General features: G+C 37.7%; 38 protein-coding genes and 19 tRNA genes. 47 read left to right on the forward strand and 10 right to left on the reverse strand.

The window, feature by feature from the left end:
• The first annotated feature begins 41 nt into the window (after positions 1 to 41).
• The 19 genes from V7121_RS23810 (at position 42) to V7121_RS23900 (ending at position 2,639) form a co-directional block, all read left to right on the forward strand.
• Positions 42 to 115: transfer RNA gene (locus V7121_RS23810), tRNA-Arg, on the forward strand.
• 6 nt (positions 116 to 121) lie between these two features.
• Positions 122 to 198: transfer RNA gene (locus V7121_RS23815), tRNA-Pro, on the forward strand.
• A gap of 17 nt (positions 199 to 215) precedes the next feature.
• Positions 216 to 291: transfer RNA gene (locus V7121_RS23820), tRNA-Ala, on the forward strand.
• Positions 292 to 313: 22 nt separating this feature from the next.
• Positions 314 to 390: transfer RNA gene (locus V7121_RS23825), tRNA-Met, on the forward strand.
• A 19-nt stretch (positions 391 to 409) separates the two neighbouring features.
• Positions 410 to 486, forward strand: a tRNA-Ile gene (locus tag V7121_RS23830).
• 18 nt (positions 487 to 504) lie between these two features.
• Positions 505 to 597: transfer RNA gene (locus V7121_RS23835), tRNA-Ser, on the forward strand.
• Positions 598 to 782: 185 nt separating this feature from the next.
• Positions 783 to 856: transfer RNA gene (locus V7121_RS23840), tRNA-Met, on the forward strand.
• Between the two features lie 2 nt (positions 857 to 858).
• Positions 859 to 932: transfer RNA gene (locus tag V7121_RS23845), tRNA-Asp, on the forward strand.
• A 5-nt stretch (positions 933 to 937) separates the two neighbouring features.
• Positions 938 to 1,010: transfer RNA gene (locus V7121_RS23850), tRNA-Phe, on the forward strand.
• Positions 1,011 to 1,023: 13 nt separating this feature from the next.
• Positions 1,024 to 1,099 (forward strand) — tRNA-Thr (locus V7121_RS23855).
• Between the two features lie 27 nt (positions 1,100 to 1,126).
• Positions 1,127 to 1,211: transfer RNA gene (locus tag V7121_RS23860), tRNA-Tyr, on the forward strand.
• A 5-nt stretch (positions 1,212 to 1,216) separates the two neighbouring features.
• Positions 1,217 to 1,290: transfer RNA gene (locus V7121_RS23865), tRNA-Trp, on the forward strand.
• 11 nt (positions 1,291 to 1,301) lie between these two features.
• Positions 1,302 to 1,377: transfer RNA gene (locus V7121_RS23870), tRNA-His, on the forward strand.
• Positions 1,378 to 1,404: 27 nt separating this feature from the next.
• Positions 1,405 to 1,479 (forward strand) — tRNA-Gln (locus V7121_RS23875).
• 4 nt (positions 1,480 to 1,483) lie between these two features.
• Positions 1,484 to 1,558, forward strand: a tRNA-Gly gene (locus V7121_RS23880).
• Between the two features lie 8 nt (positions 1,559 to 1,566).
• Positions 1,567 to 1,640, forward strand: a tRNA-Cys gene (locus V7121_RS23885).
• A 29-nt stretch (positions 1,641 to 1,669) separates the two neighbouring features.
• Positions 1,670 to 1,755 (forward strand) — tRNA-Leu (locus V7121_RS23890).
• 27 nt (positions 1,756 to 1,782) lie between these two features.
• Positions 1,783 to 1,864 (forward strand) — tRNA-Leu (locus V7121_RS23895).
• 701 nt (positions 1,865 to 2,565) lie between these two features.
• Positions 2,566 to 2,639: transfer RNA gene (locus V7121_RS23900), tRNA-Gly, on the forward strand.
• Between the two features lie 78 nt (positions 2,640 to 2,717).
• On the opposite strand, the gene V7121_RS23905 is transcribed toward V7121_RS23900, so the two are convergent.
• A complete protein-coding gene (locus V7121_RS23905; RefSeq protein ID WP_335493714.1) occupies positions 2,718 to 3,389 on the reverse strand; it encodes a B3/B4 domain-containing protein in 672 nt (223 codons plus the stop codon).
• 111 nt (positions 3,390 to 3,500) lie between these two features.
• On the opposite strand from V7121_RS23905, the gene queG reads away from it, so the two are divergent.
• From queG to yhbH, 6 genes are all read left to right on the forward strand, one after another.
• Positions 3,501 to 4,631 (forward strand): tRNA epoxyqueuosine(34) reductase QueG, encoded by a 1,131-nt coding sequence (queG, locus tag V7121_RS23910; RefSeq protein ID WP_335548102.1) that lies wholly within the window; start codon positions 3,501 to 3,503, stop codon positions 4,629 to 4,631.
• An 87-nt stretch (positions 4,632 to 4,718) separates the two neighbouring features.
• The gene (locus tag V7121_RS23915) at positions 4,719 to 5,588 is read left to right on the forward strand and encodes an amidase domain-containing protein (RefSeq protein ID WP_335493711.1); all 870 of its coding nucleotides are present in this window, start codon (positions 4,719 to 4,721) and stop codon (positions 5,586 to 5,588) included.
• A 73-nt stretch (positions 5,589 to 5,661) separates the two neighbouring features.
• The gene (trmL, locus tag V7121_RS23920) at positions 5,662 to 6,135 is read left to right on the forward strand and encodes a tRNA (uridine(34)/cytosine(34)/5-carboxymethylaminomethyluridine(34)-2'-O)-methyltransferase TrmL (RefSeq protein WP_335493710.1); all 474 of its coding nucleotides are present in this window, start codon (positions 5,662 to 5,664) and stop codon (positions 6,133 to 6,135) included.
• 52 nt (positions 6,136 to 6,187) lie between these two features.
• The gene (gene nfsA, locus V7121_RS23925) at positions 6,188 to 6,937 is read left to right on the forward strand and encodes an oxygen-insensitive NADPH nitroreductase (RefSeq protein WP_335548104.1); all 750 of its coding nucleotides are present in this window, start codon (positions 6,188 to 6,190) and stop codon (positions 6,935 to 6,937) included.
• A gap of 326 nt (positions 6,938 to 7,263) precedes the next feature.
• A complete protein-coding gene (locus tag V7121_RS23930; RefSeq protein ID WP_335493708.1) occupies positions 7,264 to 9,159 on the forward strand; it encodes a PrkA family serine protein kinase in 1,896 nt (631 codons plus the stop codon).
• A gap of 274 nt (positions 9,160 to 9,433) precedes the next feature.
• Positions 9,434 to 10,600 (forward strand): sporulation protein YhbH, encoded by a 1,167-nt coding sequence (gene yhbH / locus V7121_RS23935; RefSeq protein WP_335493706.1) that lies wholly within the window; start codon positions 9,434 to 9,436, stop codon positions 10,598 to 10,600.
• Between the two features lie 54 nt (positions 10,601 to 10,654).
• On the opposite strand, the gene nagE is transcribed toward yhbH, so the two are convergent.
• Complete coding sequence (gene nagE, locus V7121_RS23940) at positions 10,655 to 12,103, reverse strand: N-acetylglucosamine-specific PTS transporter subunit IIBC (RefSeq protein WP_335493704.1); 1,449 nt, start codon at positions 12,101 to 12,103, stop codon at positions 10,655 to 10,657.
• Positions 12,104 to 12,378: 275 nt separating this feature from the next.
• On the opposite strand from nagE, the gene nagA reads away from it, so the two are divergent.
• The 5 genes from nagA to V7121_RS23965 all read left to right on the forward strand — a co-directional run bounded on the left by nagA (position 12,379) and on the right by V7121_RS23965 (position 16,948).
• A complete protein-coding gene (gene nagA, locus V7121_RS23945; RefSeq protein ID WP_335548106.1) occupies positions 12,379 to 13,575 on the forward strand; it encodes an N-acetylglucosamine-6-phosphate deacetylase in 1,197 nt (398 codons plus the stop codon).
• On the forward strand, positions 13,572 to 14,309 hold the full coding sequence (gene nagB, locus V7121_RS23950) for a glucosamine-6-phosphate deaminase (protein ID WP_335493701.1): 738 nt from the start codon (positions 13,572 to 13,574) through the stop codon (positions 14,307 to 14,309). Before nagA ends, nagB begins: the two co-directional genes overlap by 4 nt.
• 50 nt (positions 14,310 to 14,359) lie before the next feature.
• Positions 14,360 to 15,082 (forward strand): GntR family transcriptional regulator, encoded by a 723-nt coding sequence (locus V7121_RS23955; protein WP_335493699.1) that lies wholly within the window; start codon positions 14,360 to 14,362, stop codon positions 15,080 to 15,082.
• Between the two features lie 25 nt (positions 15,083 to 15,107).
• Positions 15,108 to 15,845, forward strand: a complete 738-nt coding sequence (locus V7121_RS23960; protein ID WP_335548108.1) for an SIS domain-containing protein — start codon at positions 15,108 to 15,110, stop codon at positions 15,843 to 15,845.
• A gap of 125 nt (positions 15,846 to 15,970) precedes the next feature.
• The gene (locus V7121_RS23965; protein WP_335493695.1) at positions 15,971 to 16,948 is read left to right on the forward strand and encodes a CAP domain-containing protein; all 978 of its coding nucleotides are present in this window, start codon (positions 15,971 to 15,973) and stop codon (positions 16,946 to 16,948) included.
• A 24-nt stretch (positions 16,949 to 16,972) separates the two neighbouring features.
• Here V7121_RS23965 and V7121_RS23970 read toward each other — a convergent pair whose 3' ends face one another.
• The 3 genes from V7121_RS23970 to V7121_RS23980 all read right to left on the reverse strand — a co-directional run bounded on the left by V7121_RS23970 (position 16,973) and on the right by V7121_RS23980 (position 20,765).
• Positions 16,973 to 18,259, reverse strand: coding sequence for a HAMP domain-containing sensor histidine kinase (locus tag V7121_RS23970; RefSeq protein ID WP_335548109.1), 1,287 nt, complete (start codon positions 18,257 to 18,259; stop codon positions 16,973 to 16,975).
• 153 nt (positions 18,260 to 18,412) lie between these two features.
• Positions 18,413 to 19,939 (reverse strand): diguanylate cyclase domain-containing protein, encoded by a 1,527-nt coding sequence (locus V7121_RS23975; RefSeq protein ID WP_335493693.1) that lies wholly within the window; start codon positions 19,937 to 19,939, stop codon positions 18,413 to 18,415.
• Between the two features lie 166 nt (positions 19,940 to 20,105).
• Positions 20,106 to 20,765, reverse strand: a complete 660-nt coding sequence (locus V7121_RS23980; RefSeq protein WP_335493692.1) for an FMN-dependent NADH-azoreductase — start codon at positions 20,763 to 20,765, stop codon at positions 20,106 to 20,108.
• Between the two features lie 402 nt (positions 20,766 to 21,167).
• Here V7121_RS23980 and V7121_RS23985 point away from each other — a divergent pair, with 402 nt between their 5' ends.
• A complete protein-coding gene (locus tag V7121_RS23985) occupies positions 21,168 to 22,577 on the forward strand; it encodes an MFS transporter (protein ID WP_335493690.1) in 1,410 nt (469 codons plus the stop codon).
• Between the two features lie 211 nt (positions 22,578 to 22,788).
• Here the strand turns inward: V7121_RS23985 and V7121_RS23990 are convergent, their stop codons facing one another.
• Positions 22,789 to 23,982: an ROK family transcriptional regulator gene (locus V7121_RS23990; RefSeq protein ID WP_335493688.1), complete on the reverse strand. Its 1,194-nt coding sequence runs from the start codon at positions 23,980 to 23,982 to the stop codon at positions 22,789 to 22,791.
• A 246-nt stretch (positions 23,983 to 24,228) separates the two neighbouring features.
• Between V7121_RS23990 and uxaC the strand changes: the two genes are divergently transcribed.
• The 6 genes from uxaC to V7121_RS24020 all read left to right on the forward strand — a co-directional run bounded on the left by uxaC (position 24,229) and on the right by V7121_RS24020 (position 31,471).
• Positions 24,229 to 25,632 (forward strand): glucuronate isomerase, encoded by a 1,404-nt coding sequence (gene uxaC, locus V7121_RS23995; RefSeq protein WP_335493687.1) that lies wholly within the window; start codon positions 24,229 to 24,231, stop codon positions 25,630 to 25,632.
• Positions 25,633 to 25,905: 273 nt separating this feature from the next.
• Complete coding sequence (gene gndA, locus V7121_RS24000; protein ID WP_335548111.1) at positions 25,906 to 27,318, forward strand: NADP-dependent phosphogluconate dehydrogenase; 1,413 nt, start codon at positions 25,906 to 25,908, stop codon at positions 27,316 to 27,318.
• A 249-nt stretch (positions 27,319 to 27,567) separates the two neighbouring features.
• The gene (locus V7121_RS24005) at positions 27,568 to 28,500 is read left to right on the forward strand and encodes an AraC family transcriptional regulator (RefSeq protein WP_335548113.1); all 933 of its coding nucleotides are present in this window, start codon (positions 27,568 to 27,570) and stop codon (positions 28,498 to 28,500) included.
• Complete coding sequence (locus tag V7121_RS24010) at positions 28,500 to 29,447, forward strand: sugar phosphate isomerase/epimerase family protein (protein WP_335548140.1); 948 nt, start codon at positions 28,500 to 28,502, stop codon at positions 29,445 to 29,447. The genes V7121_RS24005 and V7121_RS24010 overlap by 1 nt, the downstream gene beginning before the upstream one ends.
• A complete protein-coding gene (locus V7121_RS24015) occupies positions 29,389 to 30,549 on the forward strand; it encodes a Gfo/Idh/MocA family protein (protein WP_335493680.1) in 1,161 nt (386 codons plus the stop codon). Before V7121_RS24010 ends, V7121_RS24015 begins: the two co-directional genes overlap by 59 nt.
• 61 nt (positions 30,550 to 30,610) lie before the next feature.
• Entirely contained in the window at positions 30,611 to 31,471 is an 861-nt protein-coding gene (locus tag V7121_RS24020) for a sugar phosphate isomerase/epimerase family protein (RefSeq protein WP_335548115.1), read from the forward strand.
• Positions 31,472 to 31,762: 291 nt separating this feature from the next.
• Here the strand turns inward: V7121_RS24020 and V7121_RS24025 are convergent, their stop codons facing one another.
• Positions 31,763 to 32,923, reverse strand: coding sequence for an ROK family transcriptional regulator (locus V7121_RS24025; RefSeq protein ID WP_335548117.1), 1,161 nt, complete (start codon positions 32,921 to 32,923; stop codon positions 31,763 to 31,765).
• Positions 32,924 to 33,156: 233 nt separating this feature from the next.
• Between V7121_RS24025 and V7121_RS24030 the strand changes: the two genes are divergently transcribed.
• The 9 genes from V7121_RS24030 to V7121_RS24070 all read left to right on the forward strand — a co-directional run bounded on the left by V7121_RS24030 (position 33,157) and on the right by V7121_RS24070 (position 43,884).
• Positions 33,157 to 34,425 carry a lactate racemase domain-containing protein gene (locus V7121_RS24030; protein ID WP_335493675.1) on the forward strand — a complete coding sequence of 423 codons (1,269 nt, stop codon included), beginning with the start codon at positions 33,157 to 33,159 and terminating at the stop codon, positions 34,423 to 34,425.
• 23 nt (positions 34,426 to 34,448) lie between these two features.
• Complete coding sequence (locus V7121_RS24035; protein WP_335493673.1) at positions 34,449 to 35,219, forward strand: SDR family oxidoreductase; 771 nt, start codon at positions 34,449 to 34,451, stop codon at positions 35,217 to 35,219.
• Between the two features lie 89 nt (positions 35,220 to 35,308).
• Positions 35,309 to 36,112 (forward strand): ATP-dependent sacrificial sulfur transferase LarE, encoded by an 804-nt coding sequence (gene larE / locus V7121_RS24040; RefSeq protein ID WP_335493671.1) that lies wholly within the window; start codon positions 35,309 to 35,311, stop codon positions 36,110 to 36,112.
• Between the two features lie 170 nt (positions 36,113 to 36,282).
• On the forward strand, positions 36,283 to 37,755 hold the full coding sequence (locus V7121_RS24045) for a gluconokinase (protein WP_335493669.1): 1,473 nt from the start codon (positions 36,283 to 36,285) through the stop codon (positions 37,753 to 37,755).
• A 24-nt stretch (positions 37,756 to 37,779) separates the two neighbouring features.
• Positions 37,780 to 38,553 carry a nickel pincer cofactor biosynthesis protein LarB gene (larB, locus tag V7121_RS24050; RefSeq protein ID WP_335493667.1) on the forward strand — a complete coding sequence of 258 codons (774 nt, stop codon included), beginning with the start codon at positions 37,780 to 37,782 and terminating at the stop codon, positions 38,551 to 38,553.
• The gene (locus V7121_RS24055) at positions 38,534 to 39,331 is read left to right on the forward strand and encodes a LarC family nickel insertion protein (protein ID WP_335493665.1); all 798 of its coding nucleotides are present in this window, start codon (positions 38,534 to 38,536) and stop codon (positions 39,329 to 39,331) included. The genes larB and V7121_RS24055 overlap by 20 nt, the downstream gene beginning before the upstream one ends.
• Before the next feature lie 74 nt (positions 39,332 to 39,405).
• Positions 39,406 to 39,879: a nickel insertion protein gene (gene larC, locus V7121_RS24060; RefSeq protein WP_335493663.1), complete on the forward strand. Its 474-nt coding sequence runs from the start codon at positions 39,406 to 39,408 to the stop codon at positions 39,877 to 39,879.
• Between the two features lie 70 nt (positions 39,880 to 39,949).
• A complete protein-coding gene (tkt, locus tag V7121_RS24065) occupies positions 39,950 to 41,962 on the forward strand; it encodes a transketolase (RefSeq protein WP_335548118.1) in 2,013 nt (670 codons plus the stop codon).
• Positions 41,963 to 42,120: 158 nt separating this feature from the next.
• Positions 42,121 to 43,884 (forward strand): putative bifunctional diguanylate cyclase/phosphodiesterase, encoded by a 1,764-nt coding sequence (locus tag V7121_RS24070; RefSeq protein ID WP_335493659.1) that lies wholly within the window; start codon positions 42,121 to 42,123, stop codon positions 43,882 to 43,884.
• 39 nt (positions 43,885 to 43,923) lie between these two features.
• Here V7121_RS24070 and V7121_RS24075 read toward each other — a convergent pair whose 3' ends face one another.
• The 3 genes from V7121_RS24075 to V7121_RS24085 form a co-directional block, all read right to left on the reverse strand.
• Positions 43,924 to 44,205 (reverse strand): hypothetical protein, encoded by a 282-nt coding sequence (locus V7121_RS24075; protein ID WP_335548120.1) that lies wholly within the window; start codon positions 44,203 to 44,205, stop codon positions 43,924 to 43,926.
• 8 nt (positions 44,206 to 44,213) lie between these two features.
• A complete protein-coding gene (locus tag V7121_RS24080; RefSeq protein WP_335548122.1) occupies positions 44,214 to 45,494 on the reverse strand; it encodes an ArsB/NhaD family transporter in 1,281 nt (426 codons plus the stop codon).
• A 151-nt stretch (positions 45,495 to 45,645) separates the two neighbouring features.
• Positions 45,646 to 46,758 carry a metallophosphoesterase gene (locus V7121_RS24085; RefSeq protein WP_335548123.1) on the reverse strand — a complete coding sequence of 371 codons (1,113 nt, stop codon included), beginning with the start codon at positions 46,756 to 46,758 and terminating at the stop codon, positions 45,646 to 45,648.
• A gap of 235 nt (positions 46,759 to 46,993) precedes the next feature.
• On the opposite strand from V7121_RS24085, the gene V7121_RS24090 reads away from it, so the two are divergent.
• Positions 46,994 to 47,314, forward strand: coding sequence for a hypothetical protein (locus V7121_RS24090; protein WP_335548125.1), 321 nt, complete (start codon positions 46,994 to 46,996; stop codon positions 47,312 to 47,314).
• Positions 47,315 to 47,428: the final 114 nt, after the last annotated feature.

Below are 47,428 nucleotides of genomic sequence, written 5' to 3' on the forward strand. Positions count from 1 at the left end.
ATTCCGGTCCTCGGCACCATTTAATTTAGTAAATTTTATATGCGCCCTTAGCTCAGCTGGATAGAGTGTTTGACTACGAATCAAAAGGTCGGGAGTTCGAATCTCTCAGGGCGCACTTTTACGGGAAGTAGCTCAGCTTGGTAGAGCACTTGGTTTGGGACCAAGGGGTCGCAGGTTCGAATCCTGTCTTCCCGACCATGCTTCCAATATTATATGGGGTCTTAGCTCAGCTGGGAGAGCGCCTGCTTTGCACGCAGGAGGTCAGGGGTTCGATCCCCCTAGACTCCACCAAGAATTTTACAAATACCAATATGGCGGTGTAGCTCAGCTGGCTAGAGCGTACGGTTCATACCCGTAAGGTCGGGGGTTCGATCCCCTCCGCCGCTACCAAATATTACTTAATTTACTTGGACCTTTAGCTCAGCTGGTTAGAGCAGACGGCTCATAACCGTCCGGTCGTAGGTTCGAGTCCTACAAGGTCCACCATTAGCTTCATAATATTTCGGAGGAATACCCAAGTTTGGCTGAAGGGATCGGTCTTGAAAACCGACAGGCGGGTCATACCGCGCGGGGGTTCGAATCCCTCTTCCTCCTCCATAGTTTTTAATAATTTAATTTTTAATAACTTAATTTTTATTATCGCGAGGTGGAGCACGTTCGAATATGCTACTTCGAATAATCTACAGCGCAACGATTGAGCCGCTGCTTGAATAAGCTTTCTGAAATCGGGGCGGTCAGTAACAAAACATGGAGCATGCTCTAAAATTAATAATTTTTATTATCGCGGGGTGGAGCAGTCTGGTAGCTCGTCGGGCTCATAACCCGAAGGTCGCAGGTTCAAATCCTGTCCCCGCAATTGGTCTGGTAGTTCAGTTGGTTAGAATGCCTGCCTGTCACGCAGGAGGTCGCGGGTTCGAGTCCCGTCCAGACCGTGTTTGGCTCAGTAGCTCAGTCGGTAGAGCAAAGGACTGAAAATCCTTGTGTCGGCGGTTCGATTCCGTCCTGAGCCACCTTTAGTTTTTTGCCGGTGTAGCTCAACTGGTAGAGCAACTGAATCGTAATCAGTAGGTTGGGGGTTCAAGTCCTCTCGCCGGCACCATAAGCTGGCAATGTGAATAATATATGTGGAGGGGTAGCGAAGTGGCTAAACGCGGCGGACTGTAAATCCGCTCCCTCCGGGTTCGGCGGTTCGAATCCGTCCCCCTCCACCATTTATAGGGGTATAGTTTAAAGGTAGAACGAAGGTCTCCAAAACCTTTGGTGTGGGTTCAATTCCTACTACCCCTGCCAATTTTATAATGGCGATTGTGGCGAAGTGGTTAACGCACCTGATTGTGGTTCAGGCATTCGTGGGTTCGATTCCCATCAGTCGCCCCATATTATCAAATTTCCTATTTTAAACGTTGGGCTATAGCCAAGCGGTAAGGCATCGCACTTTGACTGCGACATGCGTTGGTTCAAATCCAGCTAGCCCAGCCAATGTGCGGAAGTAGTTCAGTGGTAGAACACCACCTTGCCAAGGTGGGGGTCGCGGGTTCGAATCCCGTCTTCCGCTCCAATATTTATGGCGGCATAGCCAAGTGGTAAGGCAGAGGTCTGCAAAACCTTTACCACCGGTTCGAATCCGGTTGCCGCCTCCATAATTCATTTGCTAAGTAACTAGAAATTCGCCGGGGTGGCGGAACTGGCAGACGCACAGGACTTAAAATCCTGCGGTAGGTGACTACCGTACCGGTTCGATTCCGGTCCTCGGCATTATATTCTCTAAATACTTTAATACGCGCCGGTGTGGCGGAATTGGCAGACGCGCACGACTCAAAATCGTGTTCCGTGAGGAGTATCGGTTCGACCCCGATCACCGGTATTAAAAAATTAGTTAATTGACGATCTACATTAATTGTAGATCGTTTTTTTTGTATATAAAAACTGTATTCGATTCCCATTGAGCGAGAGAAATTAATACATCATTAATCAGAAGGAGCGTCTAATGCCCGGAGAGTGGAAAAAATCCGCTCAACGGTAATCAGAAGGAGCGTCTGATGCCCGGAGAGCGGAAAAAATCCGCTCAACGGTAATCAGAAGGAGCGTCTGATGCCCGGAGAGCGGAAAAAATTAGCTCAACGGTAATCAGACCCCTCATTTCCCGTCTAGGTCTATTTTTGCTCCGCACGGTAAAAGAAATCCCCCCTCACTTCCCGTCTAGGTCTATTCATGCTCCGCACGGTAAAAGAGAGCCCCCCTCATTTCCCGTCCAGGCCAAAATTAGCTCACCACGGTAAAAGAGAGCTCCCCTCATTTCCCGCCCAGGCATAAATTTGCTCCATACGGTAAATGAGAAGCAGCCCCTGATGCCCGATGAACTAAAAATTTAGCTCAATGGGTTCTGGAGATGGCTTAGATACTTTGAGAAGATAAGTAGGAGTACAATCCCTTCAAATGTATTAAGTTAACCTAACCTTAAGTGATTTATTTCGACAAATTCTGCAATATTCCCTTGACTTTACTAAAATTAATGTGTAATATTATAAAAGTCAGTTGCCTATTATAAAGAATCATCTTAAAAATGCGGGTGTAGTTTAGTGGTAAAACCTCAGCCTTCCAAGCTGATGATGAGAGTTCGATTCTCTTCACCCGCTCCATACATAATAACTAACGCAGTTTATCGTTACATAAGAGAACGATGAATTGCGTTTTTTCCTATATAAAAAAAAGATGCCCTATGGACACCTTACGATTTCAAAGGAAGCTTCTCCTCCATGGATTTGGGTGAACATGTTCATTAATGACTCTGTTAATCTCTTCGAGTTTTCATCATCGGTTAAGGGTCTCAAATAAATAATTTGCAGGGCATTCTTGGTAGCTAAAGTTACAGGTGCTCGATCAGAATCAACGAAGGGACTTCCGAAAGGACCCTGAATATCTGAAGATACTATCAGATGATGCAAAGAATTTATCCGCCCATTCAATCCAGTATATTCATCTCCCTCTATTCCTAAACGAATACAAACAGGCCCATTCAAGCTATCCAAATCGTAAATTCCTATAGGTACTTGATATTGTAAAGAGAAAAAATTATTAATATCAATGGCACTTTGAACGGATGAAAGGTAATTTTGTTTTTGAACTCTTCTGTATAACGCTTCAACGGAAGGACGATAGCGATTCGGGTCTTTCCCAAACGTTTTGAAGATTGTACGCCATTCCTGAATCCCCGGGAGGTCACTCACATTTTTATTTTCTAAATCAAAATAAATAGATTCTTGGAAAAGCTGGAGTCTTCCTCGAATCATTTGTGGAGAATCACCAACAATAATATTTTTATATTCAATGATTCCCACTTTAAAGTTAGGTATCCGTTCGGTTATTTCCCTTGAGAGTATAATTTCCAACGATTCCACCTCCAAAATTCAATGAAAATAGTTTATCATAAATAGATGCGCAACAAAAATAAACCTATTTAATATTAATTATAGATGACTTCTAGAGAAGGAGGTTACTAAATGAATGTCCAAAAATTAAAGGAAGAGCTCATCGCTTTTAGTAAAGAGATTGGAATCGATAAAATCGGGTTCACGACGACTGACACGTTTACTGAATTAAAAAATCGATTAATAAGGCAGCAGGAACTAAACTACCAGTCAGGATTCGAAGAACCAGATTTAGAGAAAAGAGTGACCCCCTCCTTATTACTAGAGAAACCTCAATCAATCATATCTATTGCTATTGCTTATCCTTCCAAAATGAAAATTCGTGTGGAAAGCAAAAAAGGGGAGAGGAGGGGGATTTTCAGCCGGGCATCCTGGGGGCTCGACTATCATCATGTGCTAAAGGATAGGCTGAAAAAACTAGAGGAATTTATCACAACCAAGATACCTGAGGCAAGGTTAAAATCGATGGTTGATACTGGAGAACTCTCAGATCGCGCTGTAGCGGAGCGGGCAGGAATCGGTTGGAGCGGGAAAAATTGTTCGATTATTACCCCCGAATTTGGTTCTTATGTTTATTTGGGAGAAATGATTACAAATATTCCTTTTAAACCGGATACACCGATGGAAGATCAGTGTGGGTCATGCACTAAGTGTTTGGATGCATGTCCAACAGGTGCCCTTGTTCAAGGGGGACAGATTAATGCACAGCACTGTATTTCTTTTTTAACCCAAACAAAAACATTCATTCCAGATGAGTTTAGGGAGAAGCTTGGAAACCGAGTCTATGGCTGTGACTCTTGCCAAACGGCATGTCCAGTTAACAAGGGCAAGAACTTTCATTTACATGAAGAATTAGAGCCTAATCCTGAAGTGGCTAAACCTTTATTAAAGCCAATCCTTAAATTAAGTAATCGGGAGTTTAAAACTAATTTTGGACAAGTAGCTGGTTCGTGGCGAGGGAAAAAGCCGATTCAAAGAAATGCAATTATTGCACTCGCACACTTTAAGGATGAAACTTCGATTCCTGATTTGATAGATATTTTAGAGAATGAGGCAGGCCCTGTTTCAAGAGGTACAGCTGCATGGGCTCTTGGGAAAATTGGTGGTGAAGCAGCCTTCTCCGCCCTAAAAAAAGCACAAGAACGTGAAACTGATCCTGAAGTACAAACTGAAATAGAAAAAGGCTTACGTTTATTTAGATAGTAACCAGAGCGAACTCAGCTAGTTCGCTTATTTTTTTTTGATATAAACCTTTCTTTTCTCATATGAATGAAAGAAAGGGGTGAGAATATGCTTCATTTGATTCAAGATTTATTTGAAAAGAGAGTTAATCAATTTGTGTCTGATAAAAGATCTCATAAAGTTTTTTTTCCAAAAGCTGAAAAGAAACAAAGTGCATTAGCTAAAAGGTCTGCAGAAATTGTGAAAGTGAAAACTACAGGCAGAATTATAGAGACAGTGAAAGAGGATGAATTTCAGACTGTGAGATATCAGGCACATTACCAATACTTAATCAAGCAAAAAGAGTTGCTTTACATGGAAGAGGAAGTAGAAGAAAGATTAGCTAAGTTTTATAAAGAGGCTTTAGTGATGGATGAGGAAATCAATTCATTTGAGCAAAAAGAAGCTAGTCAGCCCCCAGACTTAGATAATCATGATCAAGAGGAAAGATTAAGTTTTCAATACGATCGTTTAAAGGCTGTACAGTATGCGGAACGCTGGTGGAATAGCTATAATCCCGCTTATAAAAAGTTTGAAAATGATTGCACTAACTTTATCTCCCAATGCCTACATGTTGGTGGAGCACCAATGAGGGGTTATCCCAATAAGGGAGCAGGCTGGTGGCTGCAAAATAATAATTGGAGCTATAGCTGGGCAGTCGCAAACTCACTTAGGATCTACTTAGCCAATTCAAAAAGCGGATTGCAGGCTAATGAGGTGAGCAGCCCAGACCAATTATTATTGGGTGATGTTATTTGCTACGATTTTGAAGGAGATGGACGGTTTAATCATAATACGATTGTTACTGGAAAGGATGCGTATGGAATGCCATTAGTTAATGCTCATACGTATAATAGCCGTATGAGGTATTGGGCATATGAAGATTCATCTGCATACACACCTAAAATTAAATATAAATTTTATCACTTACTCGGTTAAAAGTGCTTCATTATTGAAAGGATAACTCATAGTGGTATAATGGCATGTAGAGTTTTTTATTGAGGTGAGAAACGTGTCAATAAATGTAGTATTATATCAGCCACAGATTCCTTCTAATACCGGAAATATCGCAAGGACTTGTGCAGGAACAGATACAAATTTACATTTAATCCGTCCATTGGGTTTTTCGACGGATGACAAAATGTTAAAAAGAGCAGGCTTGGATTATTGGGAATATGTTAATATTGTCTATTACGATTCTCTTGAAGACTTTTATGAGAAGAATGCAGGCAGTGAATTCTTTTATATTACAAAATTCGGAGAAAAGACGTATAGTAGTTTTAATTATAGTGATCCAAGTAAAGATTATTACTTTATTTTCGGACGGGAAACGACGGGGCTTCCGAAAGATGTAATTGAAGCTAATAAAGATACTAGCTTGAGGATTCCGATGACTGAAAATATTCGTTCCTTGAATCTTTCAAATACAGCTGCCATTCTAATTTACGAAGCGCTTCGTCAACAAAATTATGCTCATCTAAAATAATTAAAGGAGGTCCAATCGGGCCTCCTTTTGATTAAATGAAAGGAAGGTTTTTATGAATAAAGTGATTGAAACGATTCAAAACCATCGCTCACTCCGGCATTTTGAGGACAAACCATTAACAGATGAACAAATCAAAACAATTGTTACTTGTGCTCAATCTGCGTCCACATCGAGTTTTATTCAAGCCTACTCTATTATTGGTGTTAAGGACAAAGAGAAGAAGAAAAAATTAGCTGAGATTGCTGGGAACCAAGAATATGTTGAAAAAAATGGCCACTTTTTTGTTTTTTGTGCGGATCTTTACCGCCATACGATAATAGGAGAGAAGGAACAAATAAATGTTACTCCTTCCATTGAAAGTACGGAAAAGTTTATGGTAGCTCTTATTGATGCTTCATTAGCTGCTCAGAATGCAGCAATTGCAGCTGAATCGATGGGGTTAGGAATTTGCTACATAGGTGGAATTCGCAACAATCTTGATGATGTGAAAAAGATTTTAAAAACACCTGACCGTGTTATTCCTTTATTTGGTCTTGCTGTTGGGGTGCCAACCAAAAAAACTGAAACAAAACCAAGGTTGCCGTACGAACATGTGTATCATGAGGATCAATATGAACAAAATAAAGAGATTTATGTCAGCCAGCTTCAAGAATATGATCAATTAATTTCTAGCTACTATGAAGAGCGGACAGGCGGAAAAAGAAAAGACCGCTGGACAGAACAAATGGCTCTCATGCTTGATCGGAAAAGTAGAATGTATATGAGGGAATTTGTACAAAAAAATAAACTTGATCTTCACTAAAAAAGCTGCCAATTTGGCAGCTTTTATTTTGTTGAACCTGGTTTGTCATTATAACCTGCTGTGAAGATTGCCGATAAAAATGCAACCATTACTAAACAAACGATGAACGTATTCATATTTATGTAATCCTCCTTCGTCATACATTTTTCATTTTTATCACACATATAGTTTTATTATAGCCTATCTTATAAAAATGAAAAGAGGAAGATGTTTATTACTGAAACAAAAAAGATAGATGCTATCTCACATTGGTTACGCATGTTCAAAAGCTCAGGAGCATAGAGTATATTAAACGTCTCTTGATTAACCTACAAGGGGAGGGCCTTATGGATATTCTAAAAAAAATCGAGATGTATCGCGAAGAAGAAGAAAAGTTACGTTGGGAAGGGTCATTCGCAGACTATTTACAGTTGCTGAAGGAGAAGCCATGGGTTGCACAGTCGGCACATTCACGAGTTTATAATATGCTTAAGGATGCGGGAATTACCGAAGAAAAAGGGACTAGAAAGTACGAATTCTTTAGTAATCAGTTATTTGGGTTAGAGGAATCGCTTGAGAGGCTTGTAGAAGAATACTTCCATCCGGCTGCAAAAAGACTGGATGTCAGGAAGCGTATTTTATTGTTAATGGGCCCAGTAAGTGGCGGTAAGTCCACCCTTGTTACTATGCTAAAAAGAGGACTCGAAGCCTACTCACTCACTGATCGAGGCTCAGTGTTTGCCATTAAGGGATGCCCGATGCACGAGGATCCACTTCACTTAATTCCACATCATTTGCGAAAGGATTTCCATGATGAGTATGGTATCCGAATTGAAGGCAACCTTTCACCACTTAATTTGATGCGCCTAGAACAGGAATATGGTGGACGTATCGAGGATGTTTTAGTTGAAAGAATCTTCTTCTCCGAAGATAAACGAACAGGGATCGGAACATTTAGCCCATCTGATCCGAAATCACAGGATATTGCCGATTTAACAGGAAGTATCGATTTTTCAACGATTGCGGAATATGGCTCTGAATCCGATCCACGTGCTTATCGATTCGATGGTGAACTGAATAAAGCTAATCGTGGAATGATGGAGTTCCAAGAGATGCTAAAATGTGATGAGAAATTCCTCTGGCATTTGCTTTCTTTAACCCAGGAAGGGAATTTTAAAGCAGGGCGATTTGCGCTGATCTCAGCGGATGAGCTTATTGTTGCCCATACGAATGAAACGGAATATCGTTCCTTTATCTCCAATAAGAAAAATGAAGCACTTCATTCAAGGATTATTGTGATGCCAATACCGTATAACTTAAAGGTGTCACAAGAGGAAAGAATTTATGAAAAGATGATCAATGAAAGCGATGTTTCCGATGTACACATCGCACCGCATACATTAAAGGTCGCAGCGATGTTTACGATTCTAACTCGTTTAAAGGAACCGAAAAAAGGCGATATTGATCTACTTAAGAAAATGCGACTTTATGATGGTGAAAATGTGGAGGGCTTTAATACGGCGGATGTCGATGAACTCAAGAAGGAATATCCAGATGAAGGTATGAGTGGTATTGACCCGCGTTATGTGATTAACCGGATTTCATCAACCATCATTCGTAAAGAAATACCATCGATTAATGCTCTGGATGTATTGAGGTCATTAAAAGATGGGCTTGATCAACACCCGTCCATCACCACAGAGTTACGTGAACGTTATATGAATTATATCTCATTAGCAAGAAAAGAGTATGATAATATTGCCAAGAATGAGGTCCAAAAGGCATTTGTGTATTCGTACGAAGAATCTGCCAAAACATTAATGGATAATTATCTTGATAATGTTGAGGCATATTGCAATAAGAATAAGCTCCGCGATCAATTAACTGGTGAAGAAATCAATCCAGATGAGAAGTTGATGAGATCGATTGAAGAACAAATTGGTATCTCTGAAAATGCGAAAAAAGCCTTTAGAGAGGAAGTCCTGATTAGGATTTCAGCGTTTGCTAGAAAAGGAAAAAGATTTGACTACAACTCTCATGATCGTCTTCGTGAAGCCATTCAAAAGAAATTGTTTGCTGATCTAAAGGACGTAGTGAAAATTACCACCTCTTCCAAAACACCTGATGAACAGCAACTGAAAAAAATCAATAATGTGGTTGCTAGGTTAGTGGATGAACACGGCTATAATACCACTTCTGCTAATGAACTATTACGTTATGTTGGAAGCCTTTTAAATAGATAAGTTGGGGTTAAAATAGCTAGGACTGGCAGAAGGATATCTGTCAGTCTATTTTTTTCCTTATTCAGTTTCGAAAGTAAATTTCTTCTGCTCTCTTAATCTGATCCATACCATAGGCGAAGGCACAATTGTCAAAATAATTTGTAAATTATTCTCTGATTCTGCATAGGATAAAGTAATCCATATTTATCTTAATTTTTACACTCGCGTTATCATATGTGTTGGATGAGAATTTGTGCATTTTTGAAGCTAATAAATTAATAAGGAGGGGTTTACATTGTCAACTAATAACCATCAATTTATCATTTCAAGAGAAGATTGGTCCCTCCACCGTAAAGGCCACGATGACCAGCAGCGGCATCAAGAAAAAGTCCAGGAGGCTATTCGTAACAATCTACCAGACCTAATTACAGAAGAAAGTATAATCATGTCTAATGGTCGAGATGTAGTAAAAATTCCAATTCGTTCATTGGACGAATATAAAATTCGCTATAATTATGACAAAAACAAACACGTGGGCCAAGGTGATGGTGACAGTCAAGTCGGTGATGTTGTAGCACGTGATGGCTCTAGCGGACAAAAGGGACCAGGAAAGGGTCAAGGAGCTGGGGACCAAGCAGGGGAAGATTATTTTGAGGCAGAAGTGTCCTTAATGGAACTTGAGGAAGCATTATTTAAACAATTAGAACTGCCTAATTTAAAGAGAAAAGAAGAACAAGAACATCTGGTTGAAAACATTGAATTTAATGATATTCGGAAAACCGGGTTAATGGGGAATATTGATAAGAAACGCACGATGATGTCAGCTTTTAAAAGGAATGCGATGACAGGGAAGCCGGCATTCCACCCAATTTACAAAGATGATTTAAAATTTAAGACCTGGAATGAAGTCATCAAACCAGATTCTAAAGCAGTTGTAATTGCGATGATGGATACAAGTGGTTCGATGGGTATCTGGGAAAAGTATATGGCACGCAGCTTTTTCTTCTGGATGACTCGCTTTTTAAGAACTAAATATGAAACAGTGGAGATTGAATTTATTGCCCATCATACGGAAGCTAAAGTGGTTACAGAGGAAGATTTCTTCTCGAAGGGGGAAAGTGGCGGAACGATTTGTTCTTCTGCTTACCGGAAAGCACTTGAAATTATTGATGCGAAATATAATCCACGAAAGTTCAACATCTATCCTTTCCACTTTTCAGACGGTGACAATCTGACTTCGGATAATGCCCGCTGTGTGAAGCTTGTTGAAGAATTAATGAAGGTGTCAAACATGTTCGGTTATGGAGAGGTAAATCAGTACAATCGCCATTCTACCTTAATGTCTGCCTATAAGAACATTAAAGACGACCAATTCCGCTACTATATTCTGAAGCAAAAAGCAGATGTCTTCCATGCGATGAAGAGCTTTTTCCAAGCAGAAGAAACGAAATTATTCGCTTAACAAAAACGACTGGTGTCAAGCACCAGTCGTTTCGTTGATATGATAGGAAAATATTCACTTGGTATTGCGTAGTTTTAAAATTTCATCTGCAACGAATTGTACATTCGTTCCTACAATTACTTGAATACTTTGCTTTCCAACGATATTTATTCCTGGGACACCAGTCGCTTTAATTTTTTGTTGATCGACGGCATTCATATTTTTTACTTCCATTCTTAAACGCGTAACACAATTGTCAACAGAAGTTACGTTGGCGTCTCCACCTAATCCTTCATAAATCTGTGCAGCCATAACTGCAAATTTACTTTCACCTGTTCCAACATTGATCTCAGGAGATTCTTCATCATCGTCTTCACGTCCAGGAGTCATCAAGTTGAACTTTGTAATGATGAATCTAAATAAGAAATAATAGATTACAGCAAATACTAGGCCTTGAACTATTAACATATAAGGGTGGTTTGCTAACGGTAATCTAGAACTTAAAATAAAGTCAACAAGACCTGCACTAAATCCAAATCCAGCCGTCCAATGGAAAGCTGCTGCGATGGCTAAGGAAATACCTGTTAATACCGCATGCACCACATAAAGCATTGGAGCTACAAACATAAAGGCAAATTCAATTGGCTCTGTTACTCCTGTAAAGAATGCTGCAAAACCGGCAGCTAACATTAAGGATGCAACTGTCTTTTTCTTTTTGTCTTTTGCAGTATGGTACATTGCAAGTGCTGCTGCAGGTAAACCAAACATCATGACAGGGAAGAATCCTGCTTGATACATACCAGTAACACCCTTTGTCCCTTTTCCAGCCCAGAAATTACCGATATCGTTAATTCCAGCTACGTCAAACCAGAAAACTGAGTTTAAGGCATGGTGCAGACCTGTTGGAATCAATAAACGGTTAAAGAATCCATATAAACCTGCTCCAAAGGCGCCTAAATGAGAAATGCCTTTACCGAATGAGACTAGCCCTGTAAAAATAACTGGCCATAAGAAGAATAATACCGCAGAAACCACAAGCATTGATACCGCTGTCATGATTGGCACAAGCCGTTTACCAGAGAAAAATGCCAAAGCATCAGGTAATTTAACGTGGCTAAAGCGATTGTACATCATCGAAGCAACAATACCGGAAAGAATGCCAACAAATGCATTTCCAATCTTTCCAAAGGCAGGATCAACGTCTTCGGGTTTAATTCCTTGCAGCAATGAAACTGACCCTGTTGAAAGTAAGGTTGTCACAACAAGGTATGCGACTAAACCGCTTAATGCGGATGAACCATCCTTTTCTTTCGCCATCCCAAGTGCTACCCCGACGGCAAATAAGATTGGGATATTATCAATTATTGATGCACCGGCTTTTATGAGGAAAGCAGCCAGTGGACTATCCGCTCCCCATCCTGTAGGGTCGATCCAATAACCAATCCCCATCAAAATGGCTGCAGCGGGTAAAACAGCTACAGGTAACATTAATGAACGACCAATTCTTTGTAAATATTTCTTCATTTTAAACCTCCTAAAAGTCGTTTTAAAAAAACAAATAAGGTAATTATTTCATTAAATCTGGTGTAAGCGCTTTTCCATTTCTAACTATATCATTAAGTATTTACAGATGTCTATACCAATTTTAATCATTTTATAAAATTGATAAGACTGTATTCCATTAAAATTTGAAATCATTTGGAGCTCCAGATAATAGATTTATCTAAATTGGTATAGACAACTAGAAAATGGTGATGATATTATAAAGATGTTGAAATACCTGAAGGGAAGTTATATTTATGACTCAAATCAATCCTATTTTACTTAAAGGAATCCAAGTCTATGCTGAAGGAATAATTATTGAAGACGGGTTTATTAAAATAAATGATGGAAAAATAGTGGAGATTGGTTCGATAAATGCTCTTAATGATGAGACTGAATTTGAGGTAATTGAACTTCCTAAACATTTTAAAGCAATTCCTGGCTTAATTGATGTTCATATTCATGGTGTCAATGGTGCTGATACCATGGACGCAACAAAGGAAGCACTAGACACTATGGTTTTGGCTCTGCCGAGAGAAGGGACGACAAGCTTTTTAGCCACAACTATGACTCAAGAAGGAAAACAAATAGAGAATGCTTTAATCAATGCTGGTCAATACATTCAGAATCAGAATAAAAATGGACAAGCCGAAATATTGGGGATTCATCTCGAAGGTCCGTTTGTAAATGCTAAAAGAGCAGGGGCACAGCCAGTTCAATATATTGTTGATCCAAACCTAACCCTATTTAAAGAGTGGCAAAAACTCACGAATGGAAATATTAAACTGGTCACACTTGCACCCGAACAGCCGGGCGGGTTAGACATGATTCGTTACTTAAAGGAGAATGGGGTTATTGCATCTATTGGTCATACAGATGCGACCTACGATCAGGTTAACCATGCAATAGATGTTGGTGCAAATCATGCCACCCACTTGTTTAATCAAATGAGGGGGCTTCATCACCGCGAACCGGGTGTTGTAGGCGCTGTATTTTTACGGGAAGAATTAAAGGCTGAAATAATTGTTGATGGGGTTCATGTTCGTCCGGAAATGGTAAAACTTGCTTTCAAACAAAAGCAAAGGGAAGGGCTAATTTTAATAACCGACTCGATGCGGGCAAAATGTTTGAAAAATGGTAAATATGATCTAGGCGGACAAGAGGTAATTGTTAAAGATGGTAAAGCAGTCCTTGATGACGGAACTCTTGCCGGAAGTATTTTGAAATTGGGGCATGCTCTAAAAAATATCATAACATTCACTGGTTGTTCACTTGAAGATGCTATAGAAATGGCTTCAGCAAACCCTGCAAAGCAACTTAATATTTACCATCGAAAGGGCAGTATTTCTGTTGGAAAAGATGCAGATATTGTTATTTTAGATTCGGAATTGGAGGTCTATCAGACAATCTGCCGTGGGGTTCAGACATTTAACAGGGAGGAAAACTCAAAATGAAGATTATCGAAGTAAATGACTATCAACAAATGAGTACGACAGCAGCAGAATATATAATTGAAAAGGTAGTTCAAAATCCAAGTATTAAACTGGGGTTGGCAACAGGTAGTACCCCAATTGGCACATATCAGAGGTTAATTGAGGATCACCGAAAAAACGGAACTTCTTATCAGAAAGTAACTACTTTTAATTTGGATGAGTATATTGGGCTTGCTGGTGATAATCAGAACAGTTATCGCTATTTTATGGATCATCAACTTTTTAATTATATTGATATTAACAATGCGAAAACAAATATTCCGAGCGGCATGGCTGCAGATTTACAAGAAGAATGCAATCATTATGAGGATCTACTAACAAAGCATAGCGGAATTGATTTACAAATCCTCGGTATTGGAAGTAACGGACATATTGGATTTAATGAACCTGGAACTTCCTTTGCTTCAAAGACGCATATTGTAGAGTTGGCTTCCTCGACTATTCAAGCAAATGCAAGATTTTTTAACAGAATTGAAGATGTTCCCACTCAAGCTATTACGATGGGGATTTCGACCATTTTGAAAAGCAAAGAAATTCTGCTTCTTGTGTCAGGTGAAGAGAAAGGAGAAGCGCTATTTAGATTGGTAAATGGGGAGATTCATGAAAGTTTTCCTGCCTCAGTGCTGAAAAATCATCCTTGTGTTACAATTATTGCAGATAAGGCGGCAATAGCAAAACAAAGGGTTTATTGCTAAAAAACATAACCTTAGTTCCTATATAGAGGAAAGGATGCAGTAGGAGGAAAATGATTAAAAAGAATTCTCCCATTCCGATTTATTATCAAATTGAGGAAAATATTAAAGAGTTAATTGAAAACGGTGAGTTACGTCCAGGTGATTCTCTTCCTCCAGAAAGAGAATATGCAGAAAGATATCAAATAAGCCGTATGACAGTAAGACAGGCATTTACACAACTAGTAAATGAAGGATTCCTTTATCGATTGCAAGGGAAGGGTACTTTTGTTGCAGAAAGAAAGATCGAACAGCCCCTTCAAGGATTAACAAGTTTTACTGAAGATATGAAGGCAAGAGGATTCGAACCTGGAAGCCAATTAATCCACTTCGAACTTATTCCTGCGACAAGACAAATAGCAGGACAATTGCTGATTTCCGAATATGGACCCGTATATGAAATCAAACGGATTCGCATGGCAGATAATGTCCCAATGGCCCTTGAAACGAATTATATATCAGCAAATTTGATTAAAGGACTTACAGAAGAAATTGTAAATAAATCCCTGTACGCATATATTGAAGAACAATTAGGCTTAAAAATTGATAGTGCTTCCCAAATCATTGAATCATCAGTTGCAAGTCAAAGTGAAGCCAGTCATTTAAGAATAAACAACGGTGCACCAGTTATGTTAATCCAAAGAAACACATTTCTACAAGACAATACCCCTGTTGAATTTGTTAAATCAGTCTATCGAGCCGATCGATATAAATTTATGATACAAATGAAACGTTGAAATCAAGTAATGGAGGTTATTTAGTATGTTCAGTCAATATTTTCATAAGCTTCAGAATTTATTAAGCTTAGTCGAAAAGGATGAAACTGAGCGCCTCAAAAAAGCGGCAGAGAAAGTTGCCGAGTGTATCCAAAACAATGGAGTTGTACATGTTTTTGGGTGCGGACATTCACATATTCTTGGGGAAGAACTTTTTTATCGAGCAGGTGGATTGGTCCCGATTAACCCTATCCTAATTGAAGATTTAATGCTTCATAAAGGGGCTGTTCGTTCATCTCAATTAGAAAAGAAAAATGACTTTGCCAATAAATTTATGTCTAATGTAGATATTGGTCCGCAAGATGTGGTCATTGTTGCCTCCACCTCTGGAAGGAACCCCGTCCCAATCGATGTTGCTGAGTTTGCTAAAAATAATGGTGCGTTTGTCATTAGTATTTCCTCATTCGTTTACACAAAAGCAGTGGCATCTAGACATAAAACTGGTAAATATCTGTATCAGACAGCTGACCTCTCTATTGATAATCATATAATGGTTGGGGATGCCTTAATGAAGCACGAGTCCCTCGGACTAACCTTTGGTTCTGGTTCAACCGTTATCGGAACAGCGATCGTTAATGGAATCATGGTTGAAGCGATAAATATAATGGTTGAAAATAACTTCGAACCGCCAATTTTTAAAAGTGGGAATGCAGATGGTGCAGAAGAACATAATCGTGTGCTAATTAACAAATACAAAGAGCGCATTCCGATGTTGGAAAAATAAAAGCCGACAATTATTATTGTTGGTTTTTTGTTGTAAATAAAATACGTTTATTTTCCACCAATACTTTCTTTGAAAATCAAGAAAAATAAAGGGGTAAGATGATTTTTCTAAAGGAGGTATTTCAATTGATAAAAAAACCTGTGGGGATGCTTTTAACAGCAGTCTTAACAATGGGACTTGCTGCTTGTAATAACAATGATAAAAATGACATTAATGACCAAACGACAAATCGTGTTGGGATGAATAACACGAATATCAGAAACAACACCCCATATATGGATGTCCGTAACGGGCGTGATAATGGGATTGACCATAATGGTCCCTTAACCGAGGATTACACGAACACTAATAACAATCAATCAGATCTAGATGTAAATTTGTTCAATACCAAACGAAAAAATAAGAAAAACTACAACAACAATGATGATATGATATCTGCCTATCAAACATCGTTGAATAGTGACCAATATCCTCATACAAGAGCAGTATTGATCAGAGATGCGAAATATCAGTATATTACCATCGACCCAAGAAATTGGGCGTTCCAGCAGATACAACCATATATCAATCAACAAGCACCGACTGGCCAGGCACCAATTCAACAACCAAAGCAAGCAACACCAGCACCAAAACAAACAGCGCCAACGCCTGCACCAGCACCAAAACAGACTACACCAGCACCAAAACAACCTACTCAAACGCAAAATGCTCCAACCACTGGAGCTGTTAGTCAATACGTTCAACAGGTGATTGACTTAACAAATGCACAACGTAGTAAAAATGGGCTGCCTGCTTTAAAGGCTGATACACAGCTTAACGGAGTAGCTCAGAAAAAATCACTGGATATGCAGCAAAAGAATTATTTTTCACATACCAGCCCTACGTACGGGTCTCCGTTTGACATGATGAGAGACTTTGGGGTGACCTATAAGTCTGCAGGTGAAAATATCGCTCAAGGACAACGTACACCTCAAGAAGTGGTAACAGCTTGGATGAATAGTGAAGGCCATCGAAGAAATATCTTAAGTTCAAAATTTACTCATATTGGGGTAGGATATGAGGCAACAGGTAAACACTGGACACAAATGTTTATAGGGAAATAAAGTAAAAAAGCAAACCGACAGAAGCTAGTTCTCCTGTTGGTTTGCTTTTTGTACCTCGTTTTTCGCAATGGACGGTATGGTGGGAAATTTAAAATAAAAAGTGGTTCCTATACCGACTTCACTTTCTGCCCAGATCGAACCATCCATGGCACGGGCTATGCTATATACAACCATCATTCCTAAGCCTGTACCATTTTTTCCTTTTGTTGAGTAAAAGGGTTCTCCTAAACGCTCAAGCTGCTCCATCGTCATGCCAATCCCTGTGTCCTTAACACTTATTGTTACATAATTTTTACTAAATTCAGTTGTTATTGTTAGATAGCCGCCATTTGGCATTGATTCAATTGCATTTTTGATAACATTGACAAAGCATTGCCTAAACTTTTGTCCATCTCCCTTAATAAATCCAATCACTGAAAAATCAGTAATAATTTCGACTGAATTTTGGTTAGCTAATGGCAGAAGAATATTGATGATTTGTCGTAGTTCACTTTTTACATTTAGTTCTTCGAACGCATTTAAGGATGGCTTAGCGAAGGTTAAATAATCTTGGATGACACGTTCAGCAGATAGTAACTCATCCTTTACAATCATTAAGTACTCTTTTCTTTTTTGTCTTGAAAGGTAGTCATCCTGAAGGAGTTGAACAAAACCACTAGCTGCCGTTAGAGGATTCCGGATCTCATGGGAAATGGCTGCTCCCATTTGTTCAACGGCTTTTAGTTTTTCTGCTTTTATAAGTTGCTGCTGCATTTCATTATTCCTATGAACAAATTCAATCCCGTAGGAAATAATGCCAACCCCAAGTGAAGGAATAATTAGGAATGCAATCCAAGCGTCGAGCCAATAAGCGTCTGGATTGGCGAAACCCATTCCTATCACAGTTAACACGCCAAGGACTATTCCCATACATATCGTAACAAAGATACGGCGTGCAGGAACTTGCTTTAAAAACCAAGGGTATAACCGCCAGAAAATTACAGCGAGAGGTACGTAAAGGATACAGGTTAGAAGAAAGCCGAAATCAAAGCCATACAGGCCCCTGATAAATAAAGTAGCGGCAATAAGAATAGGTCCGATTCCGATATAAAGAGCCCCCAAGACTAAAGGAATAATCCTTAAATCATATCTGGCATTTGGAACCGGATTGTATGAGAATTGAATGCATAGCCAAAGCATGGCAATAAACAAGATAATTAGAGAGGATTTGGAAAGAGTCAGTTTTTTACAATTATCGAAAAAAATTAAACAGATAAATACAAATATAATAAATAGTGAGAGGTTTAAAAAAAGATGTTTTGTTATTTCCATTGACTTCACCATCCAATAAATGCTAATAGGAAAATATTACATGTATACTCCACATTATACAACAAAATATACGAAATTTTGTGAAAATAAGTAGGATTCGATAATATTTTTAATAAAATGGCAATATCTAATAATAAAAAAGGAAGGCTTTTTTTACAAACCTTCCACACTTAAATGACTAACAGATATGGTATTTCTTCCTTTTGTCTTTGATAAATAAAGAGCTTCGTCAGCCATTTGTATTAACTCTTGTGGCTTAACAGAATTATTTGGTAAAACGGAGGCAATTCCAATACTTAATGTAATAATATCTGCTATATCAGAACTAATATGAGGGATTCTTAGATTTTCAATTGTCCCTTTAATATGTTTTGCCATTTTCTCTGCTTCAATAATCCCGGTCGAAGGTAAAATAAGGGCAAATTCTTCACCGCCATAACGGCAAAAAGTATAATTCGAGTTAACATTTATTTGATTATTAATGGCCTGTGAAATGGATTGTAAGCAAAAGTCTCCATTTAGATGCCCGTACGTATCATTGTATTTTTTAAAGTAATCAATATCAAACATAATTAATGTAAGCGGGGAATGAGTTGAACATGAATTTGACCATTCTTTTAGAAGAGTTTCATCAAAATATCTTCTATTTGAGATCCCTGTAAGACCGTCCATATAGGAGAGTCGATTAAGAAGTTCATTTGCCTCTTGTAATTTTTGTTCAGTTATCTTTCGTTCGGTTATATTTCTTGATACAATGATTACCTTTTTGCTTCCATCTTCCTCGAAGTGAACACTCTTTAGCGCAGATTCGATCCAAACAAAGCCTCCCATTTTAGTACGGTAACGGTAGGTTGAATTAGCCGCACCTTGTTCAAGTGCTTTTTGAAACATTTCTATTGTTTGACTAATATCATCTGGATGAATAAACATCTCCATTTTTTTACCTAAAAGCTCTGGATACTCAAAATGAATAATTTCCTTAACTGCAGGTGAAATATAGTTATATTCTGTATTTTCATTGTGCATAGTAATCATATCACTAGAGTATTCAGCTATCAGACGAAATCTCTCTTCCGTTTCTTTTAATTTAATTAAACTATGTTTTAGTTGATTTTGTGCTTCATAAGAATTTATCACAAACACAAAGAAATGATAGGCTAAAAAGCCGCCAATAAGAGAGATAAGATAATGCATCATTAATACCTCTTTAAGAATTTGAAGATTTTCAACTCTAATGATGAAAATAATTGAAACGAAAACTAGACCAATTAGGTTCATGAGGAATGCTTTTAAGGTTCTTGCCATGTTGAGATTTGAAATAGCCCCACAAAATATTCCTGTTAGAATTGCTCCGATTGCTCCTAGTAATGACGATTCATTAATACCAAATAGAATGATTCTTCCTGCAGCTATAAGTATTGCAGCAATTAATGCGGGGATGTAGCCGCCAAAAGTAGCTGCGATAACAATGGCCAAATGTCGTAGGTCGGCGATTGTATTTGAATTTATTTGAATACTAAATGACATTAATACATTGCCCAATACCCCAAAACAAAGACCCCAATAGAGCTTAGAGGAAAGTGGAGAGTTAGTCTTGAATGGCTTGTCCTTTAATACCACACCCATTATAGAAAAAGTAGCAATTAATATTGCTGCATTTGAGACAAAATCTTTTAACATGAATACTCTCCTAGTATAGTGAATAAGATTTCAAGTGTTATTTTAAAATATAAAAAAGATAATTAAAGCATCTCTCCAATTATACAATAAATTAGATATTTATGACAAAGCAAGAAAATAAAAAAGGGATTCCCATATAATAGGAAACCCAACATTTTAATCTATCTTAAACCAAAGCAGGCGTGTGGGCGAAATCTTTAGCAGCAAGCTTGGCGTTTTCGATTCCTTTTGCAAGAATTTCTGGTACCTTTACAGGATTAATATCAAATCCCTCCGTAATAACTGAATCCCTAACCTCTATTCCTAAGAAACCAAGAGCAATTTTTAAATAACGGTCACCTGATTCCAATGCTTCCATTGGAGTTCCTGTGTATTGACCGCCTCTTGTTTGGAGGTGAATTGCCTTTTTATTGGTTAGAAGTCCTTTTGGACCGTTAGCGGTATGAGCAAATGTCTTTCCTGCAATAAAAAGATTATCAATATAAGCTTTTAAAATAGCAGGGGAGTTTAAATTCCACATAGGCGAAACAAAAACAAAGTAATCATAACTGATGAAATCATTGGCTAGGTCATGCATTTTTAAGATTTTTTCTCTTTCAATGTCAGTTAGTTGATCCATAGTATATCCGTAACCAGCAAGTTTCCCTCTTGCGGAAACTAAATCCGCATCCATTTGAGGGAAATCTAAAGAAAATAAATCTACTTTCTTTATAGTTACTTCGGGACGCTCTTGTTGGAAAGATTCAAGAAAGGCTTCTCCAATTTTTAATCCTTTTGATTTCTCGAGCCCTTTTGGATTTGCCGTTATATAAAGTAATTTCTCCATAAAATAATTCACGACCCATCTTAAAATATTCAATCACTATATCTATTATAAAAAAAATAACTTTGTTCAAGATTGAACATCTGGTGACGTTCTTGAACAATAAGTGTCTAATTTAATATTTATCAAGGGGAAAATCTTAAATTCTTACAGGTTCCTAATATATTAAACTTCCAAAATTTATTATTTAAACGCTTTCAAAAATCTATTGACTGAATAATTAGAGGATGATAAGATACAAATATATTAATTAGTTCATCAAACTAACTAATTAACCGCAATAATATTTTTTTAATTCTTAATGAAAAGGGTTTCAATGCGTTGAATATTTAGTTATCTCTTCAGGGGGAAAATGCAAGTCAATTTGTAACACCAATAAATATATAGAAGATGGAGGAGTAAAAAATGGGTCAACCTGCAAACAAGACAGCTGTAGAACAAGGATCTACAAATGGCTTCAGAAAGTTTGGCATGAAAGATAAACTGGGTTATATGTTTGGTGATTGGGGAAATGATTTCTTCTTTATTCTAGTAGCAGCATTCTTAATGGTTTTCTATACTGATATTTATCATTTGAATCCGGCCGTAGTCGGCGGACTATTCTTTTCTGCACGTTTGTGGGATGCCGTAGCAGATGTTTCGTGGGGACGCTTTATTGATACAAGAAAAGCAGGGAAAAACGGAAAATTTAGACCATGGATTTTTAGAATGTCATTTCCACTCGTAATCGTTGGTGTGTTAATGTTTGTTCACATTCCGGGAATGTCAAATGGATTTTATCTTGCTTATGCTTACGTAACATATATTCTTTGGGGAACTCTTTATAGTACAGTTAATATCCCTTATGGATCAATGGCTTCCGTTATTACTGGAGATGCTGTTGAACGCACTACACTTTCAAGCTGGAGAACTTTAGGTGCTAACTTGGCAGGTTTAATTATTAACGTAGTTGGACCGATGATTCTATTTGTTAACAACAGACCAGATGCTAATCGCTTCCTATTAGCCGCAATCATTTTTGGTGTACTTGCACTTGCTTGTTACATGGCTTGTTATAAATTATCGGTTGAACGGATTAAAATGGATGAAACAACTAAACCAAAGATGAACTTAGGACATACAATGAAGGGTCTTGTAAAAAATAAACCATTAATATGGTTCCTTATTGCTTCATTATTATTCCTGGTTGTTTTTATGTTAATTGGTGCAGTAAACGTTTATTTATTTAAGGATTACTTTGGAAATGCTAAAGCATTAAGTATGGTTGGTCTTTTCCAATCTATTGCAGTATTTGTAGCGATGCCATTTATTAAACCATTGGTTGGGAAATTTGGCAAAAAAGAAGTGGCTTCTGGTGGCTTATTACTTGCTACCGTTGTCTATGGAGTTCTATATTTCCTTCCTAACCTAACAGCAACACAATTTATCGGAGTTTTAACCGTTGGAATGCTTGGCTATGGTATTTTTAACCTTGTCATTTGGGCTTTCGTTACGGACGTTATTGATTATCATGAGTATTTAACTGGCTTACGTGAGGATGGAACTGTTTACTCAATCTATTCTATGGCACGTAAAATCGGTCAAGCAGTTGCCGGTGGTGTTGGTGGTGCAGCAATCGCAGCAGTTGGTTATAATTCATCTGCTAAAGCACAATCAGCAGAAACTTTGCAAGGAATTCATACACTTGGCACATTAGTACCTGCAATTGCACTTGGTGTAGTATTCCTAATCATTGTATTCTTATATCCTTTAAATAAAAAACGCACACTACAACTTACAATTGATCTTGCTGAAAAAAGAAAAGGTAATAATTAAACATAATAATTCAGAAAGAAGAGAGCTAAAAGCTCTCCAGATTGTCGAGAAAGGGTGCTTTACTCGGCAATTTTTCTTTTCATCGCTACAATTTATTGATTTTGTCCCTGCTAATGATCTTGTTGATAATTTAAAGAGCTCTTAACAATAAAGGCCCCTTTTAGCTATTGCTAAAAGGGGCTTTTATTGTAACTGGGAGGCAATCACACGACTAAATGATTGCGTTTTCAACTTTTTTGGTTTTAAAATCAAAAGATAAATTTAACATAGGGACATCGAGAAATTGTTTTATCGCAAGTGCGCATGCCCCAAGGAGGCAAGATTCTTTTCCGATTGTTGAGATCATCAGTTCACGGTAATGACTGATGGAAGAGGTCAGATTTTTACTAATTTTATTAAGTGAATCAGGATACATACGTAATAGTTCACTATCAATCACCAGCACGTCTGGGTTATACATGTTAATCATATTATTCAAACCTATTGATAGGTAGAAAATGAATTGCTGCATCAAGTCGTGTACTTCCTCATCGCCTTCATCAAGCCACTTTTGAATATGCTCGTAAGACAGATTGTTGATTTGCCTTTTTTCGGCCAGGTATTCAAATATGCTGGATTCGGAGGCATACTTTTCCCAGCAGCCTTTATTGCCACAATTACAAGGTTTGCCTCCTGGCACTACGATCATATGACCAATTTCGCCCGCATAGCCTTCATGCCCTCGGAAAAAATCATCGTTCATCATCATGCCAAGACCGATACCTGAATAGAGGGTAGCACAAAGCAGATTGTCTGTTTCATGATGTACATAAACACGTTCGGCAAAAGAGCTTAGATTTGCATTGTTCTCAAGATGTATAGGTATATCGATTTCTCTTTCTAAATCACTTTTTAAGTGGATATTGTGCCAATTTAACTTTGGAATATAGTGAATAACTTCATCTTTTGCAACCAGGCCATGGATTGCAATGACAATTCCTACAATGCCATAACGACTGTCTTTAAAATTAGCTTGGTACTTTTTTATTTGGTCAACTAAAAGGTTTAAAATCTCTGTATATTCTATATTACTAATTTTAATAATATTAGATGATATAGGATAGCCCAGAAGATCTGTTAATGTAAATGATATTTGTCCATAATCAAGATCAATACCAAGTGCATAGCCAGCCTGTCCGTTTAATGAGAGCATAATGGGTTTTCTTCCAACCGTGAAATGCTCAAGCTGTGTTTCTATGATTAGCCCATCTTCTAGTAAGTCTGCAACCTGAGCTGAGATTGTTGCTCTCGTCAAGTTAGTGACCTTGGATAGATCTGCTCTTGAGATCATTCCTTCTTTAATAATTTCTCGTATGATTAAAGAGCGATTAATTTTCTTTATATATGCTGCATCACCGGTAACCATTTATATCCTCCATATCGGGAATTTCTTGTTCATAATCCTATTATATCAGTTCTTTCATTAAATAGGTTTATTATTACTAATTAGTTAATTGACTAAACCTATTAATCGTGATAAATTAATTATGTAGTTAATTTGTTTATTAAACAAATTAAAATATTGAATTTAGAAGTGTGACTTATATATTTCTGTAAGGGGTTTCAGATGTGCATGAACCAGAATGAACTCTATTTAAAGGAGAGATATTAGATGAAGAAATTTATGGATCAACATTTTTTACTTAATACAGAAACTGCAATTCAACTATATGAACATGCAGCAGTGTCTTCACCAATTTTTGATTTTCATTGCCACTTAGATCCAAAGGAAGTTTGGGAAAATAAGACATACAAAAATATTACACAAATCTGGCTTGGTGGAGACCATTACAAATGGCGGACAATGCGGATGAACGGTATTGGAGAGCGGTATATTACAGGAGATGCAGATGATTGGGAGAAATTTGCAGCATGGGCAGAGACAGTTCCTCACTTAATAGGAAACCCAGTATATCATTGGACCCACTTAGAATTAAAAATGTTTTTTGGGATTGATAAAGTATTAAGCCCAGAAACAGCCCGTGAAATTTGGGACGAGTGTAATGAAAAATTACAAAAGCCTGAATTCAGCGCAAGAGCTTTGATTGAAAGGTCAAATGTGAAGTTTATTGGAACGACTGATGACCCGATTTCTACACTTGAATACCATCAATTATTGAAAAATGACGAAACTTTTCAAACGATGATTGCACCAACTTTCCGACCTGATGGGGCGATGTTTATCGAACGGCCAACATTCACAAGCTGGATTGAAAAATTGGCGCAAGTTTCAGGGGTAACTATTGATTCATTTGATGGATTTTTAGCAGCGTTGAAACAACGAGTAGAATACTTTCATGAACATGGGGGCCGTGCTTCGGATCATGATATTCAAAAAATGGAATACGTGGAATCAACAAAACTAGAGATTGAAGCAATTTTTAATAGACGATTAAGTGGCGAAGAGGTATCCAATGATGAATTAGTTGCCTACCGTTACTTCCTACTAAAAGAGCTTGGCAAAATGTATGCTGAGAAACAATGGGTTATGCAGCTTCATATGGGTGCAATGAGAAACAACAACACTAGAATGAAGGACCTGCTAGGAACGGATGTCGGATTTGACTCCGTAGGAGAAGCAAATATGGCCGAAGGTTTATCTCGATTCCTTGATGCTCTTGATCAAGAAAATGCCTTGCCAAGGACAGTTTTATTCAACTTGAATCAAAAAGACAATGTAATCTTAGCTGGAATGATGGGGAACTTCTATGAAGAAGGCATTCCAGGAAAAGTTCAATTAGGCTCTGGCTGGTGGTTTGTCGATCATATCGATGGTATGGAAAGACAAATGAGAGATTTTGCAAATGTAGGTTTACTTAGCCATTTTATCGGTATGTTAACAGACTCACGCAGCTTCCTATCTTATGCGCGTCATGATTACTTCCGTCGAATACTATGTAACCTCCTCGGTGATTGGGTTGAAAAAGGGTTAGCACCGAATGATATGAAACATATGGAGCAAATGGTTCGTAATATTTGCTTTGAAAATGCTGAAAAATTCTTTTTAGTTCGTTAATTTAGTAAAACCAATAGGGTGGGGTTCTAAAATACGATCCCCTCCTTAATTCCCTTGGAAAAATATGTGTTAAACCTTTTAATTAGAGCAAACTATAAAGTGCCAGCAGATTGGGAAAGAATTGTCGGCATTGATGAGTACCTGCCGCCAATTTGCATTTGAAATTTATGGTCATAGTGGCTGAATTACTTGATGTTATTACATTTAATCGTTATTATGGATGGTATGTTTATTGGACCATTAATTAAATAAAGAAAGAAGAGGTACTTTAATATGACAAAACAACAAATTGGTGTCATTGGCTTAGCAGTAATGGGAAAAAATTTAGCTTTAAATATTGAAAGCCGTGGCTATTCTGTAGCTGTTTTTAACCGTTCCTATGACAAAACAGAAGCATTTTTAAAAAATGAAGCAGAAGGTAAAAATTTTGTTGGAGCACAAACAATAGAAGAGTTTGTTAATTCTTTAGAAACACCAAGAAAAATTTTATTAATGGTTCAAGCGGGGAAGGCAACAGATGCTACAATTGAATCTTTAAAACCATTTTTACAAGAAGGCGACATTCTTATCGATGGAGGGAATACATTCTTCCAAGATACAATCAGACGTAACAAGGAACTGGAGAATGCAGGTTTTCACTTTATTGGAACTGGTGTATCAGGTGGAGAAGAGGGTGCATTGAAAGGTCCTTCAATCATGCCTGGCGGTAAAAAAGAAGCCTATGATCTTGTTAAGCCGATATTAGAAGCGATTTCTGCAAAAGTAGAAGGAGACCCTTGTTGTACATACATTGGTCCAAACGGTGCAGGTCATTATGTGAAAATGGTTCATAATGGTATTGAATATGGGGATATGCAATTAATCTCAGAAGCCTATTTTATCTTGAAAAATGTTCTTGGCTTAAGTGCAGATGAACTTCATTCTGTATTTGCAGAATGGAATAAAGGCGAATTGGATAGCTATTTAATTGAAATTACTGCAGATATTTTTACCAAAGTTGACGAAGAAACTGGTAAACCAATGGTGGACGTAATTCTAGATACTGCTGGCCAAAAAGGCACAGGCAAATGGACTAGCCAGAATGCCTTAGATTTAGGTGTTCCACTTCCAATTATTACTGAATCCGTATTTGCTCGGTTTATTTCAGCTATGAAGGAAGAGCGTGTTAAGGCAAGCGGTATCCTAAATGGTCCAAAACCAACTGCGTTTGAAGGCAATAAAGAAGAGTTAATTGAATCTGTTCGTAAAGCCTTGTATATGAGTAAAATTTGTTCTTATGCCCAAGGGTTTGCCCAAATGCGCGTGGCATCTGAAGAATATGATTGGAATCTTCGTTATGGTGATATTGCGATGATTTTCCGTGGTGGATGTATTATTCGTGCTCAGTTCTTACAAAAGATTAAAGATGCCTACGATCGTGATTCTGAATTAAAGAATCTTTTATTAGATCCTTACTTTAAAGATATTGTTGATAACTATCAACAAGCGTTACGTCAAGTTTTAGCTATTGCTATTGAGCGTGGTATTCCTGTTCCATCATTTGCTAGTGCCATTGCTTACTTTGACAGCTATCGTACTGAAACACTTCCAGCTAATCTGTTGCAAGCTCAACGTGACTACTTTGGTGCGCACACTTACCAACGGATTGATAAAGAAGGCGTATTCCATACCAATTGGATGGAATAAGCCGTTAGGAATTATAAGGTAGGATGAATGTGTTCCTTTTAAGAGACGAACTAGCATGAAAAAGCTGGGTTTGTCTCTTTTTTTTGTTAATTTTGACTAAGGTTACAAAATATAAAGCAATATCAGTCAAATTAAGAGCGAATTTGCGCATTTTTAGCCAATGTTTTTTGGCGTTATTTGCAATAAAATAAAAGTATGTTCAGTAAACGAACTAATTTTGTTAGCGCTTACCTGAAGGGTGTGAAAGTAATGGATAAGGGGAATTCATCTTCTTACAATATGAAAGTTACAGAGGATTGGATTAGTGCATACTACCATATGCAGGGAGTAGAGTCCTTATTTAATTTCCACTCACACCAAGAATATGAAATTTATTTTTTCCATTCAGGTGATTGTAAGTATTTAATCAACAATCGGATTTATGATTTACAACCTGGAGATATTATACTTTTGGATGGCATGACCCTGCATAAAGCGAACCCGCAGGTTGGGGGTACCTATACTCGAAGCATGCTACATTTTTCTCCGACCAGGCTCCAGGAGATACTGTCTGTTTTGGGATTGACGAATTTATTAGACCCTTTTCAAAAATTAAACAATTATTTGATTCGAACAGGGTATGATGAATCGGGTCTTTTTGTTGATGGAAAGATCAAGCAAATAGCTGGCTCTTTGGCGCAATTGGACGAAGAGATGCAGCGGTCAGGTAAAAGGAACGACTTGTTAGAAGCGGAAGTAAAGCTTGAATTAGTTCAATTGCTAATAAAAATTTATCAAATGAGTCAAAAAGAATTGTCCCATGTGACAAGTAAAAAGTCAGATAAGGAAATCCATGCCGAAGAAATTGCCTCTTGGATTAATGAACACTATATCGAAAAAGTTAGCTTGGATCGAGTGGCAGCAGAATTGAATCTTAGTAAGTATTATGTATCCCATGTATTTAAGGAAGTCACAGGCTTTACAGTGATGGAATATCTGATGGGCTGTCGGCTTAACCAAGTGAAGTATCTATTGGAAATAGAGCCGAATCAAACACTAACAGAGGTATCGCAAGCAACAGGATTCGAGAGTGTTGCACATTTCAGCCGCTATTTTAAAGACAAGGTGGGCATGACCCCTTCAAATTATCGTAAAACTAAAATTGGAAGCACCATTCCTGTAAAGAAGGAGGACCATAATTGATGATACCGGATTTATTGATTTCAGGATTTTCAGATGAAATATCATCAGATTTTGATACACAACTTGAAGTTGTTTCAAATCTAGGAATGAAGTATATATCCCTTCGTGGTATTGATGGGAAAAATATTGGGGACTTTTCTGTTGATGAAATTAAGGAAACAGTTCAGCCAAGACTGCAAGAAGCGGCAATTGGTGTATCATCCATTGGTTCACCTATCGGTAAAGTCTTCATCAATGATGAAGAAGGTTTTGCCAAACAAAAGCTTATGTTGGACACGCTTTGTCAAATTAGCAACCTGCTTGATTGCAAGTATATAAGAATTTTCAGCTTCTATATTCCTAAGGGCGAGGATGCAGATCAATATCGCAGTCAGGTTGTTAGCAAGTTAAAGGAATTTGCAGCCATTGCAGAAAACTACAATGTGATTTTGCTGCATGAAAATGAAAAGGATATCTTTGGTGATATCGGTAAACGTTGTCATGAGATTTTGACAGAAGTAGGTTCTCCTTACTTTAAAGGAATTTTTGATTTCGCAAATTTCGTACAATGCGGTGAGGATACACAGGAGTGTTACAATCTCTTAAAAAATGAGATCGTTTATATACACATAAAGGATGCTGTAACATCGGATAGCCAAAATGTTGTCTGTGGAACTGGCGAAGGAAAAATACCGGAATTACTTGCTCAGTTTATTAAGAGCGGTTACAAAGGCTTTTTAACTCTTGAGCCACATCTTGTTCTATTTGATTCATTAAAGGATTTAGAACTAGAGGATGCAACTGAGATTATTAAGGACAACAAAGGGCTGGATGGTGCCGGCGGCTACAAGCTTCAATATGAAGCACTATTAGATATTCTAAAAAAATTGAAAACGGGGGAATTTAATTATGACAAATGTAAGATTAGGGATTATTGGATTAGGTGCAGAAGGTGGTATGTATGCTAATTTCATAGCTGAAGGCAAAGTTAAAAACATGGTGATTGGTGCGATCTGTGATAATGATCCTGCTAAAAAACAAGGAGCAGAAGAGAAGTATCCTGGTGTTCCTTTCTACGATAACTATATCGATATGCTTGAAAGCGGTGATGTTGATGCAGTCGTTACAACTGTTCCGCATTACCTCCATCCTGAGATGGGAATTGAAGCACTAAAAAGAAACCTTCATGCATTAGTGGAAAAACCAGCTGGTGTTTATACAAAACAAGTGAAAGAGTTAAACGACTTTGCAGCATCAAAGCCTGAACTTAAGTTTGCAATCTTTTTTAACCAGCGTACAAATCCACTTTATAAAAAAGTAAAAGAAATTATTGATAATGGTGAGATTGGCAGAATCCGCAATACCAACTGGATTATTACTACATGGTGGAGACCTCAAGGATACTACAATCAAAGTGAATGGAGAGCAACTTGGGGCGGAGAAGGCGGAGGTGTCCTTGTAAACCAAGCGCCACACCAAATTGACTTGCTTCAATGGATGTGCGGCCTGCCGAAAAAGGTTTATGCAAAATTAAACTTTGGCTCTCAAAGAGATATTGTGGTTGAAGACGATGTGACTGCAGTATTTGATTATGGTAATGGTGCTACCGGTGTATTCGTAACTCGTACACACGATGTAATGGGGACAGACCGTTTAGAAATCTTAGGTGATAAAGGAAAAATCGTGGTAGACGATAGTAAAAAGGTAACTATCAAACGCCTGAAACAATCTGAAAATGAAATGAGCGCTTCTATGGATATGTCAGATGTAATGAAGCTGTTTATGGGCGGCGGTGCAGGTGATATTTTCACTGAAGAGGTACTAGACTTTGGCAATGTTTGGGGCGAACAACACATTGCTGTATTAGAAGACTTTGCTTCAGCAATCGTAAAAGGTACAGAATTATTAGCACCAGGCAGCGACGGTATTAATGGAGTTAGACTTGCAAATGCAATGCACCTGTCAAGCTGGTTAGGCAAGGAAATTGAAGTCCCATTTGATGAAGATTTATTCCTAGAAGAATTAAATAAACGGATTGCTGAAGAAGGTAAATATCCGGTTAGAAAGTAATCATCCACATGAAACGATTGTCATCAGAGAAAAAACAATCAATACAAATGGAGGTATTTCTATGAAAAAGGGAAAAATCGGCGTTCAAATGATGATGCTAAAGGGGAAAGTTGAAGAACTAGGTGCCTATGAAACTATGAGACAAGTGAGTGAACTTGGCTATCACGCTGTTGAAATTTCTCAAATCCCTATGACTCCAGAGAACGTAGCGGAGTTAAAAAGGGCGAGTGAAGATTTTGATATTAAGATTGCAGCTCTTTCTGCTGCGGTAGAGCCAATGCTTCCTGGAATGCCTGGTGAGACATTGACAAGTGACTTTGAAAAAATCGTAGGCGATTGCAAGACCCTTGATTGTAATTATTTACGAATTGGCATGATGCCGTTAATGGCTATGGGTAATATAGATAAAATCATGGAGTTCATTTCCAAAGCGGAAGAGATGGCTCACAGATTAGCAGAACATGGAGTTGAATTGTATTACCATACACATCACTTAGAATTCCAAAAGTTTGATGGTGAATATTTATTGGATATCATTAAAAATAATACCACTAAGCTAGGATTTGAATTGGATGTTCACTGGATTCAAAGAGCAGGCGTAAATCCCGTGGAATTTGTTAAAGGCTATACTGGCCGTATATCACTCTTACACTTGAAGGATTATCGAATTGGACAAATGGATCTAAGCGATATTGACTTTAAGGACATGGCTAAATTCTTTGACATATTCACGAATACGATTGAATTTGCTGAACTTGGTGAAGGAAACCTTGATATCAAATCAATCATGGAAGCAGGACTTGAAAGCGGAGCACAGTATTTCTTGGTAGAACAAGATGATACCTATAGTCGCGATCCTTTCGAATGTCTCGAAATCTCAGCTAATCACTTGAGAAAATTAGGGTTTGGGGAATGGTTTTAGTATAAAATGGTCATAAGAAGATAGTAAATAATTGGGGTGTCAGGCACTATGGTGTCAGGCACCTTTTTTATTAAGCAGGAAATTTAAGCAAAAAAAAAACAATTCATATTTTATTTACGTGAATTGTTTCTGACAGGTTCGGATAGATGAAATGGAATGTACTCACCTTGTTTCTGATTTACTCGCTTTTTTACTATACTCAAGTAACTTGATACCATCAATTTAAAAAGCCCTCGGAATTAAGGGCTTTTCAATAGGTTTCTGCTAATAATTTTTTTTGAAATATTCCTATCACTCTATAGTTAAACAAAGTTCAGAAACCCCTAAAAAGTTTTGAATGGCCAAGGCGCAGGCTCCCATGATGCATGCTTTTTTTCCAAATTGAGAGATAACCAATTCAGAATAATGGCTAATTGTAGAATTAAGATAGGTTTTAAGTTCTTGGACAGCATTAGGATACAAACGAAGGACCTCACTATTAACCACTAAAATTTCAGGATTATATAAGTTAATCAGGTTATTTATCCCTATAGATAGAAACTTTATAAATTGATCCATTTCATTAATGATAGTAGGTTCGTGTTCCTTAATCCGATTTTGAATATCTTCGTAGCTAATATCTTGACTTTCTTGATACTTTTTTAATTGAGTAAAAAAACTCAATTCGGAAGCGTATTGTTCCCAACATCCTAAATTCCCGCAACGGCAGGGCAAGCCATTAGGAACGACAATCATATGTCCAATCTCACCTGCATAGCCGTGGTACCCTTTGAATAATACACCATTTATCATGAAACCAATCCCAATTCCAGAATACAAACTAACAGATAATAAATTGTTACTTTGATGGTGTTTGAATACCTTTTCCGCAATTGAGCAAAGGTTAGCATTATTTTCGATGTAAACACTAACTCCAATTAAATCCTCTAAGTCTTTTTTTAAGTCTTTGTTTTGCCAGCCATGTTGCGGGACATAATCCACCATTTCAACTTTATTCACAATTCCATGGATTCCAATCGCAATGCCCACAAGGCCGTAACAGAAAGGAGCGAACTTAAGTTTATATCCTTTGATTTGTTCAACTAACAACTTAAGAACGGTATCATAAGCGGATATATTCAGTTTTATTTTTTCTGTCTGAACGGAAGTACCGATTAAATCCGATATGGTAAAAGTAATTGAATCTTTATCTAGGTCAATTCCGAGGACAAAACCCGCCTCGCGATTAACAGAGAGCATGACAGGCCTTCTCCCTAAACTTTTGTGTTCTTGTTGTGTTTCAATAACTATATTTTTGTCCAACATATCCGATACCTGTACAGAGATGGTAGCTTTATTTAATCCTGTAATTTTTGCCAGCTCTGCTCTAGATATTAGTTTATGCTCAACAATATTACTTAAGATTAACGATCTGTTCATCTTTTTGATAAATGCTGCATCCCCTGTGAGCATAAAGAACCTCCTTGATTATTTAAAAGGAAAAAGAACTCATATTTATTGACGTAAATTGTCCATAATGTTATTATACAAGTAATTAGTTTGTTTGGTAAACAAATTAAATTAAAACTATATTATTTAATTTAATTTGTAAGGGATTACAAAGGGTTAGCATTTAATTTCATAAATACATGGAAATGGATTAAAAGAGGAAAACTTTATTCATAGTAAAAGGGAGTGAAGCAAATATGGGCATTTTACAAGAATTATTAAAAGATATTCCGGTACCTAAAATGGCAAAAGTTAAAGTGAACTTTGATAACCAAAAGATCAATGACCTTGGTTCAACCCTGATGAAAAAGTTACAACGAGTTGATATTCAGGAAAAGGTTAAACCTGGGATGGAAATTGCACTTGCTGTTGGCAGCCGTGGGCTCGATCGACTCGTTGAAATGACTGCAGTAACTGTCCAATTTTTAATAGATTTGGGGGCAAAACCTTTCATTGTCCCAAGTATGGGAAGTCATGGCGGTGCGACAGCAGAGGGCCAGCGCGAAGTTTTAGCACATCTCGGGATAAACGAAGAAAGCGTTGGATGTGAGATTCGCTCTTCAATGGAAGTAGTAAAAATTAGTGAGCTGCCGAATGGCTTACCTGTATATGTAGATAAATTTGCTTCCGAAGCAGATGGTATTGTGGTCATTAATCGAGTCAAACCACATACAGCCTTTCGTGGTCCTGTTGAAAGTGGGATGATGAAGATGATCAGTATTGGATTAGGAAAGCAAAGAGGTGCAGAAGCATGCCATCAAATGGGCTTTAAATATATGGCTGAAAATGTTCCAGCTATGGCGAAAATCATCATGGAAAAGACTCCCTTCCTATTTGGTGTTGCCTCAGTTGAAAATGCATTTGATAAAGTAGCCATCATTGAAGTCCTTACTTCAGAAGAGATTATAAATAAAGAACCTGAGCTTCAAAAGAAAGCAAAAGAGTTATTGCCAAAGCTTTTCTTTGATCAATTAGATGTCTTGGTCATTGATGAAATCGGTAAGAATATTAGTGGGGATGGAATGGATCCTAATATTACCGGACGTTACCCAACTCCCTATGCTTCTGGTGGACCGGATGTAAACAAAATGGTTGTCCTTGATGTAACACCTCAATCGGAGGGAAATGCCAATGGAGTAGGAACGGCAGACTTTACGACACAAAGGCTGGTAGACAAAATGGATAAAGAAGGAACATATGCAAATGGCTTAACTTCAACAGTTGTGGCACCTACTAAAATAGCTACTACCTTACCAAATGACAAACAAGCGATTCAAGCGGCGGTTAAAACATGTAATATTTTAGATTTTAAAAATGTTAAATTAGTTCGTATTAAAAATACCTTAGTTTTAAGTGAAATTGAAGTGTCTGAGCATTTACTAGAATATGTGAATCAGCATCCAAATATGGAACAAAGTTCAGATTTATATGAGATTCCGTTTAATGAAAGTGGAAATTTATTTTAGTAGTAAAAGGGAGAGAATAAATAATGGCACAATTATTTGATTTAAGTGGAAAAGTGGCAGTAGCAGTTGGTGGAAATGGTGTTTTGGGATCAGCAATGGCAAAGGGATTGGCTTCCCACGGTGCAAAAGTTGCTATTGTAGGACGTAATCTTGAAAAAGCAGAAGAAGTGGTCAAAGAAATTATTGAGAGTGGCGGGGAAGCCAAAGCGTTTTCTGCAGATGTTAGTTCTAAGGATTCATTAATTAACGTTGCCAAAGAAATTGAGCAATGGGCTGGCGGCTGGGATATTCTTTTAAATGCACCTGGTACAAATAGTGCGACACCATTCTTTGAACTAGAAATGGATGAATACGACAAAATTATGGATATAAATTTAAAAGGAATTGTGTTAACCTGTCAAATCTTTGCAAAGAGAATGATTGAGCAGGAACGAAAAGGCAGCATTATTAATATCTCTTCTGTATCTTCTACGACACCACTTTCAAGGGTGTTTACGTATTCGGTATCAAAAGCAGGTCTTAATAGTGTTACACAGTTTTTAGCAAGTGAATTTGCACCAAATGGTATTCGTGTCAATGCGATTATTCCTGGATTTTTCCCTGCTGAACAAAACCGAAAAATTTTAGATAAAGAGCGAATTGAATCAATCATGAGACATACTCCAATGAATCGTTTTGGTGAGGCGGAAGAGTTACAAGGTGCTACGGTTTGGCTCGCCTCTGAAAAAGCGTCAAGTTTCGTAACAGGAACACTCATCCGAGTTGATGGCGGTTTTGGGAGCATGACTATATAATCCAAGTTACACATAAATCTAGAGTCTATTAAATAAATTAACAATGGCTAAATTGTTATTTAGAAAAGGGATAGGGGGAGAAAAGGGCTATGTTAACAGAGAAATACAAAAAATTAACATCTATTCTCCGCGAAATGGAATCAGTGGTTGTAGCATTCTCAGGAGGAGTGGATAGTACCTTTTTATTAAAGGCTGCTGTCGATGCATTAGGCCCTGAGCAAGTTCTAGCCGTGACAGCAGACTCTGAAAGCTACCCATCTAGTGAGCTTACAGAAGCAAAAGTACTTGCAGAAAATATTGGTGTCAGGCACCAAGTGATTGAAACTTCAGAACTCGCTATTCCAGGATACGCTGAAAATAATAAAAATCGATGCTATTTTTGTAAAAGCAGTTTATTTGATCATTTGATTCCAGTCATGGAAGAAAAGGGCTTTCAAAATGTGGTTTATGGTGTCATAGCAGATGATATGAATGAATTTCGACCAGGTATGCAAGCCGCTAAAGAAAAGGGGATACGCGGCCCGCTCCTAGAGGCTAATTTGTTTAAACAAGAAATCAGAGAGCTCTCGCGGGAGTTTGATTTGCCAACTTGGGATAAACCTTCATTAGCGTGTCTTTCTTCAAGAATTGCCTATGGTGAGTATATTACAAAAGAAAAGCTAACGAAGGTAGAAAAAGCTGAGGCTTATTTAAAATCACTGGATATCTATCAGGTACGGGTGCGAACACATCAGGAGATCGCAAGGATCGAAGTAGAACCTAAAGACATGCAGAAAATCCTTGAAAATCATGACTCGATTGTTAAAACACTTCAAGGATATGGCTACAAATATATCACCTTAGATCTAATTGGTTATAAGAGTGGCAGTATGAATAAGGTTCTGTCTGAATAGGTTTTATATGTGAATTTTTCACATGGTACCTGACACCCATTCTTTCCAGCTTACTTAGGAATTTATAGTGGGAAAATGGCTTTGGAACATCCAAAGCCTCTTATTTTAATGATAATAAAACTAGCAATAACGCAATATTACTTATTGTTATCTGAAAAGGAAGATGAAACATGTCAAGAGAAGTTGTACTCGGACTTGATATCGGAACGACGAGTGTGAAAGCATGTATATTTGATTTGCAAGGTAAATTAATTGCAGAAGCAGAGAAAATGAACACATTTCATTATCCACAACAAGGATGGGTAGAACAAGACCCAATTGAGATTGAACATTCGGCTGTACTAACAATAAAAGAGGCAATTGAAAAAGCAGGTATAGAGAAAAATGAGTTGATTTCTATTGGGTTCTCAGCCGCTATGCATTCACTTATTTGTGTAGATGAGAATGGCAATCCTATATCTTCAGCACTAATATGGGCGGATGGACGAAGTTATCTTCAAGCAGAATCTGTGATTAAGTCAATGGGTAAAGAAGTTTATTCAAAGACGGGTACTCCGGTTCATCCAATGACACCGTTCGTTAAGTTATTATGGATGAAAGAAACAAAATATGAACCTTATCTTCAGGCAAAGTATTTTATGTCAATTAAAGAGTATGTACTCCAATGCTGGTTTAATCAGAGGGTGATTGATTATTCAATGGCATCTGCGACAGGGTTATTTAATCCTGACACTCACACCTGGAATCAAGCATTATTATCACTAACTGATATCCATGAAGCTCAACTTTCTAGAATTGTCCCTCCAACTGAGATATTAACAGGGATTAATCCTCAAATTGCTGAGGCAATGGGAATTGACCCTGATCTTCCTTTTGTCGTTGGTGCGGCTGATGGCCAATTGGCTAACTTAGGAATAGGGGCGATTCTTCCAGGGGAAGTTGCTGTTTCAGTTGGCACTAGTGGAGCCATCCGGCAAATCACAAAAGGTGTTAAGATGAGTGAAAACCAAGAAACCTTTTGTTATTCCTTTACCGAAGATTCGTCTATCATTGGGGGACCAACTAATAATGGCGGAATTGCCTTACAATGGTTAAAAGACCTTTTGAACGACCCTAGGGACTTCTCCGAATTCCTTGCAGATGCAGAAAAAGTTCCTCTTGGCGCTGATGGTATTCTGTTTCATCCATATATCAATGGCGAAAGAGCGCCAATTTGGAACCAACGGGCAAAAGGGAATTTCTTTGGTTTATCTATTACACATAAAAGAGAACATATTATCCGCGCCGTTTTAGAAGGTATTACATTTAACCTCTTCCAAATTGGCAAAGCTTTAGAGAGGTTAGCTGGGAAGCACCAAAAGATTTTTGTTAACGGTGGGTTATCTAGATCTCCATTGTGGTTGCAAATGATGGCCGATGTTTTCGATGCGGAAATTTATGTGCCGGAGAGCTACCATAGTGCAGCGTGGGGAGCAGCATGGACAGCATTGGTAGGAACTGGTAAAGTTTATTCCTTTGAGGATATTAAAAATAACATTCCAATGGGAGAAGCGATTGTACCAATAAAGGAGAATGTTGAGAATTATAAAAAGGTTTATGATAACTATGGAAAGATTGGTAATGGAATGTATAAACATTTTTGATATGTATATTAAGGGGGAGAACGTATGCTTGAAGATATTTTAAAGCAAGTTCAGAATGGTACCCTAAGCGTTAATGAAGCTAAAGAGCAGTTGGCAACATTTGAAAATTTGGGATTTGCAAAAGTTGACCATCATCGCAAGAAACGTCAAGGTTTTCCAGAAGTCGTGTACGGGGAAGGAAAGACAACTGAGCAAATTATTTCGATTATTAAAGTGCTGCGGGCTCGAAACAACCAAGTACTTGTTACACGAATTTCTAAACAAAAGGCAGAAATTGTCCAAAAGGCATGTCCTGATTTTATCTACAAAGAAGATGCACAAATTCTGTTTTGGAAAGAGGAACAAATAAATCAAGAGGCTTTACATGGTTACATTGCTGTAATTTGTGCTGGTACTTCGGATTTACGGGTTGCGGAAGAAGCAGCGGTTACTGCTGAAGTATTAGGCAGTAAGGTTCATCGTATCTATGATGTCGGTGTTGCCGGAATTCATCGCTTGTTAAGTCATGCTGAGGAAATTCAAAATGCCACAGTTTCTGTTGTTGTTGCAGGGATGGAAGGGGCTCTTCCAAGTGTTGTGGGGGGACTTGTATCACATCCAGTTATTGCTGTGCCTACAAGTGTTGGGTATGGAGCCAATTTCAATGGATTATCTGCTCTATTAACCATGTTAAATTCATGTGCATCAGGGATAAGTGTCGTGAATATTGATAATGGATTCGGCGGAGGATATAACGCGGTATTAATTGATCAACTTGCACAAAAAGGGGCAGGGAAAATTGAAAACACTTTATTTTGATTGTTTTTCAGGTATCAGCGGGGATATGGTTATTGGTGCCCTAATCGATGCTGGAGCAGATCCTAATTTTTTAGTAGAAGAATTAAAGAAACTTCATATTGAAAATGAATATGAGCTGAAGTGGAAAAAGCTTGTGAAAAATGGAATAACGAGTAGTAAGTTTGATGTGCAGTTATTAAACAATGTTCATTCCGATAACCATGATCATAACCATACACACAATCACGACCATGTTCACAATCATGATCACAGCCATGGTCATCATCATGAACACCGTGCGTATAAAGATATTGTTAAATTAATTGAAAATGCTGGTTTTGCTGAGCCTGTGAAAAAAACTGCTTTAAAAATCTTTAAAAGAATTGGTGAAGCAGAAGGACATATCCATGGAATTCCCTTAGAGCAGGTTTATTTTCATGAAGTTGGGGCAGTAGATTCGATTATTGACATAATTGGTGCAGTTATCTTAATTCATCAATTAGAAATAGACGTAATTAAATCATCGCCGATTCCAGTTGGAACAGGTCGAATCCATATTGCGCATGGCATCTATCCTGTCCCAGCACCTGCGACATTAGAAATATTAAAAGGAGTGCCAATTGATCAGTCTGAGATTAAAGCCGAGCTAACGACACCTACAGGTGCTGCAATCGTCTCTGTTCTTGCGGAGGAATTTTGTTCAATCCCTTCGATGAAGATTAAATCAATTGGTTATGGGGCGGGAACCAAAACTTTTAAAAATCATCCAAATGTTCTTCGTGTCATTATTGGTGAATAAGGTCTGTCTTTACTTTAATCGTAAAGGGACCAACTGGATACATAAAAATCCTGTTATGAAAGGAGTTTTGTCTCGTGGTATCACATCCTGAAAATCATGAACATATCGATGATCAGATGTTCAAAATGGAGGTTAACCTTGATGATATTCCTGGAGAATGGCTTGGCTATGTAATGGACTTACTTTTTGAGGCTGGGGCAAATGATGTTTTCTATACACCAATCTATATGAAAAAAAATAGGCCAGGTGTATTGTTACAACTACTTTGCTCACAGAAAAGTATAAATAAAATAAAGCAAATTCTTTTTAAGGAAACCACAACACTTGGGGTTCGTTATTATCACTTAACGGTACACCGATTAGAAAGAAAATTTAGGAAGGTTTCGACCGAGTGGGGTCCTGTGACAGTAAAAGAGGGAATGCTGGATGGACAAGTTGTGCAATGTGCTCCGGAGTTTGAGGAATGTAAAAGCATTGCACGACTTCATGACATTCCCGTGAAAAAGGTTTATGAAATGGTTTGGAAGGCTTTGGGAAGAGAAGAATAAGCCCAAAGTTTCACTTCCTTTTAGGGGAAAATTCGCAACTAAATTTAATAGATTTGGAGTGTAATAGCATATGACAACATTGCTTAATGAAACCAAACTTGATCAATTAGCTATTAATACAATTCGTACATTATCAATTGATGGGATTGAAAAGGCAAACTCTGGTCATCCTGGCATGCCGATGGGATCAGCGCCAATGGCTTATACGCTTTGGGCAAAAGAAATGAATCATAACCCAGTAAATCCTAAATGGTTTAATAGAGACAGGTTTGTTTTATCAGCGGGACATGGATCCATGCTTTTATATAGTTTATTGCATTTATTCGGTTACGATGTAACCATTGACGATTTGAAAAACTTCCGTCAATGGGGAAGCAGAACCCCTGGCCACCCTGAATTTGGGCATACACCTGGCGTCGAAGCAACAACTGGTCCATTAGGACAAGGTGTTGCGATGGCTGTGGGGATGGCAATGGCGGAAAGACATCTCGCAGCAACATACAATCAAAAGGGATATGAAATTATTAATCACTATACTTATAGTATTTGTGGAGACGGCGACTTAATGGAAGGAGTATCTGCGGAAGCAGCATCTCTTGCAGGTCACCTTAAACTTGGAAGACTAATCGTCATGTATGATTCGAATGACATATCATTGGATGGAGATTTACATTTATCATTCTCTGAAAGTGTGGAAGACAGGTTTAAAGCCTATGGCTGGCAAGTGCTTCGGGTTGAAGATGGAAATGATACCGATGCTATTCAAAAAGCCTTACAAGAAGCAAAAGCCGAATTGAATCACCCTACATTAATAGAGGTTAAAACAGTAATCGGCTACGGATCACCTAATAAAGCTGGTAAATCTGCTTCCCATGGTTCTCCACTTGGAAAAGAAGAAATTAAGTTAACAAAAGCTGCCTACGAATGGGAGTCTGTTGAGCCATTTTTCGTTCCAGAACAAGTAAAAAAGTATTTCAACGAATTTACCCTAGAGGGACAACGAAAAGAAAATACTTGGAATGAATTATATTCCGGCTATCAGAAGGAATATCCTGACCTAGCTGAGCTATTGGAATCGGCATTAAATGATAAGCTTCCGGCAAATTGGGAAGAAGTATTGCCTGCTTTTACAGAAGGTGAAAAATTTGCGACTCGTGCTTCATCAGGGAAAACATTAAATGCAATAGCCAATGTGGTTCCACAATTTATCGGGGGCTCTGCTGATTTAGCAGGATCAAACAAAACAACCATTACAGCAGAAAACAATTACTATATTGATAGTTTTGCAGGTCGTAATATTTGGTTTGGTGTTCGTGAATTTGCAATGGGTGCTGCCTTAAATGGGATGGCACTTCATGGTGGTGTGAAAGTATTCGGGTCCACCTTCTTCGTATTTTCTGACTACTTACGTCCAGCGATTCGATTAGCGGCATTAATGAAGCTTCCGGTAACTTATGTGTTTACACATGATAGCATCGCTGTTGGTGAAGACGGACCAACACATGAACCAGTTGAACAACTAGCAGCATTACGTGCAATGCCGGAAATTTCCATTCTCCGTCCTGCAGATGCGAAGGAAACTGTTGCTGCGTGGAGATTAGCCATTGAAAGCAGAGACACTCCAACAGCCCTTGTATTAACACGTCAGGACCTGCCAACCCTAGCACTTCCGCAACAAACGGTTTATGAAGGTGTTAAAAAGGGTGCATACATTGTTTCCAAAGCAAACGGCGAGAGTAACGGATTATTGCTTGCAACAGGTTCAGAAGTATCCTTAGCTATGGCTGCTCAAAAAGAGCTTGAACGTGAAGGGATTTATGTATCAGTAGTCAGCATGCCAAGCTGGGATCGTTTTGAGCAACAGTCGCCAGAATATAAAGAAGCCATACTGCCTAAAAATATAAAGGCACGTCTTGCTATTGAAATGGGTTCAGCAATCGGTTGGAGAGAATATATCGGGGATGCTGGCAGTGTTATCGCTATTAATCAATTTGGTGCATCCGCACCTGAAAGTGTACTACTTGAGAAATATGGATTTACAGTTGAAAATGTCGTTAAACGTTTTAAAGAACTTAGTAATTAAGTAAAAAGCTGCTGCTAGGAAAACCCTAGCAGCAGCTTTTTTAAAATTTTTCAAAAGTCCTTCTGTTTTCATGAAATTGTTAGAAATCAAAAATAATAGCAGGAAAAACAGATTTACAATATAATTAAGATTTGTTTAGCCAAAGGCGGGATCATTTAGTGAGCCAACATTCCCAAAAAACTGATGACATTGAAATATTAAAATCAAGGATAGCAGAGCTTGAAAAAAGAGAACAAGAACTTTCAAAGGAGCTCCGTCTTAATTCCTCACTACACTCTATGGTTCTTGACGCCTTACCTATTAATGTCTTTTTAGAAGATCCTGAGGGGAGAACCATTTTTGCAAATAAACAAGCATGTGAATTAAATGGTATGAAACTTGAAGAGTTAGTTGGTAAGACGGTCTTTGATTTTTTTCCAGAGCATATTGCTCAAGTAAACCGGAAAATTGACCTTGAAGTATGGAGGAAACGCAGTATGATTACCTCCGAAGCACTTGCAGGTTTCCAAGGCAAGGAATACTATATGTACTCTGGTAAAACGATTATACAACTTCCAGAATCAGAGGAAGAATTTCTACTAGGCTTTAGTTTGGATATTACCGAGTTAAAACGGGCAGAGAAAAGGATAGCGCATATGGCCTATCATGATGCATTGACTGGGCTGCCCAATCGCTGGTTTATTAAATCATACCTTGAAAAATACCAATTGATTCATGAAAATGCGAAACCCTTGTTGGGGTTGTTTCTTCTCGATTTAGATCATTTTAAGGTAATTAATGATAGTTTGGGACACCAGGCTGGTGATGTGTTATTGCAATCAGTTGCTGAGAGATTAAAAGCGGCGCTCGGTGAAGAGACAATACTGGCAAGATTCGGTGGAGATGAATTTATCATTTTAGTTCCTAATTTACGGAATGCTGAAAAAGCATGTGAACTATGCAGGCAACTATTAATGGTGATGTCTGAGCCATTTACGGTATATAATCAAAAATTTAACATTTCACCCAGTGTTGGTATTAGTTTATACCCCCAACATGGAGAAGATATAAATACTCTTATCAAAAATGCAGACCTTGCCATGTACCACTCCAAGGAAAAGGGGAGAAATTGCTATTCATTATTTACTCCCAATATGAAGGTCCATGCAATGGTTCGAATGGATATGGAAATTAATTTACGTCAGGCTTTAGAAAAAGATGAATTTATCCTTCATTATCAGCCGAAGATGGATTTAAAGACAGGAAAAATTTATGGAATGGAAGCACTAATACGCTGGAAAAGCAACGATAATCAACTACTCTTCCCAGATTCCTTTATACAAATAGCAGAGGAGTCTGGACTGATTGCCCCAATTGGGGAGTGGGTATTAAGAGAAGCATGCACACAATGTAAGCAATGGCATGATGAAGGATTCTCAGAGTTATCTGTTAGTGTAAATATTTCACCACAACAATTCCATAAACAAAACCTAGAAGAAGTGATTAGGACCATTCTGACTGAGACTGGTTTGCCACCCTGTTCATTAGATTTAGAATTGACCGAGAGCACCATTATGAAAAGACCAGAAGAAGCAGCAATTGTTCTAAATAACCTTAAAGCGCTTGGAATAACCATTTCTATAGATGATTTTGGAACTGGTTTCTCCTCATTAAGTTATTTAAGAAACTTCCCGATTGATGTCTTAAAAATCGATAAATCATTTATTATGAATTTGGAAATGGATGATGCAAACTTAGCAATTACTGATGCAGTAATTTCACTTGCCCGTACGTTGAAATTAAAAGTGGTCGCAGAAGGTGTAGAGACTTTTGAGCAATTAAAGTATTTGCAACGAGGTAATTGTGACTCTGCCCAAGGTTACTACATCGGTAAACCAGTGGAAATACATTCAATAAAGGAATTATTTATGACAATTCAATAATATAGATAAAAGGCTGCCATAAGGAAGGCAGCCTCTTATTTATATCCACTTAATCTCTTGGATAAGTTGTTGTCGAAATAATTCGATGATAAATTCATTATAAAAATCTTTTCTTACAATTATTTGAAATCTATTATTCGGGTGTATATAGAAATGAATATCAGTTAAGATGTTATTAGCATCAAAATGCTCACGGATTTTTTCCATTTTGCTTCTTCCATCTTTTGCAACCAGAGTTAGAGAGAATTCAAAATCTTCCTCGTTTGCCGTTTCCTGCAGACTAAGAAGCTGCTCGTCAAATGTATAAGATACCCTCATCATTAGGCCCCCTAAATTAAATATCTTAAATAAATATAAACGGTACAGATGATTATCGATAAAATCATTAACGGAAAAGCAATTAATAAGAATTTGCCAAACGTAATCGGATATCCTTCCTTTGCAGCAAGCCCAGCAACTATTACGTTTGCACTTGCCCCTATTAATGTACCGTTTCCACCCAGACATGCCCCTAATGAAAGGCTCCACCAAAGTGGTTCTAAATTATTAATTCCGAGTTCCCCCATATCCTTGATCATTGGAATCATGGTAGCAACGAATGGAATGTTATCAATAAATGCGGATGCAATTGCACTAACCCAGAGAATTAACAGAGAGGTTGATGTCACATTACCCCCCGTAAGGTGGACTGAATAATCTGCTATTAATGAAATTACCCCTGTCTCTATCAATCCTGATACCAATACAAATAGACCAATAAAGAAGAAAATCGTTGTCCATTCTACTTTTAAAAAGGCTTTATCTAAATACTTTTCTCCTGTAAGGAGAAGGAGTAGAAATGCACCTGCCAATGCGACGGTTGCGGATTCAATGTGAAGAAGTTGATGAAAAAAGAAACCCAGAATAGTCAGAGAAAGGGAAACTAAAGATTTAATCAACAATCTTTTATCGGTGATTTCTTCCTTTTCATCTAAATCCATTAGATTTGCTTTTAGGTCATCAGATGTTCGAAGCTGCTTTCGATAAATAAATGCCAATATTCCGATATTAACAAACAGAACAAAAAATGAAATAGCTGTAAGATTATTAATAAATGCCATAAAGGTGAGTTCTTTCACGGCGCTTCCAAGCATAATATTTGGCGGGTCACCTATAAGTGTAGATGTTCCTCCAACATTCGATGCGATAATTTCTGTAATTAAAAAGGGTATTGGATTGACACGCAGTTGTCTTGTGATACTGAATGTAACCGGAACCATTAGTAAAACGGTTGTTACATTATCTAAAAAGGCTGAACCTAATGCGGTGATGGTTCCGAGTGCCAGTAAAATTTTTAAGGGATCGCCTTTCACTTTTTTTGCGGCTAAAATGGCTATGTATTTGAATAGGCCTGTCTCAGTTGTAATTGCCACAATAATCATCATACCAGTCAGTAACCCTAGTGTATTAAAATCAATATGGTGCAAGGCCTTTTCCTGCCCAACAATTCCTAGCAGCACCATCATAATTCCACCAGTCATTGCAATGATGGTGCGATGGATTTTTTCAGTGACGATAAAGGCATAACTAATTAAGAATACACCAATAGCAATTAGTGCTTGTGTTGACATCCAGCAACCTCTTCTCCCAAGTATTTATATAGTGAATTCTTGAAAAATGACAAAAAGGAGCCTGTTTGACAGACTCCCCCTAGTAAATACACCATATATTATTTATATAATTTTATAAGAGTATACTATGAAAGTAAAGAAAATATTCCCTTTAAAGCCCTAATTTATTAATAAAATCAACCGTTTCTTGATGCTCAGGATTAACTAAATGAAAGAGACGTTTATCCCTTTTAACAAGAGACTTTCCTAAATCATTCGCAATTGGTCTAGTTTCGGCTATCCCTTTTACCACCTTCCATTTGCCATCCCTTTTTTTGATAGTAAGGTCAATAATCCCAAGACGGCTTCCGAAAGCTCCTGCCATCACAACTGGTTTTCCATTGATTTGTCCCGTTTTGATATTGGTGTTGGGAGAATTTCCATACGCTGGACCTGGAAAGATATTATGGGAATGTCCTGCTAAAATGACATCGATTCCAGGTATCTTTGTTAAATAATAGACGGCATTTTCTGAATCAGTATTATATGGTTCGTAGCTAATACCTGTATGGGCAAGAGCAATAATAATATCCGCTCCTTTTGTTTTTAGGAGGGGAATAAACTCTTTGGCTGTTTCAACAATTGGTTTTGCAATAACCTTACCTTCAAGGTTCGCTTTGTCCCACTTCATTATCTGGGTTGGCATAAAAGCTATTACTCCAATGTTTAGATTTTGAGTTTCCCCATTTTGGTCAACAACCTTCCTTTTCAAAATGACATATGGAGTAAAGTAGGGCTTTTTCTTTTTAACTGAATAAACATTCGCATTCAGGACCGGCATATTTGCCCCTTTTATAGCAGTATTTAAGAAGGCTAATCCGTAGTTAAATTCGTGATTACCAATTGCAACAGCATCATAGTTTAACGAATTAAAAGCACGATAAACAGGATGTATCCTTCCCTTGTGGAGCCCTCGAATTCTTGCTAAATACTCTCCTAATGGATTTCCTTTTAAGTGATCACCATCATCAAATAATAATGAGTTTGGTACCTCTTTTCTAGCCCTCCGGATAAGCGTTGCTGTTTTTACAAGGCCAATACGATTGTCTATTTTTGTTTGATAATAATCATAATTCACTAAGGATGCATGTATATCAGTTGTTTCTAGGATACGTAAATTGACAGCTCCCGCTTGAATTGGAACAGTCTCAGCGTTGGGAACTGAAGGATGAGATATTTCAAAAAGTGAAAGGATAATAAGGAAAATAAAAATCTTGGTATTCAATTAGCTTCCCCCCATAGTTTTACTTTAAAATTTCTTTTAGTATTTGTTTTCCTACTAGAATTATGATAGCTGGTAATATTACTTATAGTGTTGTACTTTGGAGGGGGCATTTATTTGAAAAAGACAGTAAATTGTCAAAAATATATGTATAAAAAATGAAAAGAACGCTTTCAATAGGTTTCATTTATAAAAGTCTTTTATAATGAAGGAAATTAATGCTGGAGGTAAAATGAAAATGAATATCACAACAATTATTGAATTAGAAAATAGTGAAGTAGAAAATATTGCAGGAGCAAAATTGGTATTTACCCAAGAACAAATAGATGAGAATATTATTGAAACATGCGTGGAATGTTTCAAAATGGACGCTTCAGAGGAAACACTCACAACCGAAGAAGGAATGCAAATAGTATTTGAGGAATTACAACAAAAGGGCATAATCCCTCAAAACGTTGAGGACTTTTCATATGAAATGCCTTCTTGTGAGCGTCTAAAAAGAAAGAACAATAGTGTACCAGACCTTCCTCAGAAGGTAATACTCTCCTACATGATGTAACAGAAGAAGTTCCTTGGAACTTCTTTTTTTCTGTGATAAGTATAAGTATTTGAACTTAGACTACTGTCTAGCGCAAGCGCCCTAGCGGCTATTGTCCTTCGCTCTCCGCCCTAC

This window comes from Neobacillus drentensis, from assembly GCF_036962125.1.
In the GTDB taxonomy this organism is placed as follows: domain Bacteria; phylum Bacillota; class Bacilli; order Bacillales; family Cytobacillaceae; genus Neobacillus; species Neobacillus drentensis_B.

What these genes read in the sequence shown, in the direction of transcription:
- V7121_RS24090 (WP_335548125.1), top strand. Translation starts at nt 46,994, where the DNA reads ATGAATATCACAACAATTATTGAATTAGAAAATAGTGAAGTAGAAAAT.
- V7121_RS24080 (WP_335548122.1), bottom strand. Translation starts at nt 45,494, where the DNA reads ATGTCAACACAAGCACTAATTGCTATTGGTGTATTCTTAATTAGTTAT.
- V7121_RS24045 (WP_335493669.1), top strand. Translation starts at nt 36,283, where the DNA reads ATGTCAAGAGAAGTTGTACTCGGACTTGATATCGGAACGACGAGTGTG.
- V7121_RS24035 (WP_335493673.1), top strand. Translation starts at nt 34,449, where the DNA reads ATGGCACAATTATTTGATTTAAGTGGAAAAGTGGCAGTAGCAGTTGGT.
- nagE (WP_335493704.1), bottom strand. Translation starts at nt 12,103, where the DNA reads ATGAAGAAATATTTACAAAGAATTGGTCGTTCATTAATGTTACCTGTA.
- nagB (WP_335493701.1), top strand. Translation starts at nt 13,572, where the DNA reads ATGAAGATTATCGAAGTAAATGACTATCAACAAATGAGTACGACAGCA.
- queG (WP_335548102.1), top strand. Translation starts at nt 3,501, where the DNA reads ATGAATGTCCAAAAATTAAAGGAAGAGCTCATCGCTTTTAGTAAAGAG.
- larB (WP_335493667.1), top strand. Translation starts at nt 37,780, where the DNA reads ATGCTTGAAGATATTTTAAAGCAAGTTCAGAATGGTACCCTAAGCGTT.
- V7121_RS23915 (WP_335493711.1), top strand. Translation starts at nt 4,719, where the DNA reads ATGCTTCATTTGATTCAAGATTTATTTGAAAAGAGAGTTAATCAATTT.
- V7121_RS24020 (WP_335548115.1), top strand. Translation starts at nt 30,611, where the DNA reads ATGAAAAAGGGAAAAATCGGCGTTCAAATGATGATGCTAAAGGGGAAA.
- V7121_RS23990 (WP_335493688.1), bottom strand. Translation starts at nt 23,982, where the DNA reads ATGGTTACCGGTGATGCAGCATATATAAAGAAAATTAATCGCTCTTTA.
- V7121_RS24025 (WP_335548117.1), bottom strand. Translation starts at nt 32,923, where the DNA reads ATGCTCACAGGGGATGCAGCATTTATCAAAAAGATGAACAGATCGTTA.
- tkt (WP_335548118.1), top strand. Translation starts at nt 39,950, where the DNA reads ATGACAACATTGCTTAATGAAACCAAACTTGATCAATTAGCTATTAAT.
- V7121_RS23955 (WP_335493699.1), top strand. Translation starts at nt 14,360, where the DNA reads ATGATTAAAAAGAATTCTCCCATTCCGATTTATTATCAAATTGAGGAA.
- V7121_RS24075 (WP_335548120.1), bottom strand. Translation starts at nt 44,205, where the DNA reads ATGATGAGGGTATCTTATACATTTGACGAGCAGCTTCTTAGTCTGCAG.
- nfsA (WP_335548104.1), top strand. Translation starts at nt 6,188, where the DNA reads ATGAATAAAGTGATTGAAACGATTCAAAACCATCGCTCACTCCGGCAT.
- V7121_RS24015 (WP_335493680.1), top strand. Translation starts at nt 29,389, where the DNA reads ATGACAAATGTAAGATTAGGGATTATTGGATTAGGTGCAGAAGGTGGT.
- gndA (WP_335548111.1), top strand. Translation starts at nt 25,906, where the DNA reads ATGACAAAACAACAAATTGGTGTCATTGGCTTAGCAGTAATGGGAAAA.
- larE (WP_335493671.1), top strand. Translation starts at nt 35,309, where the DNA reads ATGTTAACAGAGAAATACAAAAAATTAACATCTATTCTCCGCGAAATG.
- V7121_RS23980 (WP_335493692.1), bottom strand. Translation starts at nt 20,765, where the DNA reads ATGGAGAAATTACTTTATATAACGGCAAATCCAAAAGGGCTCGAGAAA.
- V7121_RS23985 (WP_335493690.1), top strand. Translation starts at nt 21,168, where the DNA reads ATGGGTCAACCTGCAAACAAGACAGCTGTAGAACAAGGATCTACAAAT.
- V7121_RS23975 (WP_335493693.1), bottom strand. Translation starts at nt 19,939, where the DNA reads ATGTTAAAAGATTTTGTCTCAAATGCAGCAATATTAATTGCTACTTTT.
- V7121_RS23970 (WP_335548109.1), bottom strand. Translation starts at nt 18,259, where the DNA reads ATGGAAATAACAAAACATCTTTTTTTAAACCTCTCACTATTTATTATA.
- V7121_RS24010 (WP_335548140.1), top strand. Translation starts at nt 28,500, where the DNA reads ATGATACCGGATTTATTGATTTCAGGATTTTCAGATGAAATATCATCA.
- nagA (WP_335548106.1), top strand. Translation starts at nt 12,379, where the DNA reads ATGACTCAAATCAATCCTATTTTACTTAAAGGAATCCAAGTCTATGCT.
- V7121_RS24030 (WP_335493675.1), top strand. Translation starts at nt 33,157, where the DNA reads ATGGGCATTTTACAAGAATTATTAAAAGATATTCCGGTACCTAAAATG.
- V7121_RS24005 (WP_335548113.1), top strand. Translation starts at nt 27,568, where the DNA reads ATGGATAAGGGGAATTCATCTTCTTACAATATGAAAGTTACAGAGGAT.
- uxaC (WP_335493687.1), top strand. Translation starts at nt 24,229, where the DNA reads ATGAAGAAATTTATGGATCAACATTTTTTACTTAATACAGAAACTGCA.
- V7121_RS23960 (WP_335548108.1), top strand. Translation starts at nt 15,108, where the DNA reads ATGTTCAGTCAATATTTTCATAAGCTTCAGAATTTATTAAGCTTAGTC.
- V7121_RS23930 (WP_335493708.1), top strand. Translation starts at nt 7,264, where the DNA reads ATGGATATTCTAAAAAAAATCGAGATGTATCGCGAAGAAGAAGAAAAG.